The 57,671-nt window shown below is 36.0% G+C and carries 51 protein-coding genes and 1 pseudogene (1 of these 52 only partly in view); 19 read left to right on the forward strand and 33 right to left on the reverse strand.

What is annotated here, in order from left to right:
- Positions 1–501: the 5' portion of a TetR/AcrR family transcriptional regulator gene (locus ABN099_RS00280; protein ID WP_349461672.1), read on the reverse strand. Its footprint begins 96 nt before the window's first position; 501 of the gene's 597 nt are visible here — the first part of the coding sequence; it begins with the start codon at positions 499–501; its stop codon lies beyond the left edge, outside the window.
- Positions 502–652: 151 nt separating this feature from the next.
- Between ABN099_RS00280 and ABN099_RS00285 the strand changes: the two genes are divergently transcribed.
- Positions 653–2,155: an MFS transporter gene (locus tag ABN099_RS00285; protein ID WP_349461673.1), complete on the forward strand. Its 1,503-nt coding sequence runs from the start codon at positions 653–655 to the stop codon at positions 2,153–2,155.
- 10 nt (positions 2,156–2,165) lie between these two features.
- On the opposite strand, the gene ABN099_RS00290 is transcribed toward ABN099_RS00285, so the two are convergent.
- Both ABN099_RS00290 and accA read right to left on the reverse strand, forming a co-directional pair.
- A complete protein-coding gene (locus tag ABN099_RS00290) occupies positions 2,166–3,053 on the reverse strand; it encodes a LysR family transcriptional regulator (protein WP_349461674.1) in 888 nt (295 codons plus the stop codon).
- A 113-nt stretch (positions 3,054–3,166) separates the two neighbouring features.
- The gene (accA, locus tag ABN099_RS00295) at positions 3,167–4,129 is read right to left on the reverse strand and encodes an acetyl-CoA carboxylase carboxyl transferase subunit alpha (RefSeq protein ID WP_349461675.1); all 963 of its coding nucleotides are present in this window, start codon (positions 4,127–4,129) and stop codon (positions 3,167–3,169) included.
- A gap of 333 nt (positions 4,130–4,462) precedes the next feature.
- On the opposite strand from accA, the gene ydeE reads away from it, so the two are divergent.
- Positions 4,463–5,650, forward strand: coding sequence for an efflux MFS transporter YdeE (gene ydeE, locus ABN099_RS00300; protein WP_349461676.1), 1,188 nt, complete (start codon positions 4,463–4,465; stop codon positions 5,648–5,650).
- A 216-nt stretch (positions 5,651–5,866) separates the two neighbouring features.
- Here the strand turns inward: ydeE and ABN099_RS00305 are convergent, their stop codons facing one another.
- The 3 genes from ABN099_RS00305 to ABN099_RS00315 form a co-directional block, all read right to left on the reverse strand.
- Positions 5,867–6,097, reverse strand: a complete 231-nt coding sequence (locus tag ABN099_RS00305) for an ANR family transcriptional regulator (RefSeq protein WP_349461677.1) — start codon at positions 6,095–6,097, stop codon at positions 5,867–5,869.
- 562 nt (positions 6,098–6,659) lie between these two features.
- Positions 6,660–7,196 carry a metallophosphoesterase gene (locus ABN099_RS00310; RefSeq protein WP_349461679.1) on the reverse strand — a complete coding sequence of 179 codons (537 nt, stop codon included), beginning with the start codon at positions 7,194–7,196 and terminating at the stop codon, positions 6,660–6,662.
- A gap of 156 nt (positions 7,197–7,352) precedes the next feature.
- On the reverse strand, positions 7,353–8,210 hold the full coding sequence (locus ABN099_RS00315) for an AraC family transcriptional regulator (protein WP_349461680.1): 858 nt from the start codon (positions 8,208–8,210) through the stop codon (positions 7,353–7,355).
- Between the two features lie 234 nt (positions 8,211–8,444).
- On the opposite strand from ABN099_RS00315, the gene ABN099_RS00320 reads away from it, so the two are divergent.
- Positions 8,445–8,996, forward strand: coding sequence for a GNAT family N-acetyltransferase (locus tag ABN099_RS00320; RefSeq protein WP_349461681.1), 552 nt, complete (start codon positions 8,445–8,447; stop codon positions 8,994–8,996).
- Between the two features lie 85 nt (positions 8,997–9,081).
- Here the strand turns inward: ABN099_RS00320 and ABN099_RS00325 are convergent, their stop codons facing one another.
- From ABN099_RS00325 to ABN099_RS00350, 6 genes are all read right to left on the reverse strand, one after another.
- Positions 9,082–10,365: a cystathionine gamma-synthase family protein gene (locus ABN099_RS00325; protein ID WP_349461682.1), complete on the reverse strand. Its 1,284-nt coding sequence runs from the start codon at positions 10,363–10,365 to the stop codon at positions 9,082–9,084.
- A 346-nt stretch (positions 10,366–10,711) separates the two neighbouring features.
- Entirely contained in the window at positions 10,712–11,512 is an 801-nt protein-coding gene (locus ABN099_RS00330; RefSeq protein WP_349461683.1) for a MetQ/NlpA family lipoprotein, read from the reverse strand.
- A gap of 217 nt (positions 11,513–11,729) precedes the next feature.
- The gene (locus ABN099_RS00335; RefSeq protein WP_349461684.1) at positions 11,730–12,263 is read right to left on the reverse strand and encodes a carbapenem self-resistance protein CarG family protein; all 534 of its coding nucleotides are present in this window, start codon (positions 12,261–12,263) and stop codon (positions 11,730–11,732) included.
- Positions 12,264–12,466: 203 nt separating this feature from the next.
- Positions 12,467–12,847, reverse strand: coding sequence for a lysozyme inhibitor LprI family protein (locus ABN099_RS00340; protein ID WP_349461685.1), 381 nt, complete (start codon positions 12,845–12,847; stop codon positions 12,467–12,469).
- Between the two features lie 310 nt (positions 12,848–13,157).
- The gene (locus ABN099_RS00345; protein ID WP_349461686.1) at positions 13,158–14,012 is read right to left on the reverse strand and encodes a haloacid dehalogenase-like hydrolase; all 855 of its coding nucleotides are present in this window, start codon (positions 14,010–14,012) and stop codon (positions 13,158–13,160) included.
- Between the two features lie 41 nt (positions 14,013–14,053).
- The gene (locus tag ABN099_RS00350) at positions 14,054–15,388 is read right to left on the reverse strand and encodes a PLP-dependent aminotransferase family protein (RefSeq protein WP_349461687.1); all 1,335 of its coding nucleotides are present in this window, start codon (positions 15,386–15,388) and stop codon (positions 14,054–14,056) included.
- A gap of 168 nt (positions 15,389–15,556) precedes the next feature.
- Between ABN099_RS00350 and ABN099_RS00355 the strand changes: the two genes are divergently transcribed.
- Positions 15,557–16,432, forward strand: coding sequence for a DMT family transporter (locus ABN099_RS00355; protein ID WP_349461688.1), 876 nt, complete (start codon positions 15,557–15,559; stop codon positions 16,430–16,432).
- A gap of 97 nt (positions 16,433–16,529) precedes the next feature.
- Here ABN099_RS00355 and ddlA read toward each other — a convergent pair whose 3' ends face one another.
- On the reverse strand, positions 16,530–17,630 hold the full coding sequence (ddlA, locus tag ABN099_RS00360; protein ID WP_349461689.1) for a D-alanine--D-alanine ligase: 1,101 nt from the start codon (positions 17,628–17,630) through the stop codon (positions 16,530–16,532).
- Between the two features lie 194 nt (positions 17,631–17,824).
- Here ddlA and ABN099_RS00365 point away from each other — a divergent pair, with 194 nt between their 5' ends.
- The 3 genes from ABN099_RS00365 (at position 17,825) to ABN099_RS00375 (ending at position 21,739) form a co-directional block, all read left to right on the forward strand.
- On the forward strand, positions 17,825–18,280 hold the full coding sequence (locus tag ABN099_RS00365; protein WP_349461690.1) for a helix-turn-helix domain-containing protein: 456 nt from the start codon (positions 17,825–17,827) through the stop codon (positions 18,278–18,280).
- A gap of 147 nt (positions 18,281–18,427) precedes the next feature.
- Positions 18,428–19,609, forward strand: a complete 1,182-nt coding sequence (locus ABN099_RS00370; protein WP_349461691.1) for an MFS transporter — start codon at positions 18,428–18,430, stop codon at positions 19,607–19,609.
- Positions 19,610–19,990: 381 nt separating this feature from the next.
- A complete protein-coding gene (locus ABN099_RS00375) occupies positions 19,991–21,739 on the forward strand; it encodes an ABC-F family ATP-binding cassette domain-containing protein (RefSeq protein WP_349461692.1) in 1,749 nt (582 codons plus the stop codon).
- A 71-nt stretch (positions 21,740–21,810) separates the two neighbouring features.
- Here the strand turns inward: ABN099_RS00375 and yqfB are convergent, their stop codons facing one another.
- From yqfB to ABN099_RS00395, 4 genes are all read right to left on the reverse strand, one after another.
- The gene (gene yqfB / locus ABN099_RS00380; RefSeq protein WP_349461693.1) at positions 21,811–22,131 is read right to left on the reverse strand and encodes a N(4)-acetylcytidine aminohydrolase; all 321 of its coding nucleotides are present in this window, start codon (positions 22,129–22,131) and stop codon (positions 21,811–21,813) included.
- A gap of 75 nt (positions 22,132–22,206) precedes the next feature.
- Entirely contained in the window at positions 22,207–23,040 is an 834-nt protein-coding gene (gene ada / locus ABN099_RS00385; RefSeq protein WP_349462225.1) for a bifunctional DNA-binding transcriptional regulator/O6-methylguanine-DNA methyltransferase Ada, read from the reverse strand.
- 79 nt (positions 23,041–23,119) lie between these two features.
- Positions 23,120–23,728 (reverse strand): DNA-3-methyladenine glycosylase family protein, encoded by a 609-nt coding sequence (locus ABN099_RS00390; RefSeq protein WP_349461694.1) that lies wholly within the window; start codon positions 23,726–23,728, stop codon positions 23,120–23,122.
- A 139-nt stretch (positions 23,729–23,867) separates the two neighbouring features.
- Positions 23,868–24,098: a hypothetical protein gene (locus tag ABN099_RS00395; RefSeq protein ID WP_349461695.1), complete on the reverse strand. Its 231-nt coding sequence runs from the start codon at positions 24,096–24,098 to the stop codon at positions 23,868–23,870.
- A 286-nt stretch (positions 24,099–24,384) separates the two neighbouring features.
- On the opposite strand from ABN099_RS00395, the gene ABN099_RS00400 reads away from it, so the two are divergent.
- The gene (locus tag ABN099_RS00400) at positions 24,385–25,407 is read left to right on the forward strand and encodes a methyltransferase (RefSeq protein ID WP_349461696.1); all 1,023 of its coding nucleotides are present in this window, start codon (positions 24,385–24,387) and stop codon (positions 25,405–25,407) included.
- Positions 25,408–25,481: 74 nt separating this feature from the next.
- Here ABN099_RS00400 and leuE read toward each other — a convergent pair whose 3' ends face one another.
- The gene (gene leuE, locus ABN099_RS00405; protein ID WP_349461697.1) at positions 25,482–26,129 is read right to left on the reverse strand and encodes a leucine efflux protein LeuE; all 648 of its coding nucleotides are present in this window, start codon (positions 26,127–26,129) and stop codon (positions 25,482–25,484) included.
- A 548-nt stretch (positions 26,130–26,677) separates the two neighbouring features.
- Between leuE and ABN099_RS00410 the strand changes: the two genes are divergently transcribed.
- Together ABN099_RS00410 and ABN099_RS00415 are read left to right on the forward strand one after the other, a co-directional pair.
- On the forward strand, positions 26,678–27,787 hold the full coding sequence (locus ABN099_RS00410) for an NAD(P)/FAD-dependent oxidoreductase (protein ID WP_349461698.1): 1,110 nt from the start codon (positions 26,678–26,680) through the stop codon (positions 27,785–27,787).
- A 9-nt stretch (positions 27,788–27,796) separates the two neighbouring features.
- Positions 27,797–28,567 (forward strand): GNAT family N-acetyltransferase, encoded by a 771-nt coding sequence (locus ABN099_RS00415; RefSeq protein ID WP_349461700.1) that lies wholly within the window; start codon positions 27,797–27,799, stop codon positions 28,565–28,567.
- Between the two features lie 84 nt (positions 28,568–28,651).
- Here ABN099_RS00415 and ABN099_RS00420 read toward each other — a convergent pair whose 3' ends face one another.
- Entirely contained in the window at positions 28,652–29,248 is a 597-nt protein-coding gene (locus tag ABN099_RS00420; protein WP_349461701.1) for a sugar O-acetyltransferase, read from the reverse strand.
- Between the two features lie 139 nt (positions 29,249–29,387).
- Positions 29,388–30,113, reverse strand: a complete 726-nt coding sequence (locus ABN099_RS00425; RefSeq protein ID WP_349461702.1) for a sulfite exporter TauE/SafE family protein — start codon at positions 30,111–30,113, stop codon at positions 29,388–29,390.
- A 119-nt stretch (positions 30,114–30,232) separates the two neighbouring features.
- On the opposite strand from ABN099_RS00425, the gene ABN099_RS00430 reads away from it, so the two are divergent.
- From ABN099_RS00430 to glgP, 6 genes and pseudogenes are all read left to right on the forward strand, one after another.
- On the forward strand, positions 30,233–31,114 hold the full coding sequence (locus ABN099_RS00430; RefSeq protein WP_349461703.1) for a LysR substrate-binding domain-containing protein: 882 nt from the start codon (positions 30,233–30,235) through the stop codon (positions 31,112–31,114).
- A 365-nt stretch (positions 31,115–31,479) separates the two neighbouring features.
- Positions 31,480–33,663, forward strand: coding sequence for a 1,4-alpha-glucan branching protein GlgB (gene glgB, locus ABN099_RS00435; protein WP_349461704.1), 2,184 nt, complete (start codon positions 31,480–31,482; stop codon positions 33,661–33,663).
- A gap of 1 nt (position 33,664) precedes the next feature.
- Positions 33,665–35,734, forward strand: a complete 2,070-nt coding sequence (gene glgX / locus ABN099_RS00440) for a glycogen debranching protein GlgX (protein WP_349461705.1) — start codon at positions 33,665–33,667, stop codon at positions 35,732–35,734.
- A gap of 21 nt (positions 35,735–35,755) precedes the next feature.
- Positions 35,756–37,042 (forward strand): annotated as a pseudogene (gene glgC, locus ABN099_RS00445) (glucose-1-phosphate adenylyltransferase); the annotation flags it as partial.
- Positions 37,043–37,122: 80 nt separating this feature from the next.
- Positions 37,123–38,556: a glycogen synthase GlgA gene (gene glgA / locus ABN099_RS00450; RefSeq protein ID WP_349461707.1), complete on the forward strand. Its 1,434-nt coding sequence runs from the start codon at positions 37,123–37,125 to the stop codon at positions 38,554–38,556.
- Between the two features lie 42 nt (positions 38,557–38,598).
- On the forward strand, positions 38,599–41,052 hold the full coding sequence (gene glgP / locus ABN099_RS00455; RefSeq protein ID WP_349461708.1) for a glycogen/starch/alpha-glucan family phosphorylase: 2,454 nt from the start codon (positions 38,599–38,601) through the stop codon (positions 41,050–41,052).
- A gap of 71 nt (positions 41,053–41,123) precedes the next feature.
- Here glgP and ABN099_RS00460 read toward each other — a convergent pair whose 3' ends face one another.
- Complete coding sequence (locus ABN099_RS00460) at positions 41,124–41,774, reverse strand: helix-turn-helix transcriptional regulator (RefSeq protein ID WP_349461709.1); 651 nt, start codon at positions 41,772–41,774, stop codon at positions 41,124–41,126.
- A 93-nt stretch (positions 41,775–41,867) separates the two neighbouring features.
- On the opposite strand from ABN099_RS00460, the gene ABN099_RS00465 reads away from it, so the two are divergent.
- From ABN099_RS00465 to ABN099_RS00475, 3 genes are all read left to right on the forward strand, one after another.
- On the forward strand, positions 41,868–43,283 hold the full coding sequence (locus ABN099_RS00465) for an MFS transporter (protein WP_349461710.1): 1,416 nt from the start codon (positions 41,868–41,870) through the stop codon (positions 43,281–43,283).
- Between the two features lie 201 nt (positions 43,284–43,484).
- Entirely contained in the window at positions 43,485–43,886 is a 402-nt protein-coding gene (locus ABN099_RS00470; protein ID WP_349461711.1) for a RidA family protein, read from the forward strand.
- Positions 43,879–44,847 carry a threo-3-hydroxy-L-aspartate ammonia-lyase gene (locus ABN099_RS00475; RefSeq protein WP_349461712.1) on the forward strand — a complete coding sequence of 323 codons (969 nt, stop codon included), beginning with the start codon at positions 43,879–43,881 and terminating at the stop codon, positions 44,845–44,847. Before ABN099_RS00470 ends, ABN099_RS00475 begins: the two co-directional genes overlap by 8 nt.
- 122 nt (positions 44,848–44,969) lie before the next feature.
- Here ABN099_RS00475 and ABN099_RS00480 read toward each other — a convergent pair whose 3' ends face one another.
- From ABN099_RS00480 to ABN099_RS00535, 12 genes are all read right to left on the reverse strand, one after another.
- Positions 44,970–45,881, reverse strand: a complete 912-nt coding sequence (locus tag ABN099_RS00480; RefSeq protein WP_349461713.1) for a dihydrodipicolinate synthase family protein — start codon at positions 45,879–45,881, stop codon at positions 44,970–44,972.
- Positions 45,882–45,900: 19 nt separating this feature from the next.
- Positions 45,901–46,506, reverse strand: coding sequence for a dihydroxyacetone kinase subunit L (locus ABN099_RS00485; protein WP_349461715.1), 606 nt, complete (start codon positions 46,504–46,506; stop codon positions 45,901–45,903).
- Positions 46,507–46,508: 2 nt separating this feature from the next.
- Positions 46,509–47,504, reverse strand: coding sequence for a dihydroxyacetone kinase subunit DhaK (locus ABN099_RS00490; protein WP_349461716.1), 996 nt, complete (start codon positions 47,502–47,504; stop codon positions 46,509–46,511).
- Positions 47,505–47,648: 144 nt separating this feature from the next.
- Positions 47,649–49,139 carry a tripartite tricarboxylate transporter permease gene (locus ABN099_RS00495; protein WP_349461717.1) on the reverse strand — a complete coding sequence of 497 codons (1,491 nt, stop codon included), beginning with the start codon at positions 49,137–49,139 and terminating at the stop codon, positions 47,649–47,651.
- A gap of 15 nt (positions 49,140–49,154) precedes the next feature.
- Positions 49,155–49,586, reverse strand: coding sequence for a tripartite tricarboxylate transporter TctB family protein (locus ABN099_RS00500; RefSeq protein ID WP_349461718.1), 432 nt, complete (start codon positions 49,584–49,586; stop codon positions 49,155–49,157).
- A gap of 37 nt (positions 49,587–49,623) precedes the next feature.
- The gene (locus ABN099_RS00505) at positions 49,624–50,568 is read right to left on the reverse strand and encodes a tripartite tricarboxylate transporter substrate binding protein (protein ID WP_349461719.1); all 945 of its coding nucleotides are present in this window, start codon (positions 50,566–50,568) and stop codon (positions 49,624–49,626) included.
- Complete coding sequence (locus ABN099_RS00510) at positions 50,568–51,812, reverse strand: PfkB family carbohydrate kinase (RefSeq protein ID WP_349461720.1); 1,245 nt, start codon at positions 51,810–51,812, stop codon at positions 50,568–50,570. The genes ABN099_RS00505 and ABN099_RS00510 overlap by 1 nt, the downstream gene beginning before the upstream one ends.
- Positions 51,813–52,124: 312 nt before the next feature.
- On the reverse strand, positions 52,125–52,439 hold the full coding sequence (locus ABN099_RS00515) for an AzlD domain-containing protein (protein ID WP_349461722.1): 315 nt from the start codon (positions 52,437–52,439) through the stop codon (positions 52,125–52,127).
- On the reverse strand, positions 52,436–53,149 hold the full coding sequence (locus ABN099_RS00520) for an AzlC family ABC transporter permease (protein ID WP_349461723.1): 714 nt from the start codon (positions 53,147–53,149) through the stop codon (positions 52,436–52,438). The genes ABN099_RS00515 and ABN099_RS00520 overlap by 4 nt, the downstream gene beginning before the upstream one ends.
- 107 nt (positions 53,150–53,256) lie before the next feature.
- Positions 53,257–54,273 carry a LacI family DNA-binding transcriptional regulator gene (locus tag ABN099_RS00525; RefSeq protein ID WP_349461724.1) on the reverse strand — a complete coding sequence of 339 codons (1,017 nt, stop codon included), beginning with the start codon at positions 54,271–54,273 and terminating at the stop codon, positions 53,257–53,259.
- A gap of 71 nt (positions 54,274–54,344) precedes the next feature.
- Positions 54,345–55,754: a sucrose-6-phosphate hydrolase gene (locus ABN099_RS00530; protein WP_349461725.1), complete on the reverse strand. Its 1,410-nt coding sequence runs from the start codon at positions 55,752–55,754 to the stop codon at positions 54,345–54,347.
- Positions 55,755–57,125, reverse strand: a complete 1,371-nt coding sequence (locus ABN099_RS00535) for a sucrose-specific PTS transporter subunit IIBC (RefSeq protein WP_349461726.1) — start codon at positions 57,123–57,125, stop codon at positions 55,755–55,757.
- Positions 57,126–57,671: the final 546 nt, after the last annotated feature.

The following is a 57,671-nucleotide window of genomic DNA, read 5'->3' on the forward strand; positions in this document are numbered from 1 at the left end:
CATTCCGTGATAAATCAGTGTACTGGTTAATTCCAGTTGCAACACTTGCCATGTATTATTCTTTGTTCCATCGATTAAAATAGCCTGCAATTGTTGCATTGCTCTATTTTCATGAACATTACCACTTTGATGAAAAGCTTGGTGAAATAGCATATCGTGTAATTCACGTTTTTCTACATAAGCAATAACACTGTTTTCACACCACTGTTTTAATTTAGCACGAGAATTATGTAGCTCACATTTTGCTATTGCCTCTGCGACTTTTTCAAGATACCAGTCCATATAACGCGTTCTTAACGCTTCAAGAATATCGGTTTTAGCCGCAAAATAGTGATAATAAGTTCCTTTAGCAACGCCCGCTTTTTTTACAATCTCGCTAACTGTTGTTGCTTCAAATCCTTTCTCAAGAAAGAGTGCTTCGGCAGCGTTCATTAATTCTTCTAAACGAATTTCTGCTGGCTTAGTTCTTGGTTTGTCTGTTGATTGCTCTTCTAATGACATTGCTTATCCCCTTCAAGTCGCCTGCAAAGGTTACTCTATATTGAGTTTAGTCTCAATGGTGATAAATGAAACTCATTATCAATAAGCATTGACCGACGGTCGGTCGAGTATTATGATGGCGATATTATTTAGCAACCAAGGCAGTAAATGTATGACTTATTTAAAACGATTGTCACTAATTAGTGCTATCTGCTTAGGGACTTTTATGGCAACACTGGATATCAGTATTGTGAATGTTGCACTGCCAACAATTCAGAATGATATTCATGCTGATATGGCAACTTTACAGTGGATTGTCGATGCCTATGCGCTCTGTCTATCCGCCTGTATTCTCTCTTCAGGTCCATTAAGTGACCGCTTTGGCAGAAAAAAAGTGTGGTTATGGGGTGTTATTGTTTTTACATTAGGCTCGCTTATTTGCGCTGTTGCACAACAGCATACCGTATTAATTTTAGGGCGTATTATTCAAGGTGTTGCAGCCGCTGCACTTATTCCTGGTGCGCTATCATTAATTACTCACGCTTTTCCTATCGATATTGAACGTATTCGTATTATTGGGATTTGGTCTTCGGTTAGTGCATTATCACTTATTATTGGTCCTATTTTAGGCGGTATTTTAGTTCACACTAGCGGCTGGCCAAGTATATTTCTAATTAATATTCCTATTGGAATTATTACCGTATTGCTTGGTTGGTATGGATTAAAAGAGAGTGCAGATCCTGAGAATGTTGCCCTTGATCCATTTGGGCAAATAACCAGTATGTTAGGACTAGGTCTACTCACCTACGGTTTAATTGAAGCGGGTTCTGTCGGTTGGACACATATAAGAACACTTTCCACATTAATTTCTGGTGTTATTTTCCTTGCGCTTTTTGTAACAATAGAAAAACGAGTTGCCAGACCACTATTGCCGTTAGGTTTATTTAAAGATCGTGCTTTTTTTCAATATAACCTCTCTTCTTTTACATTGGGTTTTGCCACTTATAGTAATGTGTTTTTTATCGCGTTCTTTTTACAAAAAGCCCAAGGATGGAGTGCATTAGAAACGGGTTGGAGAATGGCACCTGAGTTTATTGCAATGGCCCTTTTCTCTATGACATTTGGTCGTTTCTCCGCCTATTTTTCTGTTAGAAAACTGATGATTTGTGGTTTCTTATTTATTGCTGTTTCATCATGTTTATTAGCTACATTACATACAGATAGTCATTATGGAATAACCGGTAGCTATTTATTTATTCTTGGTGCAGGAATGGGGCTATCTACCCCCGCTATTGGTGCTTTAGTTATGAAAAGTGTCGAGCCATCTCGTTCAGGAATGGCATCAGCAACGATGAATGCATTAAGACAAACTGGTATGACGATGGGAATTGCGTTATTAGGTACGCTAATGGTGCAACAAGCTATTCATTATATGGTTGCTCAAAGTCAGCTATTAGGAATATCAGTAAATTATATTGATATTATTGGATTGGTTACTGAAAATATGGGTGATGGTTTAGATGCTTCTTTATTAACACTCTTGCCTGAAGCATTTAATTCTGGTTTTGCTTATGCAATTGCAACCGCGGGTATATCTTGTTTTATTACTTTATTAGTCGTGCTCTATCCAGCTAAAGCAAATAATAAAGCGGTTCATCAGCAAATTACTGAATAGCCAAAATGCATTATAAATGCTCAGATAAATAATCAAGAAAATGGTCAATGTTACGTGAAAGCGAACTCCGACTAGCGTAAATGGCTAATAAATCTATAGAGGCGGGTTGTTGCGGAAAATGAATAGCCCGCAGTTCTCCCGCTTTTATTGCATCTGTACAACAATGTTCTGCCAATATTGCAAATCCCAACCCCTGTAATACCCCAGCTTTAGCTAAAATAGCGCTGTTAACGCGGTAACGGCTATTAATATTTATTTTTATCGGCTTTTTATGCTCATCAATAAATATCCAAGGTTGCCCTTCAATGGCGCTTAAACTTGAAATACAAGGTAATTGGCTAAGTTGTCCTATTTCGGTTGGTATTCCTGTTTTAGCTAATAATTTATCTGATGCCACAACAATACTTCTCCATGTTTTAATGACACGAGAGTGGTAGCTGCTATCAGATAAATTGCCCCGATGAAAGGTTAGTAATAAATCGATATCGTCATCGATAACATTACGAGGCATAAGCTGAGTATCACACTGAATAATAAGATTAGGATGAAGTGCAGCAAAACCCGCTAAAATATCAGCAAGTAATTCGCTGCCATATTCACTAGGAATAGTTAAACGGAAAGTGCCTGTTAATGGACCATTACTTGTAATTTGACTAACAGTATCATCAAGCTCGGCTAGTGTTTTATTTCCTTGTTGATAGAGTGCTTTACCCTGCTCTGTTAATCGCATTTGTCGGGTTGTTCTATCTATTAACTTACAGTTAAGTTGTTGCTCAAGTTGTTTTATTGCTCGGCTAATATTAGAAGTAGGAATTGATAATTGGCGTGCAGCACCCACAAATTGCTTTTGCTCTGCAACAGCTAAAAAAATACGCAATAAATTAAGGTCAATCTGCATAACGTTATCACTGCCTATCGTATTATTCGTTGTTTAATATAGGCAGTGTAGCATCCATTGTTCTTTATCTGTAAAAAGTTCTTTATCTGTAAAAAGTTCTTTATCTGTAAAAATTAGCAGTAACCATAAGACATTAATTTTTGATAGCGCTTCTCTAACAGCGCTTCAATTGATAATGTTTTTAGCTGAGCTAAGTCAATAAGAAGTTGCTGTTTAAGAAATTCTGCGGTTTGTTGGTGTTGGCGATGAGCGCCCCCTAAAGGTTCAGGTATAATGGCATCAATAATGCCTAAAGATTGTAACTTAGGTGCTGTCATTCCCATGGCTTCGGCGGCCTGTGGCGCCTTATCTGAATTTTTCCATAAAATAGAGGCACAACCTTCTGGTGATATTGCAGCATAAGTACTGTATTGCAGCATATTAACGCGATCACCAACACCTATCGCTAATGCTCCACCAGAACAGCCCTCTCCAGTAATAGTACAAATAACGGGTGTTTTTAAGCGCGACATCTCTAAAATATTACGGGCAATGGCTTCAGCTTGTCCTCGTTCTTCCGCGCCAACACCAGGATAAGCCCCTGCTGAGTCAATAAAAATAATCACAGGTAAGTGAAAACGTTCTGCCATTTTCATTAAACGTAGTGATTTACGATAACCTTCTGGTGATGGCATCCCAAAGTTACGACGAATTTTCTCTTTAGTATCGCGACCTTTTTGTTGTCCGATAATCATAACGGGCATGTTATCTAGACGCGCTAATCCAGCAACAATTGCTTTATCGTCAGCATAAGCTCGATCGCCTGCTAACTCTTGGAAATCAGTAAAAATTGCCTTGATATAATCTAAGGTATAAGGACGCATTGGATGTCGTGCTAATTGCACAATTTCCCAAGCACCTAAATCAGCAAAAATGGAACGTGTTAATGAGAGGCTTTTTTGTCGTAAACGGGTTATCTCTTCATCTAAATTAATTCCGCTAGGTTCATCTTGAGACTGCTTAAAAGTCAGAAGTGCATCGATTTTTTCGTCTAATTCTACAATTGGTTTTTCAAATTCAAGATGAATATAGGACATAACAAACCTCGTGCTTAATGCAGCAATAACAAACAATAATCGGCTCAGTCTAAAAAAAATGACCGACAGAGGGTAGTTATAAATCTGATAAACAGTGTTATCAAAAGTGGGACAATCAAGTTAAAGCGATAAATAACAGAATATCAAATTAGGAAAATGAGTAATAAATAATGAGGTAGAGACAAAAAGAGTGATATTTATCATTATAGTCTATACAGAAATCGATAACTCAGGTATTAATTTATGTAGTACCAAACCATTGTTTTTCACCCGAAAAAATATCGCAGTGCCTTTAGGTATATCTAATAATTTCAACAATAAAATAAAGATAATATGCTCTCGAAAAAAACACTATCCACAACTGCATTGCTATTTTCATCACTTCTTCTCACTATCGGAAGAGGTGCAACATTACCTTTTATGGCAATTTACTTATCGCGCCAATATCAAATGGCGGTTGATGATATTGGTATTGCTATGTCGATAGCATTAACAACAGGGATCTTTTTTAGTCTAGGTTTTGGCATGTTAGCGGATAAGTTTGAAAAAAAACGCTATATGCTCATTGCTATCGCGACTTTTATTATCGGGTTTGCAGCTATTCCTCTGGTTAATAGCACAATTCTGGTCGTTATATTCTTTTCTGTGATTAATTGCTCTTACTTAGTTTTTTCGACCGTTTTAAAGGCTTACTTTTCAGAAACGCTTTCAATTTCGGCTAAACCAAAAATATTTTCATTAAACTATACCTTTATTAATATGGGGTGGACGGTAGGTCCACCTATTGGTACGTTGCTATTAATGTATGGTACTCAACTCCCTTTTTGGTTAGCCGCAGTTTCAGCAACCATTCCTCTATTTGTTATCCAACTTTTTGTTCAACGTTCTAAAAGCACAAATAGTGGTGATGAAAATAGTGTTAAGTGGGATCCAAAAATAATGTTGAAAGATAGAGCATTAAGTTGGTTTGTGCTCTCTACTTTTTTTGGCACATTAACTTTTGGCTCTTTTGCTTCTTGTATTTCACAATATATTTTGGTTGTTTACGATGCTAAATTGGCAGAAACCGTTATTGCGGTCGTTTTACCGGTGAATGCAGCAATTGTGGTTTCGCTACAATATATTGTTGGCAAACATGTTACCGCTGATAGGTTACGTAAATTAATGACATTAGGCACCCTCTTTTTTATGTTAGGGTTAGGTGGCTTTATGTTGGCTGATGATAACTTGGTACTTTGGGCGCTTGCCATTGCTGTGTTCACTTTTGGCGAATTAATTTATGCACCAGGCGAGTATATGATGATTGATAACATTGCTCCTTTAGGAATGAAAGCAAGTTATTTCTCTGCACAATCATTAGGTTGGTTAGGTGCCGCACTTAATCCATTAGCGAGTGGATTTATTTTGACCTCGCTCCCACCCACTTCTTTATTTGCTATTTTAATGGGTGTTGCTGCATTAGCTTGGTTTTGTATGATACAAGGAATGAATGCAAGTCGATTTAAATTATCGACAGTTTAATATTATATATTTGACCAAGTTATTTTAACAAAAAAGTAAAAGGTACATGATGTTATATGCCTTTTACTTCTTTTATAAATTTTTTATTATGTTTTTTAATTTTATTATTGTAGTTGTGATGTTATTATTTTGATTTTAATAATTTAAATTAATTAACTCTATCTATGGTTGGCTATTATTTAAATGGATATTATTAAAGTTATTGCCATTTAATTTTTATTTGGTTAACAGAATGATACTGTTTTTATTTTTTATTTTCAGAAATTGTATAGAACAATATTCATAACGACTTAGACACCATTTCACTTGTTTTTTATCTATTGTTTGCTGTAGTGCTTTTTCCCATGATTGAGCCGCTGACTCCCATTTTGCTTGGCGTTCTTTATCACTTGCCAATTGAGCATAATCGATATTTTTTTTTATACCTCTTCGTATTCTTGAGCACATATTACACCTCTTATTATGGTGTACCCTATATATAGCATTACTTATAATGTATTATTTGTTATATGCCATAATAGCGATAACCACTTTTGATGAAAAACATCAGATTCGACATTTTTAGTGCCGTGCAATATAGAGTTAATTGACCTATTTGCAGTGAAACTGACATCGCTCGTTGTGGCTGCACCATCAATTTTGTGCTTAATTGATTTAAATATCCACTTTCTAAGAGTGCTAAATTATCTAATCTATTTAAAACTATTTTTACTTGATTTAATAGTGTAAATAATCTTAATAAATTTAATTCTAAAAATATTTAAGTAATACGCATTGCGTCTTTATTTATTTTTATGATTTTTATTGTTTTCATTACTATTTATCATTATTAAGTATATTACTTAAACTTAAGTAATAGTTATTGATTAATATGGTGACAATAGTTGTTATTTCATTAGATTTAAAATTTTTGCTAGTCTTTATTTTTTGATAAACTAATTTATAATTTTAAACCTATGCCTTTATATTATTTTTAATGGTTTATAATGAGTGTCGTTTAGTAATGTTATTATTTAGAAACTCGTTTAAGTACGCTATTAATACTTATTGGAAAAAAATCATTCACATCAACGCCAACATTAATTGCATTTTTTCCTAAAATATCTAACCGTTTGCGTTGAGAGGGATCTTTACCTGAATTATGGACATGACCATATAAATGAATAGCATCACGAAAGAAACCTGACCACTCTAAAATTGGGTAATGAAACATGATAATCTTACGTTTTTGATAATCAAGTTCATAATAATCTTTAACCCATTCAAATGCTGAAGCATCGAATTCTGGATCATCAAGGAATTTATCGTGATTTCCTCGAATAAGGTATTTTTTACCATTTAACCTGTGCAATATACGATTGGCATCTTTGCCTGTTCCGCGATAAAGAAAGTCACCAAGAATATAAATTTCATCATTATCTGTTACATAAGCGTTCCAGTTATGGATTAATGAATCGTTCATATGGCTAATGCTATTGAAGGGACGATGACAAAGATTGAGAATATTGGAATGGCAAAAATGAGTATCGGAAGTAAAATAAATCATAGTAATTTCTTAATAAAATTTTAAAAGTTAACCTCGGAAAATGAGTTTCCCTTGGTCTGTATAATGATATTTTTTCAAAATGTTCTCCTTCTGTTAGTTAATATAAAATAGTTAAATAAATACCAAACGACTAAACAAAAACAATATCATAATGTGTTACTGCCTTTGATTTTGTCGTCGATAGCCTGATAAAGAGCTACCTGTTTCTCGTTTAAAGTATCGACATAAATAAGAGGGATCCTCAAAGTTAAGCTTTAATGAGATCTCATTTACTGATAACACAGTATGAGTTAATAAGGCTTTTATTTCAAGAATAACCTGTCTATTAATCAATGTTTTAGGTGCATCATTAAAAAATTGTTTTGTTATCTGTGAAAGATAAAACGGTGTAATATTAAGGCAATCTGCATAAAAAGCAACATCACGGTGCTGATGGCACTGTTTCCCTATTAACTCCCAAAATTGCCAACAAAGGTGCTCTTTGCGTGAAAACTCTTTTTTAGCAAGAGAAAAATGAGTGGGAATAGATTCAGTAATGGCAAAAAAGAGGTTTTGTAAGTGGTTTCGTAACATGACTTTCTGATGCTCAGGATACTCTTTTTGTATATATTTTATTTGTAATATCCAACGATTTAACGCTTCAACCTGTTCTATTTTAGGACGACAAATAGGATTATCATAAAGAAATGAAAATAATGTATTAGAGAGCGAATAAGCAATCTCTGAGGCAAAAGATTTATCAATAAAACAGTAAAAAAGACGAAAATTAGCCGTTCTTTTTAATAGCATGGTGATTGTATCATCGCCTAATACCAAAATATCGTTAGGTTTAATTGTGTAATTTTGAAAACCAATATTAATCACCCCTCGCCCTTCTAAACACACCATAACCACAATATAAGACAATGGTAGTGGATACCCTATTTCATTTAACATATTAGTTTCACCAACAATAATATGAGGTGATTTATTTGATGATGCTGCATTTAGTTGTGATAACGCTTGGCTTAGCATAAGTGTAATTATCTTAAATAGAATTGATTAGTATTGAAGTTACGCAATAAGAGTTTTTATTTTTGACGAAAAAAATGAATATCTCAAGCTATTAATTCTATTTAGTTGTCAAAAGTACCGAAAGTGCCTGTTTTTTGCCATTCTTTTTTTATCAGTGTTAATTAAAATGCTCGTATCTTAAAGCAGTAAGCTAAATAGCAGATTGTTTATTTTATAATTTTATAAGTGATTAAAATGAAAGTATTAAAAACAGAAAGGTTATTATTACGCCCATGGCAAGAGTCAGATGCAGAAAGCTTATATCACTACGCTAAAGATGAGCGTATCGGTCCTATTGCGGGATGGCCTGTTCATAAAAATGTTGAAGAAAGTGGTGAAATAATTCGTACTATTTTTATGCGTGATGAAGTTTATGCTGTGACATTAAAAGATGATGATAATGCTATAGGTTTGATTGGTTTGTCTTTTACTCAAGATAGTAATTTCCCTATTGGGAATAACGATGCTGAAGTTTCTTATTGGATTGGCGTGCCTTATTGGGGCAAGGGTTTAATACCTGAAGCAATAAAAGAAATAAATCGCCATGCCTTTGAAGATCTGGCGTTGGATAACTTATGGTGTGGTTATTTTGCCGATAATGAGAAATCTAAAAAAGCACAAGAAAAATGTGGATTTAAATATCATCATATTATTGAAAAACAATATGTTGAGTTTTTAGATGAGGTTAAAATAGAAAACATTAGCTGTCTCACTAGAGATGATTGGTTAGAAATAGAAAAACAGTAATAATCACGATATATAACGACAATAAAAAACCACCAAAGGGTATACTCTTCTGGTGGTTTTTTATTAATCTATAACAGACTAAAAATTAAGCAGCATCTAAAGCTTGTGCTAAGTCTGCAATTAAATCTTGAGGGTTTTCAATGCCAATAGATAAACGAATGGTCGTATCTTGAATACCAATGTTATGGCGCAATTCAACAGGTACACCTGAATGAGTGGTTGAACCTGGATGACATGCCAATGATTCTGTACCACCCAGACTAACAGCAAGTTTAAAGATTTTCATTGCATTAAGGAAACGGAAAGCCTCAGCTTCACCACCTTGAATATCAAATGAAAACGTTGAGCCAGCACCAGTACACTGTTTAGCAAATACTTTAGCTTCGGCTGAAGTTTCATCAGCGAAAGGTAAATAGTGAATAGTATCCACTTTTTTATGATCACGCAGAAATTGAGCAACTAATAAGGCATTTTGATTTGCCTTTTCCATGCGTATTTGTAGTGTTTCTAAGGAGCGTCCTAACATCCAGCATGAATGTGGATCAAGCTGCGTACCAATTGCGCCTCTTAATAAGCGAATTTGGTTAATTAATGGACGTGAGCCCATTGCCGCACCAGCAACTAAATCAGAATGTCCACCCACATATTTTGTTAATGAATAAACAGAGATATCTGCACCTTGTTCAATTGGGCGCTGGTAAACCGGTCCTAATAAAGTGTTATCACAAACAATGAGAGGACGATAACCTTGAGTTTGCTCCAGATTATCTGCAACTAATTTTAGCGCAGCAATATCAACTAATGAGTTGGTTGGATTTGCTGGTGTCTCTGCAAAAATAACAGCGACACGCCCTTTTTGACTCGCCTTTTTAGCTTGTTCTTGGATCAGTGAAAGATTTAATCCATCGGTAAAAGGTGTCGCTTGAATACCAAATTTAGCTAAGGTTTTAGCTATTAATGTTTCTGTTCCACCGTAAAGCGGCTGAGAATGTAAAATCACATCACCCGGTTGAGTTAATGCCATTAATGTCGTTGTTATTGCCGACATTCCTGATGAAAATAGCACGCAGGATTCGGTATTTTCATAAAGAGCTAATCTATCTTCTACAATTTCACTATTTGGCTGATTAAAGCGGGAATAAACTAAGCCGGCTTTTTCGCCTTCAGGTAACGGTTTTCTTCCGCTAACAGTATCAAAAAAAGCTTTACCCTCTTCTGCACTTTTAAAGATAAAGGTTGAGGTTAAAAATACAGGTGGTTTTACCGAACCTTCTGAGAGTAATGGATCATAACCATAGCTCATCATTAATGTTTCTGGTGATAACTTATGAGTGCCAATATATTGTTTTTCTAATTGAGAATTAGCCATTTTTGTTTCTTTTAGTTAGTAAAGGATGTTTTATCATACTGAAAAAAATTCACGTTGTTAGATTGTTTTATCAGGTATAAAAACTAGTAGTTATATAAATTAATTATCATTGTTTGCATTATTGGCGTTTTATACCGTAAAAAATAATCTGACTGAGATATAGCTATATAGTAGAGCCAAAAATCCAACAACTTCCACTGATGAAAATATTTAAGATAAGTTGGAGTATATGATTAATTCTAAAATAATCAGATTTAAAGGTATTTGGGTTTAAAGGTAAATAGATTAAGCGATAGTTATTTACCTTTAAGATACTAAGCATCGTGTAGAGACAAGACAGATGCGATTACCATGCTCTAATTGCATCGCCTTTATACAACTCTTTTACTTTCAATTCGATTTGTCTTGATTGAAGCACATTGATGAGTTTTTTGATTTTCTCATCATTTTTATTGTCTTCACGAGTGACAATAATATTTGCATAAGGTGAGGTTTTATTTTCTAAAATCAAACCGTCGCGTGTTGCTAACAAACCCATTTGAGAAGAAAAATTATTATTAATAATGGCAATGCTAATTTTAGGGTGGCTCAGTGCATCGGTTAATTTGGGTGTGTCAAATTCCACAAAAACGAGTTCTTTGGGATTATAAATAATATCTGCGGTTGTAGGTAAAAATCCCACGCCATCTTTTAAAGTGATAAGCTGGTTTTCTGCTAATAATAATAATGCTCTACCACGCATAGTAGACTCATTTGAAATAGCAACCTGTGCACCAAGTTCTAGTTCATTAATATCACTTATTTTTTTTGAGTATGCCGCAAGAGGAAAAATAAAGGTCTTACTGGCAATATGAAACTTATAATTGTGTTCTTTCATTTGAGCTTGAAGGTAAGGAATTGATTGAAACGCATTTGCATCTACTTCTTTATTTTCGAGTACTTTATTAGGCTGTATATAATCATTAAAAGCAATAACTTCAACATCTAACCCTTCAGTTAATTTTGCTAAGCGAATGACTTCTTCCCAAATTACTTGATCGGGTCCAGTATTAATTGCCACTTTTACTTTATTTTCATTCTCTTGAGAACAAGATATGGTAAATAGTGTTATTGAGACCAGAAGTAAACCCGTAATAATCTCCTTCATATCTCCCTCTTTAACGGACCACGATAAAAAACAAGTTATCAGTAATATCCCAACTTAAGAAATATCTTAGTAATAGATTAATAACAAGGAACAAGAAATGATACAAGAGGTCAATGCACATAAAAAAAGGAATATTAGCGACATGTTCCTAACTCATTGTTTTATAAGGGTAAAATAAACTCATCTCATTTGGAGTGGTTGACTTTTATTATATTTGTTATTCACTAATAATTTTATTAAAACAGCTGTCAGAAAGTGCATCATCTACACTCAGATAATCCATCTCAGTTACACAGTGAGATGCGTATTTCCATCTATACAGCTCTTCATTATTATTTTCTTGGGCTGCTATCGTATAACTGGAAAATCGAACAGGTGTTGGTTTTAACAGATTGTTACCACTTTTTTCTAAACTTAACAAAATAACGTAGTCATTTTTCTCAATAAATTTAAAGTTAGATATTTTTATATTAGTATCTTTAATTTTATTATCATAAAGGCTTAGTGCATTAGCGTAGATGGAGGGCACAATATAAACTTTATCGTTATTGCCTTTTATATAAACTGTGACCATATCGACAGTTGTAGTGCTATTTAAGGCTCGTCTAGACTTAATAACGATGTCTTTAACACCGTCTCCATTAAAGTCGATAAGATTAACGCCATACTCTAAACCAATATCGGAAGATATTGCTGTAAATGGCATTAATGTGAAAAGTACCCCTACCCCAAGTCTCTTTATCTTATTCATTAGATTGGCTTCTTCTTCGTTTGTTATCTGAGCATCAGACTACTTTGTGCCAATGATTAGTCAAGGGGATTTATGTTTCAAAATAATACAAAACAATTTAATTTAGTGAATAAATTATTGCTGATTAAAAAAATATATTTCTATCTCTTACCAAAAGAGCAGATAAAACGATGTAAACTTAACTTTAAAAAAGAAAATTATTATTAATATAATGCAATATAGTTTTTGAGATCGCCAATACGTTCTTTAGTTTTATCTTTTAAACAGCTGCTATACACCATCGGTGCTAAGCTGCCACCTTGGTAATAATCTGCTTCATATTGACAAGAGAGATTACGAAAGTTTATCCATACTACTTGGGCTTGTTTTAATTGTTCTTTACGAATGTTATCTAGCTTTGCATGATATTGCTGATAAATACGATTAAGCTCATCATCTTGCTGTTGAAAATCGAGTTGAACACACTGATTTATTTCTGCTTGGGTTGCTGCATTACGACAATCAAAATTATCTGCTTGTAAATGTATAGACCAAAATAATATACCTCCAGATATTGCGCTTAATAAAATAAGTTTTTTCATCATACCATCCATTTACCGATTAAAAATATTACTAAATACTATTTATTTTCACTAAAAAAAAGCGAGAATAAAATAACCCTTTGATGATTATAGCAATTTTTATAAAGTAACGATTCGATGAAGATCAGTATTAAATAGGCTATTTTGTACTATCATTTTCCGATATTTATTTATGGCTACAGTAATTATACTGAAATTGTATTTATAAGAAATATATTTTTAATATAAATTTAAAAAAAAACCAACTTAATTTAGTTGGTTTTTAACAAATAACATCACTTTATGATTATTTAAATAAAATTTATAAAATATTTTATTTTGTATTTACTCTATTTTTACGCTCAAACAATTTTAATAAACCTTTAACCGTGACGTCTAATTGGCTTTTTTCTGAGAAATCGGCAGGAAGAACATAATTCGCCCGCTCTTCGGCGATCAGTTTTTGCACCTTATTTTGTGTTTGAGATTCTTGCCATTTATCAACATCGAATACAGCAAGTGAAAATCCGCCTTGATAACGAACCATCTTCATTGATGGAATATCGGTATCCCCATCACCAAAGTAGATCATGCGTTCAAAGGGAATATCGCGTTCTTCAGGTTCTATAAACTCATTAACAGCTTCGTTATTCCAAGCGTTACCAATACCTTTATTTATTCTAAAAAGGAATTGCGTTTTTGTCGTGTAATTAATGGCTAATACGGGCCATAATGCTTTTAGTCCATTCTCTGAATAGTAATATTTGCAAGCATAAATCTGTTCAAATTGGGAACCAATAGCAGATCCTTTTATCATTTCAGTTAATCCACTAGAAATAATATAGTGCTTAATCTCTAAGCCATGCTGTTGCCCATATTCATTGATTCGTTCAAACCACTCTTTTACTCCCTCAAAAAGTGGAATCGATTGACCATGTTTTCTCAGATTTTCTTGGCTTAATTGATTTGAACCTAGACTATTGGCTTTTTCTGCCAATACACCAAGATAAGATAATATTTCATCACCATCATTTTCTTTGGCTCGTTTTTTTACTTCTTGCCAAAATTGTGCAATTTCCTCGGGTGATTGAATACCTAAGCTTGGCATTACACCATGCTGCGCACAATCCCCTTTAGCTAATGTTCCATCAAAATCATAAATGAGTGCGCATTTGAGTTGGGTTTCCATAACATTATTTCCCTTTTCTCTGAAAATTTCATCGTGATACGCTATAGATCTATGTGATATTCAATAACATCACGAATTTTTGTCAATGCATCATGCAATAAATTGAGATCAATAGACGCGAGTGCAATACGAATAGCGTGTGGAATATGAGGTGTAGTTGCATAAGGTTCTGCTGTTGCAACAGATATCTGTAAACGATGTAATGCTGCCGTTATTTGATCAGCTCTTGTTTCATCGGGTAATGGGATCCATAAAAAATAAGAGGTAGGATGTCGAATTATTGTGATACCACTAAACACTTCATCCACCATTTTTTGCCGCATTTTGGCATCTTTGCGTAATAACACCTCTAATTTATCAACCGTACCCTCTTTTATCCAACGGCAAACAATCGCTGTCATTAATGCTGGCGTATTCCAAGTTGTCACCCTAATTGCACGTTCAAGTGATAGGATATTTTTGCTTGGCGCAACGATAAATCCCACTCGTAATCCGGATGCAACATTTTTAGAAAAACCAGAGATATAGTAAGTAATATCGGGTGCCAGTGTGACTATTGCGGGTGGTGGGTTTTTAACTAAAAACGAGTAAGTCGCATCTTCAATTAAAAGAAAATGGTATTTCCTTGCCAAATTAATTAACTGTTTACGCTGTGCTAGCGTTAAAACCCATCCCATTGGATTATGCAATGTTGGCATACAATATAATGCCCGAATGGTTCTTTGTTTGCATAAAGCTTCTAACTTCTTAAAATCTGTTCCCAATGGTGTAATGGGCACAGCAACAATTTCTAAATGATGAGCAAGTGCCGCTAACTTAAAACCGGGATAGCTTAAGGCATCAACCGCGACAACATCACCTGGTTTTAATAAGCTCAGTAAAGTGAGAGCGATACCTTGCTGGGCGCCACTGGTAATAACAATATTATTAGCTTCAGCTGTAATATTTCGTTGTTTTAAGTAGTGAGAGATAATCATTTTCTCATGCATTTTACCACTATGAGGTTGATAACGTAAAAGAGACTCAATTTCTCCAGAGGTTGAGAGCCGTTTTAGTTCACTACGAAGCAGCTCAGCTTGAACGGGTAGTGATGGATAATTAAAGTTTAAATCTAACATATCGGCTGCTGCGGGATTTTCTATTCCATGATTTATAGGCAGCGATAACTCTCTAACAAATGTCCCTCTTCCCGTTTCACCACGAATTAAACCCATATTTTCAAGCTCAGCATAAACACGACTTGCAGTAGCCAATGACATTTTATGTTCAGTGGCTAATTGTCTATGTGTTGGCAAGCGAGTACCCGGTAATAGTTTTCCATTACGAATATCTTCAGCAAATTTATCAACTAATGATTTATAGCGTGGTTGCGCCATCGAAATTGTATCCATGACAATTATTTGATTGTCATGATTGTGCTCCATAATATAAGCCACAGCAAGTTACACATAGGCATGTCTATAAACCAGCTGTAATCCTAAGCATTGAAAAATATAACCCTTTGCTTTAATTAAATATTAATCATAATAAAAACGGATCACCTTATGCATCAAGTTAGTCAAAATGAACGAAAAAATGGATGGATTAATGGCTTTATTGGCATGTTAATTTTTAGTGGTTCACTACCCGCAACAAAAGCGGCAGTACTTGGATTTGATCCTCTTTTTCTTACTGCAGCAAGAGCAACAATTGCCGGGCTTTTATCTCTTGCTATGTTATTACTTTATAAAGAAAAACTACCTACGCAACGACAGTGGATATCATTAACGGTCGTCTCTTTGGGGGTTGTTGTGGGTTTTCCGTTATTAACAGCGATTGCATTACAAGAAATGACTTCGGCACACTCTTTGGTTTTTTTGGCGCTATTACCTCTTTCAACAGCGATATTTGCTGTAATACGTGGTGGTGAAAAACCACGACCTATTTTCTGGTTATTTTCTATTCTTGGTAGTTTATTAGTGATGGGATATGCCATATCTCAAGGTGGAACTTCTTCTCTTAGTGCCAATATATTGATGATAGCATCTGTTATTGTGTGTGGATTAGGTTATGCAGAAGGTGCGACATTAACGAAAGCGCTTGGTGGTTGGCAAGTTATTTGCTGGGCATTGATTGTTTCATTACCTGTTATGCTTATTCTTACTATTATTCTTATTCCAGTTTCATTTAATGTTATTAGCACTTCTGCATGGGTAGGATTAGGTTATGTTTCGATTTTTAGTATGCTAATTGGCTTTATTTTTTGGTATAAGGGACTTTCTCAAGGTGGGATTGCCGCAGTGGGTCAACTTCAATTGTTACAGCCATTTTTTGGATTAGCGTTAGCTGCAACATTACTTAATGAATCAGTGAATATGATTATGTTACTAGTGACGATAGGTGTTATTTTTTGTGTTGCTGGCTCACGAAAATATGCATAACACTATATGTCATAGGTAATAGTGAATGCGTTTACTCCTCGCCCATAAATAAACTGCACTTTATAAATAGGCGAGGATTTAAAAATGATTTTGCTAATTAAAGCTCACATTTTGTTTTTAATACTGATGTTTTCTTGTGGTAATCAAGTGCAAACTCAATCAGCTTAGTAATAAGTGATTTATATTCTAGCCCTGCACTTTGCCATAATTTTGGATACATACTGATATTCGTGAAACCAGGTAGTGTATTGATCTCATTAATTATTACACGGTTATCTTGTGTTAAAAACACATCAACGCGCGCCATACCTAAACAGTTTAATACGCGATAAGCTTTTAGCGCAATTTGACGAATATGTAGACTCACATCGTCATTCATGACTGCTGGAACCACAACTTTAGCGCCATCGTCATCGATATATTTTGTGTTATAGGCATAAAATGCATCGTTTAAAACAATTTCACCACAAGGGCTGACTTCAGGATTTTCATTACCTAATACGGCGCACTCAATTTCGCGTCCTACAATGGCACTTTCAACAATAACTTTTAAGTCATATTCAAATGCCATAGCTAATGCTGCATTAAATTCGTCTTCGTTATTAACTTTGCTAATACCGACAGAAGAGCCTAGGTTTGCTGGTTTAATAAAAAGAGGGAGACCTAATTGGCGCACCATTTCATTGTAAGGAATATCATTAATTTGATGTTTCATTACCGTAATAAATGGCGCAATAGCTAAACCTGCGCCATCTAATAGGCGTTTAGTCACATCTTTATCCATACAAGCCGCAGAGCTAATGATATTTGGTCCTACGTAAGGCATATCAATCATATGTAATAAGCCTTGTAATGTACCATCTTCACCATAAGCACCGTGAACGATAGGGAAAACGACATCAATTTGTGGTAACGCTTTGCCATCTTCAAGAGAGATAAACTGGTTTTGTGTACTGCCAGGAATAATTGCAACAGCTCGTAACGGTTTGTTTAATGAGATAGTAGTAGGGTTATCGCTATTTAATAAATAATCAGTCTCTGAATACTCATGCCACTGCCCTTGTTCATTAATACCGATTAAGCACAGGTCGAATTTCGTTCGATCTAATTCATTAATAATGTTTTTTGCTGACTGAAGTGAAACTTGATGTTCGGTAGATTTACCACCAAAAATAATAGCGACTCTTAATTTACTCATTTTCTAACCTTTTATAGGACAGCTATAGCGAATAGGTAGCAATATATCATGATCAAAACGCCCGATGTAGGTAGATAGTTCTTATCTGCGAAAAATTACGATAAAATGATGAAATTCTATGATTTAGCGCGTTAAAAAATCACTATTTTGCTCAGCGGCTACTTTACATGGGTAACAATGCTATTGAGGATAAGATGAGTACAACAATAGATAAAAAACAAGAGAAAAAACAGCTTGCCGAAATGGATATTACAGAGGTATCACAAGCAACGGGACTCGCCTCTTCAGCCATTCGTTATTATGAAAAAAAAGGATTGATTAACTCTATAGGACGCAAAGGGTTAAAACGTGTCTATCATCCAGATATTCTTACTCGTTTAGCATTGATATCTTTGGCTCAGCAAGCTCATTTTTCGTTAGATGAAATAGCTCAACTGAGTGCTAACCAGAAAACACCTGAAATTGACAGAAATATAGTTCATTTGAAAATTGAAGAAATTGATAAAAAAATTAATGAACTTATTCAATTAAAAAAAGGATTGGAACATATCCGCGTTTGCCCTGAAGAGAACCATTTCCAGTGCCGCCATTTTCAGAAAGTTTTAGCCTCCAGCCTTGAAAATAATAAAAAACGTATTGCCAAAAAGTAACCGTACCGTTTTTTAAAACAGTGCTTATCTTAATTAAACCAATCAATTAAATAGTTATTAATTAGCTATAATATCTTATTGACTTGAAGTTAACTTCAAGTTGTATGATGCCGGCATATTTATTTATTTGCCTTATTGGAGATATTTATGCCCAAATCTGTTTGGTGGTTGGCATTCTCTTTAGCACTTTTTATTACGGGAAATGCATTAGTATTATCTGTTGCCGTTGTGGTTGGTGAACAATTAGCAGAGGATCCTATTTATGCAACGGTACCTTTATTAAGTCAGTATATTGGTATTATATCAGCGACGATCCCCATGGCTCATTTTATGATGAAATATTCACGTAAAGCGGGTTTTATTATCGGTAATATAAGCGGTTTAATTGGTGCGTTATTATCTATTGCGGGTATTTATTTGCATAGCTTGGTTCTGTTTTCATTAGGGACGCTGTTTACGGGCGTTGCTATAGGTACAGCACAACAATATCGATTTGCCGCAATTGAAGAAACCCCGGTTAATATGCATGCCAAAGCTATTGGATTGGTAATGAGTGGTGGGATTATTGCGGCAGTTATTGGACCCACTTTAGCGGTTGTTACGCGCCAATTATTTGCAGATTATCCTTTTATTGGTCCTTTTACTGCTCTTAGTGTGATTTATAGTTTGGCTTTTATTGTTTTACTAAAAATCCCATTAACTAAAGTCGTTAAACCAAAAGTTGATAGCACAGAGAAAATCAGAAATTATAGCCAGCTTTATAGCCAACCTCTGTTATTTCTTGTGACAGTAGTGAGCGCGATTGGCTACGGAATTTTGGTTTATACCATGGCGGCAATACCCTTATCAATGAAACAGAGTGGTTTTGAGTTTTCTACGATAGCATTTGTTTTTCAATGTCATATTTTAGGTATGTTTGCCCCCTCTTTTATTACTGGTCAGCTTATTCATCGATTTGGCGTTAAGATCTTTTTCTTCACGGCTATCTTACTGTTAATTGTCGCCTTAAGTATTCATTTGCTAGGGGAGAGTTTTTACCACTACTTGTTTGGTTTTGTTTTAGTGGGAATTTCATGGAATTTAAACTTAATTAGTTCAACACATTTACTGTCGAAGACGTATTTGCCCCATGAGCGAGCAAAAGTGCAAGGTACTAATGATTTTTTCATTTTTTTCTTAGGCGGATTAGGCAGTATTGCTGGAGGAATCGCTTTCCATTTTTTAGGTTGGCAAAATACTAATACTATCAGTGTTACCCTTGCTTTAGTCATTTTATTATCTGCAATAAAATTACGAAAATATCTTCCTACACATCAAACTATACATTAAGAAAACAAGTTTTAATTTAATTCTAAAATCTCTGCCGCCTATAAGTTGTAGAGATTTTAATTATAAGCGGGTTATTCAGCTTGAGTTTGATAAACACACAAAATGATACGGTTTAGCAGATATGGCTTATTGCAGTAATGAAATGCATTTTGCTAGAATAGGCATCCCCATTAACCCATTCATTTAACTAAGGAGGCTAATTATGTTGTTGTGTGATCTTATTGAATATTCACACTTCTTTGGTAATCGTAATAGCTCAGGCTCTCACAGTTTTTTACTGCGTTAACCTGCCTGAGCGACGTTAACTATCACCTCTCCTCAGCTTACAGGGTTATCGCTTGATAATGCCCAGGCGTTGTTACGCCTAAAAATGAGTAAGCTATGAGCACATTATTATCTACACAAAATCTTTCTTTTCATAATAACCACGGTTTATTGTTAAACACGATTTCACTCGCTCTTACTAAAGGCGAAAAAATAGGCTTAATTGGCTATAACGGTTGTGGAAAAAGTACATTATTAAAGCTGTTATCTAATCAACTCTCTCCTAGTGAAGGTGTTATTACTATCGCTAATAAAACAGTGATGGCTTATATAGAGCAACACCTACCTAACGAATTGCAATCAATAACTTTAATGGATGCTGTTCTTCATAAATTACCTGAAGAATACAGATTATCTGAAGGATGGCGAGCTGATTTACTATTGAGTGAAATGGGCTTTAAAGATCATGAAAAAGGATTATTAATATCGCAGTTAAGTGGAGGACAACATACTCGTTTATTACTCGCGCGAGCGTTAATTATTGAACCTGACTTATTGTTATTAGATGAGCCGAGTAACCACCTCGATCTTCCCACTATTTTATGGTTAGAAACTTTTCTTAAACAGTGGCGAGGTAGTTTTATTCTCGTTTCACACGATAATACGTTATTAGATCATGTCACCAACTGCACATGGATTATTCGAGATAAAACACTGGCACTATTTCGTCTTCCTTGTTCTCAAGCGCGACAAGCGCAAGAAGAACAAGATATTAGTGCACAACATCGCTATGAAGCTCAACAAAATGAGATTGATCGTATTGCACAAAGTGCTAAACAATTAGCAACTTGGGGGCAAGTTTATGATAATGAAAGCTTATCTCGTAAAGCCAAACAGATGGAAAAACAGATTGTTCGCTTAAAAGATGATCAAGTTGAAATAACACAAGGAAATCAGTGGATACTGCAACTTTCTGGCGTTTCATTGCAAGCAGATAGGCTTTGTGAGTTAAATCAATTATCAGTGACCCCTACTAGTAATGCGCCAGTATTATATAAAGTTGAACATCAACGTATTAAAAGTGGTGATCGAGTAGCAATAATTGGTGCTAATGGAACAGGAAAATCATCACTATTAAAAATGATTTGGGCGATGAATTTGGTTGAAACAGATAGTGAAAGCCCGATTAGGCTTCATCCTCGTGTTGAACTGGGATATTACGACCAAAAAATGGCTCAACTTATTGATAGTGATTCGATTATAGATGCACTTAAACCTTTTGCAGCATTGAGTGATGAGCAGCGAAAAATGGCGTTAATTAGTGCTGGTTTTGTCTATTCTCGTCATAATCAAGTCGTCAGTTCTTTAAGTGGTGGCGAGCGTGCTCGTTTATTATTTATAGGGTTGAGTTTAGCCAAATATTCATTATTAATGCTCGATGAACCAACTAATCATATTGATATGGATGGAAAGCAAGCGCTTGCTGAACAAATTAGCCAATTTTCAGGCGGTATATTATTGGTCAGCCATGATAGAGAACTTATTGAGAATAGCTGTAATCGGTTTTGGTATATCCAGAATGGTGTGTTAACTGAACATCATGATATTGAAACGATTTATCAGCTTATTTCACAAGAAGAAATAGCTGAAATATGCGCGAGCAATGTTGTGGAGTCTCAAAAAGAGAATCAAATCATTAAATTAAATTCTCATCATGATGAAGATGAAAAATTAATGAAATTGATTGAGCTCGAAGAGAAGCTAAAAGCAGATCGTGCGCGTAAAGCAAGTCATCAAAAGCCGGTTCTACAAGCACAATGGGAAATGGAAATTAAGCAGTTAAAGCAGTTACTTCAGTTGGTATAGCAACTATTAAACATGGTTAGTTAACATTAAGGGATCAGCAAATGATCCCTTATTTTTATGATTAAAAGACACTATTTTATTAATTGGTATTCAATTAAATATAATGAGTTTGTTGTAGGATAGATCTCTTTGATTAGTGTTTTTAATACAGCTAATGCCATCCCTTCTTGCTGTGCATGATATTCATTAATATCACTATATTGCAATTCAGATACCGATAGGATTTTTAATTTTCCATAGTGAGTTCGATGCTCATTAGCGAATAATTCAACTTCAGTACCGGGTTTATAGTGGCTTTCACTTTCATCTCGAATAGTAATTACCTTTTTCCCCGAAAGAATAGAGGGTATTAAGCGCTCAAAGAAGGTAATTTCAGTTGGAATAACAGACATATAACGACTCACAATAAACAACAATATAATAATTATCTTATCATGATAGCGCTATTTATTTAGACATTATTAATTTTATTCTTGATTCGCTTGTGCTTCTTTTTGTAAAAGTTTTGCTTTACGTTCAATTCCCCAACGATAACCCGATAAATCACCATTTTGTCTAACCACACGGTGGCAAGGGATAGCAACTGCCAATTTATTAGCGGCACAGGCATTAGCAACAGCTCGATATGCCTTTGGTGAACCAATTTTATTGGCAATATCTTGATAAGTTACTGTGTAACCAAAAGGAATTTCCATTAATGCTTTCCACACTTTTTGTTGGAAAACGGTTCCTTGAATATCTAATGGTAAAGATAAAGGTTGCAGTGGTAATTCAATAAACCCAATGACTTGTGCAATAATTTGCTCAAATTCGGTGTCTGCACCAACCAGCTCTGCATAAGGAAACTGTTTTTGTAAATCGGCAAGTAAAATATCAGCATCATCTCCCAATGTTATAGCACAAATGCCCTTTTCACTTTGAGCGACAAGAATATTACCCAAGGAGCAAATACCGATAGCAAAAAAGATCACAATATTATCACCACCAGTGCGCCAGTCTGTTGGTGTCATACCTAATATTGCCAAGGCATTTTCATAAAATCGGCTATTAGCATTAAAACCTGATTGATAAATAGCATCGGTAATTCGTGAGTTTTCAGTTAACGCTTTTTTTATTAATTGCTGACGATAAGCGTTAGCATAAGATTTTGGCGTTATTCCCATAATGGACTTAAATAGACGATGAAAGTGATATGGGCTCACCATAATATGCTCAGCAATACGAATCAGTGTGACATCACCGTTATTCTCTTCAATAAAGCGGCAAGCTTGTTCAATAAGTTGGCTATGTTTATCTTCCATCATAGTGTGTTTCTCCCAAATTAAGATATTAGATATTATTAAGGTAAAAAATGGGGAGTACACTCCGATTATTGCTCATTTATTCTGGTTCTTTAGATAAAGCCCATAAGTAAAGTGATGCCGTAGAACCATAAGGCGAATAACGTTTGCGATAGCGTTCAAAGCGTGCTTTATCTAACATTTTGTGACGATAGAGACGCAGTATTCCACGCTGAATAGCTAAATCGCCCCAACTTAAAATATCAGGTCGATTTAATGAGAAAATTAACATCATTTCTGCTGTCCAGATACCAATTCCTTTTAACTGGGTTAATGTATGAATAACTTCTTTATCTGACAGTGTTGGAATTTGAGGCAAATTTAACTGCCCAGTGAGTACGCTTTCAGCAATAGCTAAAATATACCCTGCTTTTCTCATCGTCATGCCACATTGCTGAATATCAACGATAGATAAGTGAATAATACGTTCAGGGGTATATTCTCCTAAACATAAATTCAATAATCGTTGGTTTACGGTTATGGCTGCTGAAACAGAAATTTGTTGCTCAATAATATTTTTAACCAAAGCAGTAAATAGATCCAGTGTTAGTGGACGTTTTATTTCGCCTATTCGCTCAATTAGCTCAGCTAAACGTTTATCTCGACGCTTTAGTGTATTTATCTCTTTTTCACCATAACAAAAGTACATATAGCATCTCTATTCGGATAACGGTCTGTTGTTGAGCATTAAGTATATGTCAGAATTAGAACCTTACCGCACTCCATTTCTTGCTAATAGGCTAAATAACCTTGGCGTTAAGTTCAGGTTATTTAGCATTTTTATTACGTTATTGCTGAATGACGAGTTGTAATTTGCGACATTCTCGACGACATTGCCATAACACTAACAATAATCCTAATAATGCAATAACTCCGCCAGTCATAGGTATCATTTCGTATCCTAATCCCATCTGTAATACCAAGGCACCTGCGGCTGCGCCAATAGCATTTCCAAGATTAAAAGCACCAATATTGACTGATGATGCAAGAGCGGGTGCATCTTTAGAAAGTAGCATCATATTCAAATGCAATAATCAGTTTTTATTAACTTAATAAAAATAATAAATAAATATACATTCTTATAGGGTAACTATATTTTAGGTTATTTAATACTAAACTCATTTATTTTAAATTCATATTAATATTACATTTGAAAATAATAAATAGTTTTATTATTCCTGTAGGTGTTTAATAAAAAAATTAAAAATAAATCTGGTTAAATAAAATAATCATCTATAATTTATTTGATTCAATTATTCTCTATAAACCATGTTTTAAAATTTAATAACAATAGGACTCTACAATATGAACAGCAGTATTTCAGATTTAAAAAACAAAGCCGCTGCAATTGACTTAATGAAAAAGACGATGTTATTTGCAGTTCCAGCAGCATTAAGAGCTGCTGCAAAATTAAAAGTTGCTGATTTACTTAGAGATGGACCAAAGAATGTAAATGAATTAGCTAAAGAGACAAATACATTACCATTAGCATTAAATAGAATATTAAGAATATTAGCTTCTGAAAACGTTTTTTATGAATCAGATGGGCTAACTTATTCACTCGCACCAGCTGGGCACTTTTTATTAAGTGATCATGAGTATACATTACGTGATTCAATATTAATGTTAACTAATGAAACATTTTGGCGTCCAGTGGGTGATGTTGTTGAATCTGTTCAAGGAAATCCTGCTTTTGAAAATTTATATGGCATGTCTTTCTATGAATATTGGCAAGATAATGTACGAGAAGACCATGATTTTCAAGTAGGCATGAATTCACTTTCAAAAATAGAAAACTACTTTATTGTAAAACATTATGACTTCCCTAAAAATAAACTAGTCACAGATATTGCTGGGGGATTAGGTGGTTTATTATTAGAAGTATTAAAAGTAAATCCAACGTTAAAAGGACAGCTGTTTGATCGCAAACATGTATTAGAAAGAACTCGATTAGTAGAATTAGGTGATGATAGCCGATGGAAATTAATTGAAGGTGACCTATTTGGCGATTATCCTGAATCAGATATCTATTTAATTAAATATATTATTCATGATTGGGATGATAACAGCGCGGTTACTTTCTTTAAAAACTTTAGAAAAGCAATGAAGCCGGATTCTAAAGTACTTATTATAGAGCCGGTTATTTTTAAGAAAAACATTCCAGACACAGCGAAATATATGGATATTATCTGCATGAGTGCTTTCCCTGAGTCAGGAGAACGAACGGTTGATGAGTTTAATAATTTATTAGATCAAGCTGACTTGAAAATTAATAAAATTATTAAAACAGATACTTATCATGTGATATTAGAAGTGGTTATAAAATAAATATAATGTATATCAACAATAAAAAAAGGTCACAGCTTAAAGCGATGACCTTTTTATTTTTAATGTTGATTTTTTTAAGCGGTTAACGCTAATTTGGCGCCAAAAAGTAAGAACACAGCACCAATACAACTGTTTGATAATGATGCTAATCGTTTGTTATGTTTTACTTTATTTGTAATTGCTACACCACCAAAAATAAGTATAGATAAATAGAGCATGCTACAGGTTTCTAAAATTGCACCTAATACAAAAAATGGGATTCCGGCATTCTCGTATTTAGGGTCAATAAATTGAATAAAAAATGAAACATAAAAAATGATCATTTTTGGATTAAGCATACTTAAAAACAGCGCCTTAACATATAACCCATCTTTTGCCTTTATCGCTTCTACAGAGACTTCTTCTGGTGTTTCACTTTTCTTTTGAAACGTTGCATATAGGGTTTTCAAACCTAAATAGGTTAAGTAAAGTGCACCTGCATATTTAATAATAATAAAGAAGACGGGTGAAGTCTTGACTAATGAAGCAACCCCCAAAAATGCCAAAAAGATTAATAATGCATCACCCGTAAAAACACCAAGAGCGGCTTTATACCCCCCTTTTACGCCATGCTTCGCACTGGAAGTTAGGACGAAAATCGAATTAGGTCCAGGGACTAACGTGATAAAAATAACGCCCAAAAGGTATGTCCAAATATTTGAAATACCGATAGTTTCTAACATATGACGCCTTTTTAAATTAAAATGACATGCTGGATATGTGAGCTATCATATCGATATTAATAAACTTGTAAAACAATAATCTTTATTGTAAAGATAAATAAGATTTATATTCTATATTTGCAGATCAAAAGCAGTTGTATAAACCAAAAATAGGATCAATAACGGACTAAAAAACCAGTTTGAATCTTGGTTATAGTATGCTGCTGTTATTATCTTTTTTAAAGCTTAAAAATTCAACTTTAATTTAAAGATTGGTTATAAAAACTGCCTTTTAGCGCAAAGATAGATGTAATATCCTATTGTTTATTTTGTGTTATAGTTTTTTTGGCTTTTTATGGTTCAAGTTCAAAATTATTATTTATAAGTAGCGATTAAATTAACCTAACATACTGAAAAATAAAATATTACCATCTGACTGTATTTATGGTTTAGCACAAATAGTGATAGAATAAGCAAGATTCTTTTTGTTAAAAAGATTAGTCTAAATAGTTTTTTGTTATTAGATACGCTGCTTACAGCCTTAATTATTTATTATTAAAGAGATTGAAATGAAAGTAGAACAACCTCAGCAGCTCCATGATAAAAAGAAAATTATTATCGTTGGTGCAGGTATCGTTGGTGTAATGCAAGCATGGTACTTAGCAAAAATGAGTAATATGCAGATTATCTTACTTGATAAGGCTAATGCAGGTTCTGGTGCAACTTGTGCATCTTTTGCTTGGTTAAATGTCTCTTATGGGCGACCTGATGCTTACCAACAATTACGTGCAGAGGCAATTAGTTGCTGGCGAGCGTTAGATAAGCAAACGCAAGGACAGCTCAATATCGATTGGTCTGGTGCAATAAGTTGGATGTCATCTGAAGATGAAACTGCGCAATTTATTAAGACTCATAATCAAGCGGGTTTTAATGTTCAACCCCTAACTAAAAATCAATTGATTAAAAAAGTCCCCCAACTTCGCACGCCACCAGAATTAGCAGCATTTGCGGTTAATGAAGGAGCCGTAGATCCCTTACATGTTATTAATGTACTGCTTCAACAAGCCCAAAATATGGGCGTTGAGTATCATGAGAATAGTGAAGTTATTGAACTTTTACGTGATGACAATCAAATCGTTGGTGTTAAAACCGCACAAGGCGATTTGTATAGTGACCATGTTATTTTAACTGCGGGCACTGGCGCTTTACCACTCTTATCAGCTCAAGAGATTGATTTACCACTATATGCATCACCCAGTATTTTATTAAAGGCTACATATACGGCTAATAATGTATTTTTACCTTGTATTATTTCTACTCCAGAAATGGAGTTACGTCAGTTTGCTCAGAATGAGATTATTGCAGCAGAAGATTACATCGATAATAGTGATGAACATCACCCTGAGCACATTGCGCAGCGCGCGAAAGAGACTTTTTATGATAATTTTACAGATATAGGTAAACTAACTATTAAACAGGTCTCAGTTGGCGAACGACCTATGCCTAAAGATGAAATGCCAATTGTTGGAGCAATATCTCCCTTTCAAGGATTATATATTGTTACCATGCACGCCGCAGTGACGTTGTCACCTTTATTATGTGAATTAGTTGCACAAGAACTGATCCACCAAAAAGCGAACCCTCTGTTAAACCCTTATCGCTTATCACGATTTATCTAGAGAACCATTATGGATGCACAACTGTATAAAGAATTTAAAATTATAGAAAAAGCCTTTTGGTCTGAAATTTGCGAAAATAATATTCGTATCGGTGATCATACTCACTGTTTTATGACGCCAATGGATGCACCTATTTTTAATTTTATTTACCTTCGTCAAGGTGCAACAGAAAGCGCATTTCAACAAGCAAGCACCCTCTTTTCTTCACAGAAAAAAGGCCATATTTTAGTTTTCCCTGAATCATTATTACCTGACTTTGACACTATGATAAAAAATGCAGGTTATAGTGGCGATGGTATGACTACAGCAATGTATTTGACGTTATCAGAAACAACATATCCCACTTATAAGAATAGCCCATGTGATATAATTTTAACCAACCATAATTTAGAGCAATGGGCTCATCCATTAAAAACGGCGTTTCCTGTGGGTGATAATGGCGATGAAGATACAATTATTGCTGAATATATTCGTTATCATCAAAAAGCATTAGATAATGGTGCCAATATTTTTCATTACGCACTATTGGTTGATGGCTCTCCAGTCTCTTCCTTAACCTTAACTTTGCACGAAAATTTAGCCCGTTTTGATGATATTGGAACGGATATTGCGTACCAAGGAAATGGCTATGCCACACATTTAATTACGCATGTATTAGAGTTTTGTCGTGAACAAGGTGTTGAACGTTGTTTCTTAGATGCATCAGCTGATGGTCTAGAGTTGTATCGAAAATTTGGTTTTAAATCGCTCTTTAACTATTTAAGTTTTATTAAAGAGTAATAATATTTTCAGGCTCAAGATAATGCGCTTATTGCACTCGTTGAGCCTAAATCATAATTATTGATACTTTACTAAGATAAAAAATTAAAGGTAGAGTCGTTGTTGCGCGTCAACTTTATCTTTTTTTCCAACTTGACGGATCACGCGGCAAGGATTTCCTACCGCTACGCAATTGGCTGGAATGGATTTAGTCACAACGCTACCCGCGCCAATTACACAGTTATCCCCAATCGTCACACCAGGTAAAACCATACATCCAGCACCTAACCAAACATGATCACCAATGGTAATTGCAAGCGCATATTCAAGTTCACTACTGCGTATTTCTGGATCGATAGGATGAGTTGCAGTTAAAAGACTTACATTGGGTGCAAACATCACATTGCAACCAATTTTTACGGGTGCACAATCTAAAATAGTTAAATTGAAATTAGCATAAAAGCTTTCACCGATTTCAATCAATGCGCCATAGTCACAATGAAATGGTGGTTCAATATAAAAATTTTTGCCTGTTTTTCCTAATAGCTGTTTTAAGTAGTTAATCCTTTTTTCATCTTCAGAAGGACGAGTGAGATTAAAGTCATAAATAATTTCACGCGCTTTTGTTCTCATTAGTTTCAGTTTTTCTTCTTTATTAGCATGATAAAGATAACCTGATACCATTTTTTCGTATTCCGTCATGATGACTCCAAAGAATGAATAAATAAAACAGCTTAATGACATTATCCTAGCGTAATTATTTAAAATTAACTCTGCTTTTTAAACCCATTACGTGCGGCTTGTCCGTTAGTATCAACGCAATTATGCGTTGATTGCTGAATTACGAAAATATGCCGTTAATTAATAGAGAGCTACCTGCAAAAATTAACATGCCATCAAGTAACCATTGAAATAACTGTGGTGTTAATTTTAATACGAGTTTTTTACCTAAAAAATTGCCTAATGTTAAGCCACAACCTACTAACACACCGCTGATTAAAATAAAGCTATCTATCGCACCTAATTGGCTAAAGGTTAATGCCTTTGTGAGATAGATAATAAAAGAAGCAGCGGCTTCTGTAGCAAGTAAAGGTCCTAGCGTTAAACCATATGCTGAAAATATAGGTATTGTTAGTGGACCAGTTGAAAACACAACGCCGGTTAAATATCCCACAACGCCACCAGCAATAACGATTTGATAGGTTTTCATTTTAATTTGATAGCGACGCAATAAATGAATAACTGGGATCATCATTATAAAAAATAGTCCCATACCGATATTGAGCCATGTTTCAGGTAGTAACCATAATGTATTAGCACCAAGAATAACGGCTGGAATACCCGGTAATAGGTAATAAAATAGCGGCTTTAAGCGAATACTATGACGCCATAAGTAAATACGTGATAAATTTCCCATCACTGAAGCTAATGCCATTATAGGTACTGCTTCTTTCGCGCCAAAAACATAAGTTAGCGCTGGAATAAGTAAGATAGATGAGCCTGTTCCTACAACACCACTAATTACACCAGAAAATACCGCTAGTAAAATGACAGCAATAAAGCTCATTATCACCCTTTGAGTTCAATAGGTTAAAGATGAGCATCATACCTATCTGCTTTATTTTTACCTGTGATAAAATGTCACAATAGCGTGACTTTTAATTAGAAAGCGATAATGAGAATTTTATGATGAGAAATCTTCCACCACTACCTTCACTACGCGCTTTTCTTGTCGCTTGTCATAGCCAAAGTTTTACGGAAGCAGCACAAACATTGTGTGTTACTCATGGTGCAATTAGCCGACATATTCAAGTAATAGAAAAATGGTTTGGAGTGTCTCTCTTTTATAAACAAGGTTTACGCCGAGTTCCTACACCTTATGCGTTGACGCTTGCTCAAGAGCTAAGTGATGTTTTTGATAAATTAAATGATATAGGTTTTCGTTATGGTAACGGAGGTAAAAACGATATTCTTAATATTAGTGTACCCACAACACTATGCCTTAAATGGCTAATCCCTCGAATGGAGGATTTTTATCAGCAATATCCTCATGCCAATATTCAAATAGCGTCAGCAAATAGTGAGCGATTTCATTTAATCAGCCATGATGATTTAATTATTCGTCCTCATCCTCAACAACAGGAATACTCATCACTTCCTTTTCTTAATGATGTTCATTGTTTAATTGCATCAGAACGCTTCCTAAAACGTTACAATGTCACAAATATAAATGATCTATTTTCTTGTCCTGTTATCGATACATTAACTCGTCCTGGACATTGGCAACAATGGTTAACTAAAGCTAGTCTTAGCTCGAATGAGCAATTCTTTCGTCACTATAGGTTTGACCATTTTCATATATCTTTGCAGGCAATCTTAGATGGGTTGGGTATGGGTATTGGTCCACTCTCTATTTTATCAAATGATATTATTCATGGTCGGCTAAAAGTTCTCTTTCCTGAGATAACAATCGCTCCTATTTGCTACTATGCATTAACACCACTTGGTGTTCAAAAAACGAAAACACATATCGATTTTGAACAGTGGCTAACCGCACAGAAAAGTTAATTTCACTAATGAAATAAGCGATAATTCGCAATAAATATTACTTTATTAGTGTTATTAAATACATTGTTTAAAGTCTTTTATTAACCGTTATATTAAAATTAACTAATGTTAACGTGCTATATCTGCATATTTTAAAAAGCTAATTGTGCTCTTTTAATTATTCGCAATTATCATCTAGCGACACCGAGTAAATCCTTTAAATTCAATCAATTAAAATATAATGATACGTTTTTTACGTACCGTTATTATTCATAATTAATATAATCAGTTATAAACACTTATTGTTTAACTTAAATGCACGTTCTATGCTGGTATGCACTGATAAAATTTACTAATTTATTTTGCTGGCAACTAAGGACGATAAGATGTCTGTAGCTGTGACGAAAAAAGCAATAGAAAAACTGATTAATGGATACGAGTCTGACCCTTTTGCACTCCTTGGTATGCATGAAACTTCAACTGGATTAGAGGTACGTGCATTTTTACCAGACGCAATCGCTGTAACTGTTATCGATAAAAAAAGTGGTCGTAACGTTGCCACATTAGAACAAAAACACCCTGCTGGTTTTTATTCAGGTGTTATTCCTCGACGCAAACGCAGTTTTACTTACTGTTTAGATGTTACTTGGGAAAATAATCAGAGCGTGATTGAAGATCCTTACCGCTTTGGTGTTTTACTTCAAGAAATGGATATTTGGTTTTTAGCACAAGGACACCATTCTCGCCCTTATCAATGTTTAGGTGCACACCCTGTAACATTAGGTGATATTAGCGGCATCTCTTTTGCTGTATGGGCACCCAACGCGCAAAGTGTCAGTGTTGTGGGCGATTTTTCATTCTGGGATGAACGCCGGTTTCCAATGCGTTTACGCCGTGAAAGTGGTATTTGGGAGCTTTTTCTCCCTCAAGCCCAGCTTGGTGAACGCTATAAATATGCCATTTTAGATGCCGATGGGCAGCGTCATCTAAAAGCTGACCCTTATGCCTTTGAGACGCAAGTTCGTCCTGAAACTGCCTCTGTTATTAATACCTTACCGCCAATTAAACCTATGGCGTTATCTCGTCAACAAGCAAATCAACGTAATGCGCCAATCTCTATTTATGAGGTGCATTTAGGTTCTTGGCGCAGACATGCCGATGATCAAAGTTGGTTAAGTTATCGTGAGCTTGCAGAGCAATTAGTTCCCTATGTTAAAGAGATGGGCTTTACACATATCGAGTTATTACCGATTAATGAACACCCTTTTGATGGCTCTTGGGGATATCAACCATTAGGACTCTATTCACCGACTCGTCGCTTTGGTTCACCAATGGATTTTCGTGATTTTATTGAAGCGGCTCATCAAGCAGGTATTAGCGTTATTTTAGATTGGGTTCCGGGTCATTTCCCTGAAGATGACTACGGTCTACGCTGTTTTGATGGCACCGCACTGTATGAATATGCTGATAGACGAGAAGGTTTTCACCCTGATTGGAACACCTTAATTTATAATTATGGTCGTAATGAGGTACTTAATTATCTCTCTGGTAATTTACTTTACTGGCATGAACATTTTGCAATAGATGGTTTCCGCTTTGATGCTGTTGCTTCAATGCTTTATCGCGACTATAGCCGTAAAGAAGGTGAATGGATCCCAAATAAACATGGTGGTCGTGAAAATTTAGAAGCGATTGATTTTATTCGCCACACCAATAAATTATTAGGTACAGCTTGCTCTGGCACAATGACAATAGCGGAAGAGTCTACCGACTTTCCTGGGGTAACGCTGCCTCCTGACGACGGTGGTTTAGGGTTTAATTACAAGTGGAATATGGGATGGATGCATGACACTTTATCTTATATGCAGCTCGACCCTATCTATCGGAAATTCCACCATAATCAAATGACTTTTGGCATGCTCTATGCCTATAACGAAAACTTTGTTCTTCCTCTTTCTCACGATGAATTTGTTCATGGAAAAGGCTCATTAATAGGGCGAATGGTAGGTGATGATTGGCAAAAATTTGCCAATTTACGCGCTTATCTTGCTTTTATGTGGGCATATCCCGGTAAAAAACTGCTGTTTATGGGATGTGAATTTGCGCAATGGCGTGAATGGAACCATGACAGTAGCTTAGATTGGCATCTTCTAGAAACACCTAATAGTCCTCATCAAGGTGTGCAGCATTTAGTGCGTGATCTTAATAGCTGCTACCAAACTAATGCGCCACTTTATGAATGTGATTTTGAACGCGACGGCTTTGAATGGCTAACGGTTGATGATCACGATAACTCGGTTTTTGCGTTTTGTCGTCGTGATGCTCAAGGTAATGAAGTGATTGTTATCTGCAACTTTACCCCCGTCGTTCACCACAACTATGTTGTTGGTGTTAATCACGCGGGTGCTTATCAGGAAATCCTAAACAGCGACTCTGAATTTTACCATGGAAGCAATGTTGGAAATTTAGGCGTAATAGAGACAACGGCAGATGTATTTAATGGCAAACCCAATGCATTGGCACTGACATTACCGCCACTTGCCACGCTTTATTTAAAATTAAAGGATTAATATGTCTTTGGATTATGGTCGCCCTTTTCCTATGGGAAGTCATTATGATGGATATGGCGTTAATTTCACGTTATTTAGTGAAAATGCCACTAAAGTCATACTTTGTCTGTTTGATAAAGCAGGCAAAGAGATCCGCTATCCATTACCGGGTAAAACAGGTCATATTTGGCATGGTTACTTACCGGGTGCAGGACCTGGTTTGCATTATGGTTATCGTGTAGAGGGTCAATGGGATCCTGAACATGGGCTGTTTTATCAACCACAACAGTTATTGTTAGATCCTTATGCGAAACAAGTGACGGGTATTGTTGATAATACATTGCCATTTATTTCCCCTGTTTTTAATGCCTTAGAACATGATGACAGCGCAATTACACCTAAAAGTGTTATCACTGATGATAGTGGCTGTTTTTGTCACTCTTATAAAGAGAAAGGGACTTATCAACGCTTAAATACACCTTGGTCAGAAACCATTATTTATGAAGGTAATGTTAAAGGACTGACTAAGCTTCACCCTGATATTCCTGATGAAATTGCAGGTACTTATGCGGCATTAGGACATCCTGCATTTATATCTCATTTACAAAAATTAGGCATCACTGCGTTGGAGTTATTACCCGTTCAATACCATTTAACTGAGCCTCATCTTAATAAAATCGGATTAAAAAATTATTGGGGTTATAACGTATTAGCCCCCTTTGCTTTAGCGACACAATATTATTCAAATACAGGTCGCAATATTATGGACGAATTTAAAGAAGCCATAAGATGCCTACATAAAGCGAATGTTGAAGTTATTTTAGATATGGTATTTAACCATACCGCAGAATTAAGTGATCAATCTGAAGGCTATATTGTTTCACAACGTGGTATCGATAATCAGGCTTATTATTGGTTAAATGATGAGAATAAAGCTCAGAACTGGACTGGGTGTGGTAATACCCTAAATTTAAGTCGACCTGAAACTGTACAGTGGGTAATGGATTGTCTGCGTTACTGGGTAACAGAATATCATGTTGATGGTTTTCGATTTGATTTAGCAACCAGCCTAGGCAGAGTACCTTATTTTGATACACATTCACCCTTATTGACGGCGATACGTCAAGATCCTCTGCTTTCTCGCGTTAAGCTTATCGCCGAGCCATGGGATTTAGGTTCAGATGGTTATCAGGTGGGTAATTTCCCCGTTCCGTTTACCGAATGGAATGATACTTATCGCGATATTATTCGTCGTTTTTGGCTATGGCGAGATGTCTCTATTGCTGCTTTTGCCGATAATCTTACTGGCTCAGCAAAGCTATATCATAAAAATGGCAGACCACCTTACTCCAGCATTAATATGCTTACTAGCCATGACGGTTTTACATTACGAGATTTGGTTAGCTATCAAAATAAGCATAATGAAGAAAATGGTGAATCAAACCTAGATGGACATAACACCAATTACAGCGTGAACTTTGGTGAAGAAGGTTTGATTGTTAGCGACAAAATTAATCAACTCAGATTACATGCAATAAGAAACTTATTTGCCACACTACTTTTGTCTAGAGGTACACCTCATTTATTAGCTGGCGATGAATTAGGTAATACACAATATGGTAATAACAATGCTTATTGCCAAGATAATAAGGTCAGTTGGATTAAATGGTTTCAACCTCCTTATGATTTAACTGACTATATTCGTCATCTTATTGAATTACGTCGTCAAATTATCCCATTACAGTCTCTAGAGTGGTGGGAAGTCGATAGCCAGAACGTTATTTGGCTAAATCAACAAGGTGAACCTATTAGCCATGAAGATTGGCAACAGCTCCCGCCTTCTCCATTACAGATTGTTTTAGCTCAACAGTGGATCTTAATGATTAATCCATTGAGAAACAGTGCCATTTTTTCTTTACCTCAAGGTCAGTGGTCTTGCTTGTTAGATACCGCAAGTTGGCCGCAGTGTTATCCAACACAAAAACAACAATGTGAAATACAACCTAGCAGTATCACGCTCTGGCGAAGTAGCGTTTTTTATCCTCAGTCTTCTGCTGAGAAATTACCAACGATTTCCTCCCAGATTAAGTAATTTGATTGGAGTGCTATAACTATGATGACAACAGAACAAGGCCAAAAATTAATGTTGGCACAACAACTTCCTAAAGATGCAATTGCACTCGTTTTAGCCGGGGGGCGTGGTACACGCTTAAAAGCGTTAACGGCGAAACGTGCAAAACCGGCAGTCTTTTTTGGTGGGAAGTTCCGAATTATCGATTTTACGCTATCAAACTGCCTCAACTCTGGGATCCGTCGTATTGGTGTAATTACACAATATCAATCACACTCATTAGTTCAACATATACAACGTGGTTGGTCATTTTTTAATGAAGATATGAATGAATTCGTGGACTTATTACCTGCGCAACAACGTAGAAATACGGAGCATTGGTATATGGGAACCGCGGATGCGATTTATCAAAATCTCGATATTCTTCGCAGTTATAGAGCTAAATATGTTGTGATTTTAGCGGGTGATCATATTTATAAAATGAACTACGCACGTTTATTACTTGATCACGTCGAAAATAAATCAAAATTTACCGTTGCTTGTATTCGTGTACCTAAAGAGGATGCTTTCCAATTTGGTATTATGGATATTGATGAAAATCGTAAAGTGCTTAACTTTTTAGAAAAGCCATCAAATCCGCCTTGTATTCCTGATGATCCTGAACACTCATTAGCAAGTATGGGGATTTATGTGGTAGATAGAGATTATCTATTTGATTTATTAGAAGAAGATAGCCGTGATCCTAATTCTCACCATGATTTTGGTCAAGATATTATTCCTAAAATTACGGCTCGCGGTGATGTATTAGCTCACCCTTTTGAACTTTCTTGTGTCAGTTCAGATCCATCAGTACCGCCTTATTGGCGCGATGTAGGAACCATAGAAGCGTATTGGTCAGCAAACTTAGATTTAGCCTCTGTAACACCAGAACTAGATATGTATGCCAAAGATTGGCCAATTCGTACCTTTATGACGCCATTACCACCCGCAAAATTTGTGCAAGATAATCATGGTGAACATGGTCAAATGATGAACTCATTGATTGCTGATGGCTGTATTATCAATGGCTCAACGCTCTATTCCTCTATTTTGTTCCCATTAGTACGTATTGAATCCTTCTGTCATATTGAAGATTCAGTGATTTTACCCGATGTAACCATTAGTCATCACTGCTACTTAAAGCGTTGTATTGTTGAGCGTAGTTGTACTATTCCTGAAGGTACTGTGATTGGCATGAATGCAGAAGATGATGCGGCTCGTTTTCATCGTACTGAAGAAGGTATTGTGCTTGTTACGAGAGAAATGCTTGAACAACTCGCACAAAAAGAGCTAGAGGCATCCAATCAAGAGATATCTTCTGATATAGAAATAGAGAAAGCGCCAAGACCTCAAAATGAGGAGGCATTTTCGTGAATGTTCTCCACTGTTGCTCTGAATTATTTCCACTGCTAAAAACAGGAGGATTGGCTGATGTTATGGGCTCTCTTCCTTTAGCTCAAAAAAAGATAGGTCTAGATGCGCGGGTTGTAATACCCGCGTTTCCAGCGATTAAAGATAATATTTCTGACCTAAAGTTAGTCACTAATATTAATACTTTTGCAGGTAATATTTCGCTTCTTTATGGGCAATATCAAGGCGTTGATCTTTATCTTATCGACGCACCTCATCTTTATCAGCGTGCAGGTAGCCCTTATCATGACCAGTATCAGCATGCCTATAATGATAACGTTTTTCGTTTTGCCCTCTTAGGCTGGGTTGCCAGTGAACTATCTGCGGGATTAGATCCTCTATGGCAAGCTGATATTGTTCATGCTCACGATTGGCATGCAGGATTAGCTTGTGCATATTTAGCCGTAAAACATTACACCGCAAAATCGGTATTTACCGTTCATAATCTTGCTTATAAAGGCGAATTCTCGCCCTATCATCTTCATCAACTTGAGCTGCCAGATTACAGTTTTTCTATTAATGGATTGGAATATTACGGGCAAATTTCATTTTTAAAAGCGGGTCTATTTTATGCCAATCACATCACAACAGTTAGCCCGACTTACGCCAAAGAGATAACCACACATGAATTTGGTTACGGTTTAGAGGGCTTACTAAAGCAACGTAATGATGAACAGCGCCTTAGCGGTATTTTAAATGGTGTCGATGAAGTGATTTGGGATCCTGCCAGCGATAAATTGATCTCTCAACGTTATGATGTGAAATCACTTGATAAGCGTAACAAAAATAAATCAGCTCTTCAGAAAAAATGTGGTTTACCTGTCGATAACAGTGTGCCGCTGTTTGTTGTTATTAGCCGTTTAACGGCACAAAAAGGGCTTGATTTAATTCTAGACGCCCTTGCTGATATTGTTGATCAAGGTGGTCAGTTTGTATTGCTAGGTACAGGTGATAGTGACCTTGAAGCTGCATTTTTACGTGCTCAACAACAATATCCACAGCATGTTGCCATTCATATCGGTTATGACGAAAGTTTTTCTCATCAAATTGTTGCTGCTGCTGATGTCATTATGGTGCCAAGTCGCTTTGAACCTTGCGGATTAACTCAGTTATATGGGTTGAAATATGGTGCTTTACCGCTAGTTAGACACACGGGTGGTTTAGCCGATACCGTTAATGATTGCTCATTAGAGAATCTTGCAAAACACCAAGCCACAGGTTTTGTTTTTTATGAAGCCACACCTGATGATTTACGCTGTGCCATTAATCGAGCTTTCACTTTATGGGCAATGCCAAAGCAGTGGGAGCAAGTGCAGCACGATGCGATGAGCCAAACTATATTTAATTGGGAAACAGCTGCAAATACCTATGCAGCACTGTATCAGCGGTTATAGACAAGATGTCTATTTGAACAGAGAGTAGTAAAGAGACTAATAATGAAAAATTTATGTGAATTCGATTATTCATCACCAGATAAAGACATTGCATCACTTAAACGATCTATTGTTTATAAGCTTATGTTTATTGTGGGAACATTTCCTGAATATGCAACAGAATCTGATTGGTTAAATGCCACCTCTTATGCCATTAGAGACCGCTTAGTTGAGCGCTGGTTAAAATCAACTAAAGCAGAAATTTCACCGAAGATTAAGCAAGTCTATTATATTTCAATGGAATTTCTAATGGGGCGTTTTTTAACCAACGCCATGCTCTCTTTAGGGGTTTACCAAGAAGTAAAAGAGGCACTAAAAGAGTTAGGGCTTGATCTGGAATCACAAATTGATCTTGAACCCGATCCGGGTTTAGGCAACGGTGGTTTAGGTCGTCTTGCTGCATGTTTTCTCGATTCTTGTGCCACGTTAGGTTATCCGGTTATGGGATATGGTATTCGTTATGAATACGGTATGTTCCGCCAACAGATAGTTGATGGCGAACAACATGAAATTGCGGATAACTGGCTTGAAAATGGTAATCCTTGGGAGTTCCCTCGTCATGAAGCGCAATTCCAAATCAATTTTGGTGGTCGTTTACAACAAGAGAATGATAAAAGCCTTTGGGTTGATACCATTAATATCGTTGCTCAACCTTATGATTCCATTGTTCCTGGATATAATACTCAAGCGACTGATACCATTCGTTTATGGTCAGCAAAAGCGAATAATGCTTTTAATTTGGGTAAGTTTAATAAAGGGGAATATCTGGAAGCTACGCAAGCAAAAGATCGTTCTGAAAATATCTCACGTATTCTTTATCCTGATGATTCTACCTTATCCGGTAAAATGCTACGTTTACAGCAAGAATATTTTTTAGTCAGTGCATCGGTACAGGATATTCTACAACGCCATTATCATCTGCATAATCGCTTTGATAATTTAAAAGACTCAATCGCAATTCATCTTAATGATACTCACCCTGTTTTAGCTATCCCTGAATTAATGCGTCAATTAATTGATAACCACGGAATGAATTGGGATGATGCATGGGAACAAACTATTCATATATTCTCATACACTAACCATACATTAATGGGTGAAGCACTTGAAACGTGGCCCGTTGAAATGATTAGTCGTGCACTCCCTCGCCATTTGCAAATTATCTTTCAACTTAATGACAAGTTCTTAAAACAAGTTAAAGCTCAATATCCAGATGATAACGACTTATTACGCCGTGTTTCTATTATTGATGAAGAGAATGGCCGTAATGTTCGTATGGCATGGTTAGCGGTGATTATCAGTCATCAAGTTAATGGCGTCTCTGAGTTACATAGTCAATTGATGGTGCAGTCTCTCTTTGCTGATTTCGCGATGATATATCCTAAGAAATTCTGCAATATTACTAATGGAATAACGCCTCGCCGCTGGTTAGCATTAGCCAATCCACCGCTTTCTAGCGTGATTGATGGTCATATTGGTGAAGGTTGGCGAACCAATTTGGAACAATTGGGTGAGTTAATGCCAAAAGTAAAAGAGACCAAATTTTTGCATCAACTCAAAGATGCTAAACGAACCAATAAGCAGAAATTGGCAAAAATTATTCAGCAAGATATGGGGATTACTATTAACCCTGATGCGCTATTTGATGTACAAATTAAGCGTATCCATGAATATAAACGTCAGTTACTCAATGTGTTCGGCATTATTACTCGTTATAACCGAATTTTGCAAAATCCAGAAAAAAACTGGGTACCTCGTGTGTTTATTTTTGGTGGTAAAGCGGCATCCGCTTACTATAATGCGAAAAAAATCATTAATCTTATCAACGATATTGCTACCGTTATTAATAACGATTCGCGTATTAACGATAAATTGAAAGTTATTTTTATTCCTAATTATGGTGTTAGCTTAGCGCAACAAATTATTCCTGCTGCTGATTTATCTGAACAAATATCCTTAGCCGGTACTGAAGCTTCAGGTACGGGTAATATGAAATTTGCGCTTAATGGTGCACTGACTATCGGTACACTTGATGGTGCAAATATCGAAATTGGTGAGCATGTTGGTTTTGATAATATGTTTATTTTCGGTAATAACGCCCAAGAAGTTGCAGAATTAAGACAACGTTACTCTCCTCGTCGTTATTACGATGAAGATGTTGAGTTGCATACGGTGCTTAATCAAATTGCTAACGGTTTCTTTAATGCCAATGATCCAGATAAGTATAAATCAATATTTGATAGCTTGATTGAGTTTGGCGACCATTATCAAGTATTAGCCGATTATCGTAGTTATGTGGATACACAAGATAAAGTTGATGAGCTTTATCATGATGAAGATGCTTGGTTAAGAAAATCAGCACTTAATATTTGCCAAATGGGTTACTTCTCCGCTGACCGTGCAGTAACGGAATATATGCAAAGAATATGGAAAGCGACAGCTATCTCACTTAAATAAATTTAAGTCGATAATTAGCTATAGAACCGCGCTTTGGCGCGGTTTTTCTTTGTGCTGATTTAGAAGGAAAGTTAAATAACAATGCGATAAGCACAGCGTCTTGCGCCCTCAAGAATATATTCAACTCGTTCAAATTCAACACCAAGTGTTTCAGTGAAAAGCGCTTTTTCTGTCTGACAAAATCCCTGACACACTTTTGCCGCTGCACAAATAGGACAGTGATCTTCTATAAAAAGAAATTCGTTGTCTTTGACTTGTTCCCAATGTGCCATATAGCCCTCTTGGCTACGAATATTCGCTAGAATATCAAGCCGATCAGTCAGTTCATCTGCATCTTTTATTGCCTGCATATAACGTTCGTAGCTCTGTTTTTTTCTGGCGAGAATGACTTTTTCTATTGCCGCTTCACCTAGCTCTTCGCGAACGGTTAGTAAAATTTGTGCCGTTAATTCCGCGTGGGTATCAGGAAACTGTTTTTGTCCCAATTCAGTTAAATGCCAATATTGAACAGGTCGCCCAACACCTCTTGGCTCTGTAATCGCTTCAACAAAACCTAAATTAGCTAATTTTACAAATTGTTGTCTTGCTGCTTCGCTACTAGTACCAAGTCGCAGACCGACATCATTAGCTTGCATAGGCCCATGTTTTTTAATCAGAAATAATATTTTATCTCCAACTGTGCGTTGTGCAGGATAATTATTTTCCAAGTTTTTTCTTGACATATTAGCTGGCTCAGTATTTATTAATCCAAGATTTACCTTGTTAATTTAACTAAGCTATGTCGGAATAGCAATGATAAGAAGGATATTTTTCGAATGATCCCTAATAATAACAGCCAGTGGCGCGATCTTTTTTCTGGACGAAATGGAGCCATCACGTTTGCGCTCTCTTTTGGGGTGGTAATTCATGCCGTTAATATTTTAATGGCAACAACTATCTTACCTTCGGTGGTTAATGATATTGGTGGTATCAGTTTATATGCATGGAATACCACGCTTTTTGTTGCAGCATCTATTATCGGTTCGGTTCTATCTGCTCGCTTACTAAGCTCATTAGGCGCTAGAGGCGCTTATTTAATCGCAACTCTACTCTTTTTTATTGGTAGTTTGTTATGTGCTGTTGCCCCTATTATGGAAACAATGTTAATAGGTCGATTTATTCAAGGACTTGGTGGCGGTATTTTATTTGCGCTTTCTTATGCCATGGTAAATATTGTTTATGACCAAGCACTTTGGCCTAGAGCAATGGCACTTATTTCAGGAATGTGGGGAGTTGCAACACTTGTTGGTCCTGCGGTTGGCGGTGTTTTTGCGCAATTAGATGCTTGGCGTTATGCTTTTGGTATCATGTTGCCTGTTATGGTTTTTTATGGTGTTTATTTATGGTTTATTCTACCTAAAACTAAAGACGCATCACAAAAAAACACAGGAACAAAATTGCCTTATCGCCAATTAATTATTTTAACTATTGCCGTATTACTTATTTCATCAGGAAGTCTTTCGTCTTCGCTTACTATAAACTTACTGAGTATTGCAGCTGTTTTTATTTTAATCGCCACTCTTATTTTTTGTGAAAAGCGTTTACCCGTTCGTTTATTGCCTTCTAACACGTTTAACGGACTTTCATTACATGCATTGCTATATATCACCATCTCGTTACTTGCTATTGGTATGACATGTGAGGTTTTTGTTCCTTATTATCTGCAAAGTTTACATGGTCAAACACCATTAGCATCTGGCTATATGAGTGCATTAATGGCGCTAGGTTGGACTGTTGCTGAAGTGATTAGTGCAAGCTGGCAAGGTGCTAAAATGCGTTTTAGTATTTTTAGTGGACCTATTATTGTCTTCGCCGGTTTATTGGTATTGGCATGGGCAATTCCTAATCCGATGTTACAAACAGATAATGCTATTACGCTATCAATTATCTTATTTGGTCTGTTTTTTGTTGGCTATGGTATCGGTTTTGGTTGGCCTCATTTACTGACTCGTATATTACAAGCGGCAGCTGAAGAAGATAAAGATATCGCCGGTGCTTCGATTACCACAGTACAACTCTTTGCTACTGCTTTAGGTTCGGCGTTTGCAGGAATGATTGTTAATTTAAATGGTTTTAATAGTGGCACACCTGAAGGACTTTCTTCATCGGCATCAGCACTATTTTTATTCCTTGCATTGGCACCACTCGTTGCGATTTACACCGCATGGAAAGTAACTCGCCGCTCTTATTAATATATTAACTATATAATATTTATTTGCTTGTTTATCAATAAATTGTAGGTGTTTCGAATACCTCTTTTTTATATTTAACTCTTTTTTATTATTTGTAGCTAAATTATTTATATAATCAAAAATAAACTATTGATCTAATATTAGACATTATGTATAAATGGATGTATGCTTTGTCTATCTTAAGTGAAATAGGATATAGCCATGACATCACACTTGATACAACAAAATATTGAGGCACTTTCTCCTCCTGGTGGTCACTATTCTCATGTGGTTACTGCTAATAATATGTCATTTATTTCTGGTCTACTCCCGATAGATAAAAACGGTAAACCATTAGCACACGAAAATGTAGAACGACAAATTTCTCAAGTATTAGAAAACCTTAATGCATGTCTTGTCGGAATTAATGCACAAAAAACAGATATTGCTCAAATCAAAGTTTATGTCACTGATATTAATGAGTGGCCAATAGTAAATACGTTATATGCGCAATGGATAGGTTCACACAAACCCGCTCGTCTTGTTGCTGGCGTTAAAGAACTACATTTTGATAGCAAAATAGAAATTGAAGCAATAGTTATCAAGGAGTCTGTGTATGAGTAAATTATCTATTCCTGAATTTGACGATATAGTCGCAGCGCATCAGCGTATATTGCCTTTTATTAATAAAACTCCTGTTTTTACTTCTCGTACAATAAATGAAATGACGGGTGCGCAGTTCTATTTTAAATGCGAGAACTTTCAGCGTATGGGGGCTTTTAAATTTCGTGGAGCGATAAATGCTTTATCGCAATTTACGCCAGAGCAACGTAAAAATGGTGTAGTGACTTTCTCTTCAGGTAATCATGCACAAGCGATTGCATTATCAGCAAAGCTGTTAGGTATTCCAGCAACAATTATCATGCCAGAAGATGCCCCTAAAGCGAAAATGGAGGCAACAAAAGGTTATGGCGGACGCGTTGTTACTTATAACCGCTATACAGAAGATCGCGAAGAAATGGGTCGTTTACTGGCAGAAAAAGAGAAGTTAACCTTAATTCCGCCGTATGATCATCCTCATATTATTGCTGGACAAGGCACTGTTACTAAAGAGCTTATTGAAGAAGTTGGCGAGTTAGATATGTTATTTGTTCCACTTGGTGGTGGCGGATTACTTTCAGGCTCTTCACTGTCAGCAAAAGCCCTTTCGCCTTCTTGCCAAATTTTTGGTGCCGAACCTTTAGCGGGTAACGATGGACAACAATCATTTCGTAAAGGTGAAATTGTTTATATTGATACACCAAAAACGATTGCAGATGGTGCTCAAACACAGCATTTAGGAAATTATACCTTTGATATTATTCGCCGAAATGTTGATGATATTTTAACAGCGACAGATGAAGCGTTAGTATCAACTATGCAGTTCTATGCTCAACGTATGAAAATGGTTGTAGAACCAACAGGATGCTTGAGTTTAGCCGCTGCTCGCCAGCTCGGTGATAAACTAAAAGGAAAACGAGTTGGCATTATTATTAGTGGTGGTAATGTCGATTTAGCGCAATATGGGCAATTTTTGGCACAATAAGCTTTAATATGATTAAGATTTTTTGCAAAAAAAGCAGCATAGTGAATTAGCTATGCTGCTTAAATTGATCTTATAAAACCCACTAACAATAACCTATATTTATAACCCTACTTTTTTGTTATTTAATTTAGTGAAAAAGTAATTCCTGCTTCTTTACATAATGCAGTTAAGCTAACTTTTAATGCTTGATTCTCTTCTGGTAATAAATCCAACTGAGGTAAGCGCATATGCCCACCAGTTAAACCTCGTTGCGTTAATGCTGATTTAAAAATAGCCATATTTGCGCCTGATTTTAAAGCATCACTAAATTTCACACAGAACGTTTGCCAGCGTTTTGCTTCTTGATAATGACCGGCAATATACGCTTTATACATATTGACAAAAGGCTCTGGGAATACGCAAGCACAACCCGAAACGGTTCCATCGCAGCCTGCATCTAACAATCCTAGGAATAATTTATCATAACCATGTAATACAGAAAAATCGTCTGCCACGGCAAGATAGTTTAATGTTGTATTGTTATCAGCAAAACTGTACTTAATTCCAATGACGTTTTTACACTGTTGTTGCACTTTTGCCGCTAATTCAGGCTTAATATTATTTGCTGCACATTGCGGAATATTATAAAGATAAACCGGAAAATCATCAGGAACACTATTTGCTACAGTAACAAAATAGTTTTCAAGTTCTCTATCTGTTGCACCAAAAAATTGAGGTGTTACAACGCCAATCCCATCAGCGCCAATTTCTACGGCATGTTTAGCTAATTCAAGCGTTTCATTTAATGTCATTGCACCTACATGGATAAATACAGGTAAACGTTGATTAGCGGTTTCTACCACGGTTTTAGCTACTGTTTTACGCTCTTGTGCTGATAGGCGTAACATTTCTCCTGTTGTGCCACATGGATAAAGACAATCAACCTTTTTAGTCACCAACATTTCGGTTAATGCTGATAAAGCTTGAGTATCAACATTGTCATTACCATCAAATGGAGTAACCATTGCCACTGTAACGCCAAATAATTTTTTCATGAAAAGACCTTTTATTAAATCAGATTGCTTCAACAATAACTTTAATTGCCAACATACCAGGATCATCTAAGCCAATAGATTTCTCTGGAAACATACGAGCGCGCCCTAATAAATTAGGCTTTTGACGAAATTCATTAAGCGTATTATCAATACTTTTTAACGCTGTAGGTTTTAATTCAGAGAGAGATAACGTAGGAATAAGCGCTTGAGATAAACAGTAGATAATATCTAATACTGATTTTTGTCCTAACTCCCCTTTACCTCGCGCCATCATACTTTGGTAAGCTGTGGTTAATAGTGGAGAAATATCAGAAGGCATAATTTGCTGAAGTTTTTTTTCTTTGCAATATTTTGCCATTGCCATAAAAGCGGTTGCTTGTAAGGTACCAAAAGAAGAAGCACAGGCTTTTTGTAGCGATTTACTGCATTGAAAAAAAGCTTGGCTTAAATCATTGGGCCAGCTTTGTGCATCATCCGCAATTTGACGCCATCCTTTTTGCATCGTGATGCCTAAATCACCATCACCGAGCTTACTGTCTGCTTCACAAAGTAGATTTTGTGATTGTTCACAGGCTGTTGCTATGCGTTGCACTGCAAACTTTAAATGTTCAAGAGTGATCCCCATCGCTACACTCTCCAAAATGCACAATTGGCGGGTGCATTCATCAATATTTCAAGTTCATTATCAAGTTTACATAGCGTTAAACTTGCCCCCGCCATCTCCATTGAGGTGGCATAGCGTCCTACTAATGGATGAACAATTATCACCCCTAACTGATTGATAAACTGTGCTACTTTGTTATATAAAATATAAAGTTCTTCTAATGGTGTAGCACCTAATGAGTTCACTAATACTGATACTTTATCACCTGATTTTAATGATAATTCTGTTTGCAAACGTTCAAACATTTCTTGGGCAATATCGTCCGCACTACGTAATTTATCTCGCCATATTCCAGGTTCACCATGGATACCCATGCCCATTTCCATCTCATCTTCACCAATATCAAAAGTAGGATGACCGACGGCTGGTAAAGTACAAGATGTTAAAGCGCACCCAATAGTTCGGGTATTGTCCATGGTTTTTTGTGCAATTCGAGTCACTTCGTCAAGCGTTGCCCCTTCTTCTGCTTTTGCACCTGCCATTTTGAAACCATAAATCATCCCTGCAACACCACGACGTTTATCCGCTTCTTCTGGTTTTGCAGAAGCAATATCGTCGGCAGCTAAAACGGTGGTGCAACGGATATTATCTTCAAAGTCAACCATTTCAGCTGCCATGCCGAAATTCATGACATCACCGCCATAGTTACCATAAAGTAGTAGTACACCTAACCCATTATCAGCTTCCCGAATAGCATCAGACATTAAATCAGCTGAAGGTGATGCAAATACATCACCAACTGCAGCGGCATCTAATAAGCCCTCACCTACATATCCGGTAAATACAGGTAGATGTCCTGAACCTCCACCAGTAACAATTCCTACTTTCTTTTTATTAGAAACGGCTGAACGAGCAATTAAACGAGGTTGTGTCTGACGATAAATATGGCTATGAGCACGGCATAAACCAGCTAAAGTCTCATCAACATAATTTTCTGGTTTATTTAATATCTTTTTCATATGTTCACCCGATATTTTTATTTATTTATTTATTTATTGATTTACCTTATCTTTAAATAAACTGACTGCCTTTATTTAAGATAAGTATTCCCTGATGTTGGATAAAACATCTTTAATTGATTTCGCCTAAAAAAGTAGAGTTACTTATTTAGCTTTAAAAGCACCTCTAATTTGCATAATAACAATAAATAGAAATACACTTGCAAGCACCATTGAAATAGGTCTATTAACAAAGTTAATTAAATCGCCATCAGATTTCATTAATGATGAAAGTAAGTTTTTTTCTAGCATTGGTCCTAATATCATCCCTAAAATAATGGGTGATATCGGGAATTTACGCTCTTGGAGAAAATAGCCAATAACACCCATAGCTAACATAACAACAACCGATGACATGGTATTGGTAATAGCGTAAGAACCAACAATACTAAACAAAATAATAGCGGGATAAATAATAGCATTATCGATAGCAACGATTTTCTTTAGTAAATTAACAACAATAAAGGCTATTGGTAATAAGATTAAATTAGCAATAAAGAAGATAATAAATACGGCGTATAATTTATCTGGATTAAATAAGAATAGTGTTGGTCCTGGTTGCATATCTTTCATATACAACACCCCAATAATAATTGCAGCTGCGGAATCTCCTGGGATACCAAAAACTAAAGATGGGATCCAACTTCCTGCTAAGCTCGCATTATTACTGGCGGATGCATCAACAATTCCTTCTTCAGAACCTTTACCATATTTTTCTGGGTTTTTAGATAACTTCTTTGAAACAGCATAAGATATCCATGCTGCAATATCAGCACCCGCTCCTGGTAATGCACCAATTAATGTACCAATAATCCCACTGCGGAAAATACCGCTTTTACGTTGACGAACAACCGTTCCAACACCTTTAAAAATATTATAAGAGTGATTTTCAGACTCGGTTTCAGTAAGGTTAATTTGTTTCTCTTTCCAACGTTCAACGTAATATTTAATTGCGCCAGATATTGCAAATAGCCCTATCATTGCAGGAATAAAGCTCACACCTTGCATTAATGATACTTCACCGAAAGTAAAACGGGCTTGCCCGGTAAATTCATCGTATCCAATGGTAGCTAATGCAATACCAAAAAATAGCGCTAATAAGCTTTTTCTAATGTGAGAACCAGAAACAATAGTGGCACAACTTAAGCCAATTAAAGAGAGCCACATATACTCATAAGAGCTAAATTTTAATGCAAATTCTGCAAGTATGGGTGCCGTAGAAGCGAGAATAATCGTGCCAATAATACCGCCAATAACAGAGCTGGTTAATGACATACCTAATACACGATTTGTTTTACCTTCTTTAACTAAAGCATGTGCGTCATTGGTATAAGCTGCAGATGCAGGTGTTCCGGGAATATTTAATAGAGCACCAGGAATATCGCCTGCAAATATTGAAGATGCGCCAACAGAAATCATTAATGCTAATGCGGGAATGGGATCGAGAAAAAAGGTAAAAGGCACCATTAATGCAATAGCCATTGTTGATGTTAAACCCGGAATGGCACCAACAAACAGACCAAATAAACAAGCACCAATAACTACAAGGATTGTTGTGTAATCAATATAAGCAAGTGCGCTAATAAGTATATCCATACTGTTTTTCTCTAGTTATGAAAATAGCTGAGGTAGCGGTACTAACAGTACAGCGGTAAATAGATAATAGACACCTAACACCACACTGGCTGAAATAATAAAACTATATATATATTTTAATTTTGCATATTTCATCATTAATGGTGCGGTAATAATTAACCCGGTTAAAATAAAACCTAAATAATCGGCAGCCAATACATAAAAAAGAATGACACCGATAATTAATAAGACAAATTTTATTTCATGCCATGTTACTAAAGGTGTGTCTGTTTCTTGTTTACGTGAAAATATATCTATTAGTGAGAATATAATTATACCTCCACCAATAATGGAAGGCATAAAAGCCGCACCATATTCACTAAAATCACCTAATGAATAAGCACTATAAACAATAAGAAACAACCCAAAGAAACAGAATATAAGAGATAATATATGACGATTTAGCATAGGTATAAAAACGGCTGTTTATCAGCCGTTCCCTCTGTTATTTCTTTATAATTTCGCCAAACTTTTTATCTTCATTGGCCATAAATTGAGTCGCATCATCACCGTATAATTCAATGACTTCAAAACCTTGCTTATTGGCAAACTCGGCTAATTCACCTGAAGCATAGACTTTCTTCATCGCTGCGGTTAATTTATCTTGTGCTTCTTTATCTAGGTCTTTAGGTGCAACTAACATATTCCATGCTTGCAAATCCCAATTATAAGAAGTCGCTTGTTTAAATAAGGGAACATCAGGGTAAAATTCAGATTTTTCATTTGACATAATTGCCATATGTTTTACTAGCCCTGCTTTTACCATACTATCTGCTTCACCTAATGAAGACGTTACAATATCAACGCCACCGGAAGCCAATTCTTGTAATGCTGCACTTGCACCTTGTGATGGAATAAAACGAATTGCATTATCGGGTAATCCAGCAGCGCGTAACATACCAATATTATTAAGATGCCAAATTGAATTTAATCCACTACCAGATGCTTTTAGTTTTCCTGGATTCTCTTTTGCATAATCAATAATTTCTTGCGCATTTTTAAAGGGTAATGATTTTCCTATTTGTAGTCCACCATAAATAACCGCAAGACGAGTAATCGGTGTGTAATCTTGATAGGTTAAATTGGTCATGCCCTGATGATGCATCATCGTAATTTCAACCGTCGCTATTCCCAAGGTATAACCATCAGGTTTGGCATTTTTAATCGCATCATGACCAACGACGCCACTACCACCAGTTTTATTAACAACATTGACGGTTACACCTAATTCTTCTTGTAACCCTTTAGCGGCTAATCGGGCGACAGTGTCGGTATTACCGCCAGCAGCCCAAGGTACAATAATAGTAATCGGTTTTTCAGGCCATTGTGCGAACGCTGGAACAGTAAAAATGGAACTGCATAGGGTAAATGCCAGAAGTGTTTTTTTCATTATATGCACCTTTTCTCATTGCAGATTATTTGTGGTCGAATATCTTCAATTCTTGATTTAAGGCGAGCCTGAACTTGTGAAAGTGAAGGCATTGCTGTTACGCCTTTTTGTTCTATAAACGCAGATAAGAAGGCACTGGCAAATAAGACACTTTCATGCATGGTGCCTCCTGCTGCTATTTTTGAAGCAAATGCCCCGTTAAATGCATCTGTTGCCGCCATTGTATCAACGCGTAGTGACGGCATGGGTGGAATATGGAAAGTTGCGCGTCCATCAAAATAGACAACACCAAGCTCATCCATATAGATAATAATTTTCTTATTATCGCTGCCAGCAATAATTTCAATTGCTTGTTTGGCATCGTTAATATCACTTATTTCAATGTCAGCCCAATTAGATGCTTGGTAAGCATTTAGCGTAATAAAATCTAAATAAGGATAAAGTTGTTTTAAACTTTCGTTATAAGGGGCAACATTAAGTATGACAATTTTATTAACTGACTTTGCAAATATTGCCGCTTTGCTATTAGCATTAATATTAATTTCACCTTGAAGTAATAACACATCGGCTTCACTGACATAAGGAAGAGAAATATCGACCTCTTGATCAGTAAATGTGTTATTAGCGCCTAAATAAGTGGCAGTAATATTATTGTGAGTTTTATCTGCTAAATAGCTGATTGAACTGCCTGTTGGTTCGGTTTCAGTTTGAAAAATAGTAAAAGAATCAATGCCACTTTCTTGTAAATATTTATAAGCATATTTGCTGAAATGGTCTTCGCCTACTTTGGTGATTAAATGTACTTTAGCGTCAGAAAAACTGGCTGCGATCGCTTGATTAGTGCCTTTTCCACCGGGTCCTATTGAATTACTTTTTGAGTTAACTAATTCACCAACTCTAGGAAAAGATTCAACATTGGCGATAATATCGACGACAAATGATCCTAATATGCAAACCTTTCCTTCAGGCTTTTTATCTTGACTATCTCGAGTAATTAATAAGTCATGCAATAAACATGAAATATCAAAACTATCACTGAATTTACTTATTTTTTTTATTTCTTGTTTCCCTAGTATGGCGCCACCATGACAACGTTTGATCAACCCTTCTCCTTCAAGGTATTTCAAATCACTGCGGATAGTTTCTAATGTCACATTGAATTTTTCCGCTAGCTGAGCCACTTTAACTTTTTTCTGTTCCCTAATGATGCTATAGATTTCCTGTCGTCTCTCTTCTGAAAACATAAAGTGCCTCCGGGTCAGTGATATCGAGAATATGTGGATTGAGTCTACGATTCTGCGATGGTACTCAAAACAAAAAACCAAAAGCGGAAGCAAAACCAAATCAAAGCAATTTAGATCACATTTTTTTAACACAACATCAATTGGTATACGTGATAAATGAGAGGTGAAACGAGTCTTATAAAGAAGAGAGTATCATTAAAGAGAGAGAAATCAGTCGTCGATAACGACTGATTTAAGAAGGCACACTGTTTATAATAAATGTAGAAATTATTTATGAATGTGAATATTACGTTAAATACCTACTTGGCTATCTTAGTTTAGCAAGCTATTTAATAGATAAAATCCGGCTAAAGTAAGTAAAACCACCAGTAAAGTATTACGTATTTTCAGTGCTAAGACGATGCACAATAGTGTTCCCCAAAGATAAGGGTTATCCCATGTTCCCTTAAATTGTCCTTTTTCTAACAACACTATAGGCGCACAAATAGCGGTTAATAAACAGGGTGCGGAATAACCTAATGCTTGTCTGATAACTGGTGGTAGTTTTACAGGCACTGCTGGCTCAAGAAAGAAATAGCGTAAAAGGAAAATGATCAGCGCTAAAACTAACAATAACGACCATGTCATTGATGTTCTCCCCTTACTCTTGCAACACAAACCGCAATAAACATTCCCATTAATCCAGCAATAACCACCCCACCTTCAATATTTAGCCAACTAAAAGTAATGGATAAACAAAACGAGACAATAACGCCAACCAATGTGCTAAAACTTTTAATAAGCGGAATAACTATTGCTAGTAGCGTTGCAACGATAGAAAAATCAAGATGATAACTTGATAAATCAGAGACTTGGCTTGCCATAATAATGCCTATTATACTGACACCAACCCAAACCATATAAAAACAGAGCCCTACACCTATCATATAAGCAGGTGTTAATTTTGTTTTTTGTTGCATGGAAACCGCAAATAGTTCATCGGTCAATAAAAAACCAATAGTAATACGTTGATACCATTTTAAATGGGCAACATGAGGACGTAGCGTTAAACCATATAAAAGGTATTGTGCTGTAATAAAAAAAACGGAAACAACGATGGTTAGCATACCTGCACCAGAAACAACTAAGCCTAGCGTGACTAATTGTGCTGCTCCTGCAAATATAATGGCAGACATGCCAACGCTTTGTGCAAAGGTTAAACCCGCATCGACAGCCATTGATCCTGCTAAAATTCCCCAAGGTATAACCGCAAAGCATAAAGGCAAAGCATGTAATGTACCTAACCAAAAATCGCGATTAGCACTGTTATTTTTTATCTCACTTTCTATCTGTTCCATATACCCATATTCACTTTCATAATCCCATAGATAATGATTATCAGAAAGTTGAGATAAATGCGATTATATAATGTTGCTTTTTTGTGTCTTTTGTTTAAATAGATGTATTAATGTCGTTTGCGAATTTCAGCCGGAATAAAAATCTGATGTGTTTCAAGATCATTATGATTGATCAACGCCATAATCAGTCGAAAACAGTGTGATGCTAATAGAGGGTTATTTTGTGCAATAGTATCTATTGGTACAGATAATGAATCATAAAGGTAGTGATCATCAAATCCCGCAAGATATACAGAGCTTTGTAAGATTTTATTTTGGCTTAAGTAACGTAATACGCCATCTAACAAGCCACATGCTGAGGTAAATACAAACTTAGGCGGGCGTCCTAATGTGGCACAAAGGGAACCAAACATTTCATATCCCGAACTTGGGTGATAGTGACCGTGAATGATCCACTCTGCTTTTGGCGTAATACCGGCTTGTGTTAGACCTTGTGTAAAGCCCAATAGGCGATCTTTTGTTGGTGAAAGTGTTGATTGTCCACCTAAAAAATAGAATTCATTTAATGAATTGGGTTGTTCAATAGATGTTATATCAGCAATAAGCTGTTGTGTGGCGGTTGTGGCATCTGTGGCAACAAAAGGCAGTGTTGTACCCTCAAAATAGCGGTCAAATAATACAACGGGGATCTGCTGGCTTAAACGTTGATATTCAAAATCTGATTGCAAACAAGAGGCAACAATAAGCCCATCAATTTGTCGTGAAAGAAGATGCTCTATTGCTAATGTCTCTTGCGCCGCATTTTCATCAGTACAAGATATCAGTAATTGAATACCTGCTTCTCGGCATAATACCTCTAATTCATAAGCAACTGAGGCAAACCCATAGTTGGTGATATCAGGAATAACTAAACCTAACGCATAACTACGATTATCACGTAAAGAGCGAGCGTGAATATTTGGTTGGTATTGATATTGCCGAGCAATAGATGTGATGCGTTGGATGGTTTCATCTGCCACCCTCATCTCTTTACCTCGCCCATTAAGCACCAAACTTGCCGTTGTTTTAGAAACGCCTGCAAGTTTGGCAATATCTGTAATAGTGATCCGTTTTTGTTTTTTCACTTTATTTTGTACTCAACATCCATGAATTGATGCATTTAATCATTTAACAGCCAAACTATCATCTAATTGGTTTATTTTACCAAGGCATCATGTAATCGCCAGTAAGTCAGGGTAATTTTATCTTTACCTGAAAACTTAATTTGCTGTTTTTCTGAAGCAAAAAAACGGCTACTCATTACACCAATGCCATCATCAAAGAATATCTCTACACTCGAGCTATCACATAATATATGAAGATGCTTTACTGGATGTTGCCAATAGCGTGAATGCCATTCACCGTTTTTGAAACTACGACGTTTTAATATTGCTTGGGCTTCATTAATCATAAGTTCTAACGTATCGGAAAAACAGATAGTAAGGTTAGCATCAAGTTCTATTTTTAGTTCTACAGAAAAATCAGTAAGTTCTGGTGCATTATCTGCAATACCATGCCAATGTTGTTCTCTGTCTCTTAACTGTTGTAACTCTTTTATCGGTTGTTGATACAATTTGCCTTGTTTGACTTGAAGCTCACGGGGACACGTCATTTGGTGGATCCAGCCATTTGCTATTGTGGGTTGATACATCTCTTCACCATCAGGAACCCCCATCCAGCCGAACATGAGCCTTCTGCCATCCGCTGCCAGTGTGGTTTGAGGTGCATAAAATTCAAAGCCTTTATCTAACTCAATTAACTCACCATGAGAGAACTGATGATTGCTGTAATCAAATTGACCGGCAAGATAAGCACTAGGATGAGAATTTAAAAAGTGTTGCTCCCCTTTTTTAATACCTTGAGGACAAGTAAGTAATATAAAAATACCGTCAAGTTCAAAGAGGTCAGGACACTCCCACATATAACCAGCATCTCCCAATCCCCCAATGCCACTTCCTGCTAATTCACCTAATAAGCGCCATTGGTGAAGATCTGGTGCGGTATATAACAAGACTTTCCCTTGTTTATCTAATGTTTGAGCGCCTAATACCATGTACCAGTTATTTTGATATTGCCAGATTTTAGGGTCACGAACATGCCCACTATAACCTTCAGGAAGCCCTAATACAGGACCTAGTTTATCAAAACCACCTTGTGGGTTTTCAACAGCTAAACATTGCCATGCCGTACGTCCACCATCACTAAATTTTATATTTCCTGTGTAGCAAAGTGTTAACTTACCCTTATTTATTGCAGCACTTCCTGAGTAGCAACCATCTTTATCATAAATTTCATCGGGTAATAATGCGACAGGTTGATGTTGCCAAGTCATTAAATCTTTAGAACGCCAATGACCCCAACATTTATGACTATGTTCACAAGACAAAGGGTTCCACTGATAAAAGAGATGGTAATATTTGCCATCAAAACTAAAGCCATTGGGATCGTTTAATAATCCAGTAATCGGTGCAAGATGCCAACGAGGATAATATTTATCTTTTATTGCCATAGCACTATTGTTCATTACGGCTTGTAAAATCGCGGATAACCCTTTGTTCTTTTTCATTTATGCTGACTCCACTTTATATTTAAGTAACAGTGAAACCACAAATGCGGTTGCAAAAGCGATAACTAACCCAATGATATAATTAATAATAGAACCCGCTTGCACAATGGCAATGCCCGGAATTGCCGTTAATCCTACTGCAGTCATATAAACATGGGAAGCAACAACCCAAGCACCACCAGCAGCACCGCCAATCAGTGCGGCAATAAAAGGTTTACCGTAACGTAAGTTAATACCAAAAATAGCCGCTTCAGTAATACCTAACATGGCTGAAAAACCTGAAGGTATTGTAATAGCTCTAATTTTAGGATCTTTGGTTTTGAACCAAACAGCAAGACAAGCCCCACCTTGAGCAATATTTGACATCGCCCAAATCGGCAGTAAGAAGTTAACACCAATATTGGGATTACCTAATAATCCGGCTTCTACCGCATGAAAACTATGATGGATACCAGTAATAACAATCACTGAATAGAGACCACCAAACACAACACCGGCTAACCAACCTGCTTCAGTGATTAATGTGCTGAGTACAAATGAAATACCATCACCTAATAAACGCCCTACAGGTCCGATAATTAATAAGGCAACAAAACCAGAAATAATCACCGTTAAAAATGGCGTAATGATTAAATCTAGAGCATTAGGAACCACTTTACGTAACTGTTTTTCTAGTACGCTCATAAACCAAACAGCAAGTAGCACAGGAAAAACTGTACCTTGATAACCAATCATGGCGATTTCTAAACCAAAAAAGTCCATGGTATTAAAACCAGCAGCAACGCCCCATGCATTGGTCAACGCAGGATGGGTTAAAATCCCGCCTAATGTGGCACCAAGATAAGGATTACCACCAAACTCTTTTGCAGCAGTAAAACCAATCAGAATAGGCAAAATAACAAATGCCGCTGAGCTACACATATCTAACATAATGTAGAGCGCATTATCTGGACTTACCCATTGATTACTTTTCATTAATCCAAGTAAACCCATTAATAAACCTGATGCAACAATGGCAGGAATAATAGGTACAAAGATATTAGAGAGTAATCTTGCAATACGTTGAAATGGGTTTAGTTTTTTTGCAGCAATATTAGCCGCTTCTGACTTAGTTGATTCACCAATACCCGCAGCAGTAATAAATGCAGCGTGAACTTTATTTACTAATCCTGTACCAAAGATCACCTGAATTTGCCCAGCGTTACTAAAACATCCTTTTACGCCATCTAGTTTATTAATTGCCTCTTTATCTGCTTTTGAGTCATCAACGAGTACTAGCCTTAAGCGCGTTGCACAATGTGCCGCACTCGCAATGTTCTCTGCACCACCCAATAAGGGAACAAGTTGGCGAGCCACATCTTCAATATTCATAATAACCTCGGTAAGCCCTATTTTTGTTTGTAAACCTATCTAGCTTATATTTTGTTAAACAAAAACTAAACCGGTTTAGCTAATTATTAGATTAAATAAAAACCGATAAGAGATAGCAATATAAATAGCATAAAATGGGGTATTTTTGTGATCTAATCGACAGAATAGATGATTAAATGACCATTTGTAGGAAGTGGTAAATACTATAAATAGTTATTTAGCTAAACATACTTCAATTTATTTAGCTAAATGGAATTAACGTTTTGTTAAATAATTATAGTTCAAAAAAGTAAATTGTAATCATTGATATAAATAATGAATAAAAAGCGAGAGTAATCAATAGTTACTTATTGTATTTGTTCTTACTCTCAATACAACGATACTTTATCAATCGTTATATATTTATTTATACATCCAATTCAATCAATTGATTAAATTTAAATAATACAAAAGCTTAAGATAAGCCTAAAAAGTGGTAACGCTTGTAATAAATCACTTTTCTTTGATGTAAAACAACTACAACTTTTCATATATAAGTAGTATCCA

Source organism: Proteus hauseri, assembly GCF_040139125.1.
GTDB lineage: Bacteria > Pseudomonadota > Gammaproteobacteria > Enterobacterales > Enterobacteriaceae > Proteus > Proteus hauseri_B.

Excerpts from the sequence above, each read along its gene's own strand:
- ABN099_RS00285 (WP_349461673.1), top strand. The coding sequence starts at position 653 with ATGACTTATTTAAAACGATTGTCACTAATTAGTGCTATCTGCTTAGGG.
- ABN099_RS00290 (WP_349461674.1), bottom strand. The coding sequence starts at position 3,053 with ATGCAGATTGACCTTAATTTATTGCGTATTTTTTTAGCTGTTGCAGAG.
- accA (WP_349461675.1), bottom strand. The coding sequence starts at position 4,129 with ATGTCCTATATTCATCTTGAATTTGAAAAACCAATTGTAGAATTAGAC.
- ydeE (WP_349461676.1), top strand. The coding sequence starts at position 4,463 with ATGCTCTCGAAAAAAACACTATCCACAACTGCATTGCTATTTTCATCA.
- ABN099_RS00305 (WP_349461677.1), bottom strand. The coding sequence starts at position 6,097 with ATGTGCTCAAGAATACGAAGAGGTATAAAAAAAAATATCGATTATGCT.
- ABN099_RS00310 (WP_349461679.1), bottom strand. The coding sequence starts at position 7,196 with ATGATTTATTTTACTTCCGATACTCATTTTTGCCATTCCAATATTCTC.
- ABN099_RS00315 (WP_349461680.1), bottom strand. The coding sequence starts at position 8,210 with ATGCTAAGCCAAGCGTTATCACAACTAAATGCAGCATCATCAAATAAA.
- ABN099_RS00320 (WP_349461681.1), top strand. The coding sequence starts at position 8,445 with ATGAAAGTATTAAAAACAGAAAGGTTATTATTACGCCCATGGCAAGAG.
- ABN099_RS00325 (WP_349461682.1), bottom strand. The coding sequence starts at position 10,365 with ATGGCTAATTCTCAATTAGAAAAACAATATATTGGCACTCATAAGTTA.
- ABN099_RS00330 (WP_349461683.1), bottom strand. The coding sequence starts at position 11,512 with ATGAAGGAGATTATTACGGGTTTACTTCTGGTCTCAATAACACTATTT.
- ABN099_RS00335 (WP_349461684.1), bottom strand. The coding sequence starts at position 12,263 with ATGAATAAGATAAAGAGACTTGGGGTAGGGGTACTTTTCACATTAATG.
- ABN099_RS00340 (WP_349461685.1), bottom strand. The coding sequence starts at position 12,847 with ATGATGAAAAAACTTATTTTATTAAGCGCAATATCTGGAGGTATATTA.
- ABN099_RS00345 (WP_349461686.1), bottom strand. The coding sequence starts at position 14,012 with ATGGAAACCCAACTCAAATGCGCACTCATTTATGATTTTGATGGAACA.
- ABN099_RS00350 (WP_349461687.1), bottom strand. The coding sequence starts at position 15,388 with ATGGCGCAACCACGCTATAAATCATTAGTTGATAAATTTGCTGAAGAT.
- ABN099_RS00355 (WP_349461688.1), top strand. The coding sequence starts at position 15,557 with ATGCATCAAGTTAGTCAAAATGAACGAAAAAATGGATGGATTAATGGC.
- ddlA (WP_349461689.1), bottom strand. The coding sequence starts at position 17,630 with ATGAGTAAATTAAGAGTCGCTATTATTTTTGGTGGTAAATCTACCGAA.
- ABN099_RS00365 (WP_349461690.1), top strand. The coding sequence starts at position 17,825 with ATGAGTACAACAATAGATAAAAAACAAGAGAAAAAACAGCTTGCCGAA.
- ABN099_RS00370 (WP_349461691.1), top strand. The coding sequence starts at position 18,428 with ATGCCCAAATCTGTTTGGTGGTTGGCATTCTCTTTAGCACTTTTTATT.
- ABN099_RS00375 (WP_349461692.1), top strand. The coding sequence starts at position 19,991 with ATGAGCACATTATTATCTACACAAAATCTTTCTTTTCATAATAACCAC.
- yqfB (WP_349461693.1), bottom strand. The coding sequence starts at position 22,131 with ATGTCTGTTATTCCAACTGAAATTACCTTCTTTGAGCGCTTAATACCC.
- ada (WP_349462225.1), bottom strand. The coding sequence starts at position 23,040 with ATGGAAGATAAACATAGCCAACTTATTGAACAAGCTTGCCGCTTTATT.
- ABN099_RS00390 (WP_349461694.1), bottom strand. The coding sequence starts at position 23,728 with ATGTACTTTTGTTATGGTGAAAAAGAGATAAATACACTAAAGCGTCGA.
- ABN099_RS00395 (WP_349461695.1), bottom strand. The coding sequence starts at position 24,098 with ATGATGCTACTTTCTAAAGATGCACCCGCTCTTGCATCATCAGTCAAT.
- ABN099_RS00400 (WP_349461696.1), top strand. The coding sequence starts at position 24,385 with ATGAACAGCAGTATTTCAGATTTAAAAAACAAAGCCGCTGCAATTGAC.
- leuE (WP_349461697.1), bottom strand. The coding sequence starts at position 26,129 with ATGTTAGAAACTATCGGTATTTCAAATATTTGGACATACCTTTTGGGC.
- ABN099_RS00410 (WP_349461698.1), top strand. The coding sequence starts at position 26,678 with ATGAAAGTAGAACAACCTCAGCAGCTCCATGATAAAAAGAAAATTATT.
- ABN099_RS00415 (WP_349461700.1), top strand. The coding sequence starts at position 27,797 with ATGGATGCACAACTGTATAAAGAATTTAAAATTATAGAAAAAGCCTTT.
- ABN099_RS00420 (WP_349461701.1), bottom strand. The coding sequence starts at position 29,248 with ATGACGGAATACGAAAAAATGGTATCAGGTTATCTTTATCATGCTAAT.
- ABN099_RS00425 (WP_349461702.1), bottom strand. The coding sequence starts at position 30,113 with ATGAGCTTTATTGCTGTCATTTTACTAGCGGTATTTTCTGGTGTAATT.
- ABN099_RS00430 (WP_349461703.1), top strand. The coding sequence starts at position 30,233 with ATGATGAGAAATCTTCCACCACTACCTTCACTACGCGCTTTTCTTGTC.
- glgB (WP_349461704.1), top strand. The coding sequence starts at position 31,480 with ATGTCTGTAGCTGTGACGAAAAAAGCAATAGAAAAACTGATTAATGGA.
- glgX (WP_349461705.1), top strand. The coding sequence starts at position 33,665 with ATGTCTTTGGATTATGGTCGCCCTTTTCCTATGGGAAGTCATTATGAT.
- glgP (WP_349461708.1), top strand. The coding sequence starts at position 38,599 with ATGAAAAATTTATGTGAATTCGATTATTCATCACCAGATAAAGACATT.
- ABN099_RS00460 (WP_349461709.1), bottom strand. The coding sequence starts at position 41,774 with ATGTCAAGAAAAAACTTGGAAAATAATTATCCTGCACAACGCACAGTT.
- ABN099_RS00465 (WP_349461710.1), top strand. The coding sequence starts at position 41,868 with ATGATCCCTAATAATAACAGCCAGTGGCGCGATCTTTTTTCTGGACGA.
- ABN099_RS00470 (WP_349461711.1), top strand. The coding sequence starts at position 43,485 with ATGACATCACACTTGATACAACAAAATATTGAGGCACTTTCTCCTCCT.
- ABN099_RS00475 (WP_349461712.1), top strand. The coding sequence starts at position 43,879 with ATGAGTAAATTATCTATTCCTGAATTTGACGATATAGTCGCAGCGCAT.
- ABN099_RS00480 (WP_349461713.1), bottom strand. The coding sequence starts at position 45,881 with ATGAAAAAATTATTTGGCGTTACAGTGGCAATGGTTACTCCATTTGAT.
- ABN099_RS00485 (WP_349461715.1), bottom strand. The coding sequence starts at position 46,506 with ATGGGGATCACTCTTGAACATTTAAAGTTTGCAGTGCAACGCATAGCA.
- ABN099_RS00490 (WP_349461716.1), bottom strand. The coding sequence starts at position 47,504 with ATGAAAAAGATATTAAATAAACCAGAAAATTATGTTGATGAGACTTTA.
- ABN099_RS00495 (WP_349461717.1), bottom strand. The coding sequence starts at position 49,139 with ATGGATATACTTATTAGCGCACTTGCTTATATTGATTACACAACAATC.
- ABN099_RS00500 (WP_349461718.1), bottom strand. The coding sequence starts at position 49,586 with ATGCTAAATCGTCATATATTATCTCTTATATTCTGTTTCTTTGGGTTG.
- ABN099_RS00505 (WP_349461719.1), bottom strand. The coding sequence starts at position 50,568 with ATGAAAAAAACACTTCTGGCATTTACCCTATGCAGTTCCATTTTTACT.
- ABN099_RS00510 (WP_349461720.1), bottom strand. The coding sequence starts at position 51,812 with ATGTTTTCAGAAGAGAGACGACAGGAAATCTATAGCATCATTAGGGAA.
- ABN099_RS00515 (WP_349461722.1), bottom strand. The coding sequence starts at position 52,439 with ATGACATGGTCGTTATTGTTAGTTTTAGCGCTGATCATTTTCCTTTTA.
- ABN099_RS00520 (WP_349461723.1), bottom strand. The coding sequence starts at position 53,149 with ATGGAACAGATAGAAAGTGAGATAAAAAATAACAGTGCTAATCGCGAT.
- ABN099_RS00530 (WP_349461725.1), bottom strand. The coding sequence starts at position 55,754 with ATGAAAAAGAACAAAGGGTTATCCGCGATTTTACAAGCCGTAATGAAC.
- ABN099_RS00535 (WP_349461726.1), bottom strand. The coding sequence starts at position 57,125 with ATGAATATTGAAGATGTGGCTCGCCAACTTGTTCCCTTATTGGGTGGT.